We start from the raw sequence: 57,671 nt of genomic DNA, 5'->3' as shown, positions 1-57,671 counted from the left end.
GTACGCGCTGGCCAGGATCTTGCCGCTCTGGGCGTCTCTGGCCGTGAATCTCCTGGCCTGGCTGATCGCGGTGTCGGCGACCCTGTTCAGGACGCAGGCCCTGGCCGGGTTCCTGCCGAGTCCGGCCAGCGTGCGAGCCGCGCTGCTCGGCGTGCGCGACTCGGGGAAGGCACTGCTCACGACCATCCTGCCGGCCGAGGGGGACGGCAGGACGATCGTGCTGGCGCACTTCCTGGTCTGGGCGGCGGCGGTGGCCGGGACCGAACTGGCCCTGCGGACCAGGGCGGTGGTGCTCCCGGCGGCCCCGGCCGTACCGGTGCTGGCCGCCGCCGTCGTGCTGGGCGTGTCCGGTCCCGGCTCGCAGCTGCCGACACCGGCCGTCCTCGTCGGGCTGGCCCTGCTCCTGGCCCTGGTCCGGGCGGCCCGAGCGGCCAGGACGTTCGCGGCAGGCGTCCCGCTGCTGGCCGTCCTCGTGCTGATCGCCGTCGCGGCCGGACCGGTGCTGCCGTTCGCGAGCAAGCCGTACGACGTACGGCGGCTGGTGGCCCAGCCGCCCCCGCGCCCGCTCGCCGGCGTGAGCCCGCTCGACCAGGTGTCGGCCTGGCTCCAGAACCCCTACCGCCAGCTCTTCACCGTCAAATCCACGACCGAGGCGAACTGGCGGCTGGCCGTACTGGACCGTTTCGACGGCGTCGCGTGGACGTCCGGCGCCGGATACCTGCCGACGGGCGGCAGGGTCCCCGGCGACGACGTTGTGGGCGCCCACGACGTCGTCGAGCAGCAGTTCACGCTGCAGAAGCTGCCCGGGCCCTGGCTGCCCGCGGCGGACCGCCCGCAGCAGGTGACCTTCACCGGACCGGCGCCCGACTCCGCGGCCGGCCTGATGGCAGATCCGGCGACCGGGATGCTGGCGAGTGCCGCCGCCACCGCTCGCGAGGGCATCACGTACCGGGTGATCTCCGGCATCCGCCGCTACTCCGCCGCAGAACTGCGCGAGGCGGTCCCCGCCGCTGACCAGGCCGCCCTGGCACTGCCCAACGGCCCCGACGGCCGTACTCCCCCACAACGGGCCCGCCTCGCCACCATCGCCCGCAAGGCCACGGCCGGCGCCACCAGCCCCATGCAGCAGGCCGTACGGCTGGCCGCCTACCTGCGCAAACACGCCCAGTACGACGTCAACTCCCCACCGGGGCACAGCTATCGCAGCATCCAGTTCTTCCTCACCGAGGCGAAGAAGGGCACGACCGAGCAGTTCGCGGCGTCGTACGCGCTGCTCGCCCGCTCGCTCGGCCTGCCCAGCCGGGTGGTCGTCGGCTTCGGTCCGGGCAAGGCGGAGGGAGGCGGCGTACGGCAGGTGCTGGCGGGTGACGTACTCGCCTGGGCGGAGGTGGAGTTCAAGGGGATCGGCTGGGTGCCCTTCTACCCGACCCCGGCGCGCAGCCACGCGGGCCAGAGCGGCGACGTCGCCGAAGGCGTGTCCAAGCAGCGCCAGGAGGTCGAGCAGGAGATCAGCGGCGAACACGCCGACCCCGCCACCACGCCGTCGCCCCACCGACCCACACCACAGCCGTCACCCCGTCAGACCGGCCACGGAGCCGGGACGACCTGGCTGCCGGTCGCGGGCGCGGTGGCCGGGGGGCTGCTGGGCGGGTACCTGCTGGCGGTGACCGTACTGCCGCCCCTGCGCCGCCGACGCCGCCGGACGGGCGATCCGCGGGCGCGGGTGGCGGGCGCGTGGCGGCAGACGGTGGTACGACTGCGCGCCGCCGGGGTCCCGGCCTCGTCGCGCGTACTGACGGCTCGGGAGGTGGCCACGCTAGGAGTGACGGCTTTGGGCACCCACGCGTACGAGCCACTGACGGGGCTGGCAGACCTGGCGAACCTCACCCGATTCAGCGACGCCCCCGCGGACCAGGAAGCTGCGGACATGGCCTGGCGGCACTACGCGAACATCGACCTGCTGGTCAGACGGAAGATCGCGCTACCGCGCCGCCTCGCCCACCGCCTGGCACCCGGCTCGCTGCTCCACTGAGCGGGGTCAGCCAGATCAAGCGTCGCAAGAACGCACTTGAACGCAACGACGTATCTTCACCTGCACGATCATCGGTTCCTTTCATCCTCAGGCAGCCAGTGCGACGCGGTGGTTTTGAAGGCCGGCGACGGCCTTGCACAGGTGTCCGGCCTTGGAAGTCGTCTTCCGCTCAAGGGCCTCCGGGCGAGCGCCCTGGGGTGCATCCGTGCTTTTCGTGGTCAGTGACCGCGGTTTTGCGGGCTGGCCGGGACCGCGAGCAGGCCTCGCAGCCCCTCGGCGTAGCTGGCTGCATCGAGCTTGAGCAGCGCTCTTTGGACGATGAACCCGTGGATGGCGCCAAGCAGGACATTGGCCAGGTGCTCCGGTGCCACCGGGCCGGAGGTGAGGCCACGATGCCGGTGGGCTTCGACGAGCTGGACGAACCATTGCCTGACAGGCGCGATGGCCTCGGCGAAGAGCGAGGCCATCGCCGGATTTCGTAGGGCCTCGCTCCAGATCTGGATCGCGAGCCGTGGCGTGCCCTCGTGGTCGTCCAGCCGTTCGATCGCACGCAGGATCTCGGTGAGCGCCTCCAGCAACGGGGGCGGCTCGTCAAGGAGCGTTTTTTCGAACGCGGCGGTGACCTCAGCCAAGGTGGCCTCCACGATCGCGAGCACGATGGCGTCCTTGCCGGGGAAGTACCGATAGAGGTTGCCGGGTGACATCTGCGCTTCGCGCAAGATGTCCTGCATAGAGGTCGCGTGGAAGCCGTTGGCGAGGAAACAGCGGCGCGCGGCTGCCAGGACATGCTGACGGCGCGTGTCGGCGGCTGGACTGTGTGAGACGGGCACCCCCCGAGGATGGAATGAACGTTCATTCTTGTCAACCACGCCAGAGATGTGCTGAAGTGATGAGAACGAACGTTCCTTCGCAAGGATGGTCATGAACAATCCCCACCCCGTGGTCACCACCAAGCCGGGCGCTGTTCAGGGAAGCTGGGACGGGCGCGTCGCGTCCTTCCTCGGCGTGCCCTTCGCGGCCGCCCCCATCGGCGACCTTCGTTTCGCTGCTCCGCAGCCGCATGCCCGGTGGCAAGGCATCCGTCCGGCGACCGCCTTCGGCCCTGCCGCTCCGCAGCCACCCGCCAACCCCGCCAGACCCGCCGATGCGATGCAACTGCTCACCGGCTCGCCAACGCTGGCCCAGGCCGAGGACAACTGCCTCACCTTGAACATCTGGACCCCCGGCGTCACCGGCAAGCCCCGGGCCGTGCTGGTATGGATCCACGGCTCCGGCTGGCTCAGCGGCGCCAGCGCCTGGCCCGGCTACCACGGCCGCAACCTGGCCGCCGCCGAGGGCATCGTCGTCGTCACGCCGAACTACCGGCTCGGTCCGCTGGGCTTCCTGCGAGTCCCAGGCATCGCCGAAGGCAACATGGGGTTTCTGGATGCGATCTCGGCGCTGCGCTGGGTGCGGGAGAACATCGCCGACTTCGGCGGCGACCCCGACCGCGTCACCGTGGCCGGTCAGTCCGGAGGCGCGGTGACCGCCGTGGCGCTCCTGAGCTCCCCCTCAGCCACAGGCCTCTTCCATCGGGTCTTCGCCCAAAGCGGCCCCCTCGGCATCGCCATGCCATCCCCGCACGAAGCCGAACAGGTCGCGGAGGAATACCTGCGCCTCCTGGGCCTGAGCGTCACGACAGCCCATCGTTTGCGAGACCTTCCGGCCGAAGAGCTGATCATCGGTTACCAGCGACTCGTCGCCGACAGCGGCCGGCGACGCATCGGCGCCCCGGCCCCGCCGATGCATCCGATTGCCGGCGCCCCAGGGCTGCCCGGGCCTGTTCTGCCCGCCGTCGCCGCCGGCGTCGCTCCCGGCATCGACGTCCTGATCGGCGCCACCGCCGAGGAGATGAACCCGTTCCTGGCCATCGACCCCGCCTCCGCGGCCATTACCCGCGATGCCGTCCTGCAGCTTGTGGAACGCCTGGCGCCCGACGCGGCCCCACAGGTGGTCTACGACCACTACGCGGCCCGGCGGCCGGGCGCGTCCGCCTCTCAAGTCCTGGCCGACATCACCACCGATCGCCTGGTCAGGCTACCGGCGCTCCAGGTCGCCGAGGCGCGCGCTCGTCACGGTCATCCTGGCTTCGTCTACCAGGTGGACTGGAGATCGGCCCTCGGTGCCTGCCACACCGTGGACATCCCGCTGCTGTTTGACAATCTTCCAGCCTGGTCGGCCTCTCCCATGTTCCGCGATGTCGACTCCGCCGGCGTCGAACCGACCGGTCACGCCTTCCGGCGGGCCGTGGCAGCCTTTATCCGCACCGGAAATCCGAACGCCCCGGGCGTCCCGGCGTGGGAGGCATACACCGAGCTTCGCCGCTGCACCATGCGCTTCGACACGTTCGTCACCGCAGCGAACGACCCCGCCTACAGCGAACGCGGCCTCTTGCTTCCGCCTGCTCGACACTCGTCCGGTAGCAACGACAACTCATGAACACCTCGCACATGTCCCCTTCTCGTCACAGGCGGAGTCCTCGCCTCGCTGGAGTCGCGTGCGCAGGTTTCGCCGCTGTAGTCGCTGCGGCGAGCGGTGCGCTCAACTCGGCTGTGCTCAGATCGGCTGGGGTGCCTCTTTCAGCCCCGAAAAGACGGCGGCGATCAGACGCCGTCCTTGGGCCACACCGTCGTCGTTGTTCGCGACGCGCCACAGAAAGCTCATAAGCATGATGATGTCGGCGGGGTCGTGCCCGGGAGCGATGGTGCCCTCGGCCACGCAGGCCTCGACGAGCTTGGCCACCGCCGCGGTGGTCGGCGCCCACGAAGCGCTGATCACGTCCTGGGCCGCGGCGCTGTGCAACGCGTCACCGAGGCCGTGCTTGATGCGGATGTAGGCCGACAGAGTCTCGAACCACTCGACGAACGCGTCCTTCGCCGATGGATGGCGCGCCAGCGCCTCGTCGGCGGTGGTGGTCAGGCGTTCGATGTCGTGCTGGTAGGCCGCCAGGATCAGATCCTCCCGGGTGGGGAAGTGCCGGTAGAGCGTGCCGGCGCCGACGCCGGCACGCTTGGCGACCTCGCTCAGCGGCACGAGCGGGTTGTCCCCGAACAGTTCGTGGGCGGCCTCGATGATCGCCACACGGTTGCGCGCGGCGGCCTTGCGCTGCGTGCCGTAGGTGCTCGGCGTCTGTTCGGTCATCACCCTATGGTGCCTCCGATGGACTTGCGGACAATCCTCCGCTAGTTTGGGTGAGAACTTGCGGAGAATCGTCCGCAAGTTCAAATCCCACAGGAGACGCCCATGCGTTATGTGAAGCTCGGCACCACCGGCCTGGACGTTTCGCCCATCGCGATCGGTGCGATGACCTACGGCGAGCCCGACCGCGGCCACCCCGTCTGGTCCCTCGGCGAGGAGGATGCGCGCCCGCTGATCAAGCACGCTCTCGACGCGGGCATCAACTTCTTCGACACCGCCAACATGTACTCCAACGGGTCCAGCGAGGAGATCCTCGGCCGCGCACTGCGCGACTTCGCGAACCGCGACGATGTAGTGATCGCGACCAAACTGCGTCATCCCATGCGCCCCGGCCCGAACGGGAAGGGCCTGTCCCGCAAGGCGATCATGACCGAGGTCGACCACAGCCTGCGACGGTTGGGCACCGACTACATCGACCTTTACCAGGTGCACCGCAACGACCACGCGACGCCGCTGGAGGAGACCCTCGAAACGCTCAGCGATCTGGTCAAGGTCGGCAAGGTGCGCTACCTGGGCGCGTCGTCGATGTTCGCGTGGGAGTTCGCGAAGGCCCTGCACCTGCAGAAGCAGAACGGCTGGGCCCGGTTCGTGTCCATGCAGGATCACTACAACCTGCTCGCCCGCGAGGAGGAACGCGAAATGATCCCGCTGTGCCTGGACGAGGGCGTCGGCACCATCATCTGGAGCCCACTCGCGCGGGGCCGTCTGGCCCGTGGCTGGGATGAGGCGAACTCCACTGCCCGCTCCGAAACCGACGGTGCCTACGCCGACACGCTCTACTCGCCCGAGCAGGAAGCCTCGAACCACGCCATCATTGATGCGGTCGGCCAGGTCGCTGCCGCCCACCGCGTGAGCCGCGCGTCCATCGCCCTGGCCTGGCTGCATCGCCAGCCGGTCGTCACCGCTCCGCTGGTCGGCGCCGGGTCGATCAAGCAGATCGACGACGCGATCGCGTCGTTGGACGTCGAGCTCACCGATGAGGACGTACGCGCCCTCACCGCCCCCTACACACCGCGGTATGACTGGCAGGGCGTCTCGGACGAGGCGGCCATGGATGCGATCCGCGCTCGTGTCCCGGGAATGGCGCTGAGGTGAGGTTGATTGTTCGCTCCGGCGCGGCAGTCCGCCAGCTGGCGAACTGAGCAAGCGTCGCAAGAATGTCGCTGGTCGGTAGCCGTCCGGCTGAGGGAGACGGGCGCTGCGGGAATCGCATGACCTGTTGGGATCGTTGTGACCAGTGTGCTCGCTTGGCGACGGGCACCGTTCCCAGTGATCCTCTGTACGGCTGCCGTCGTCACCACCACGCGACGCCTTGCTACGATCCCTTGATCAACCGCTGTGCCTGGAGTGTGCATGACCGACCGTCTCACCACCGCGATGATCAGCCAGGCGGCCGAACGGTTGCGGCCGGTGGTACGTCGCACCGCGCTGGAGCCGAACCAGCGGCTGTCCGACCTGCTCGGCGGTCAGGTGCTGCTCAAGCGCGAGGACGCGCAGGTCTGTCGCTCGTACAAGGTGCGCGGCGCGTTCAACCTGATCGCCTCGCTCACGGACGAGGAGCGGCGGCGCGGTGTGGTCTGCGCGAGCGCGGGCAACCACGGGCAGGGGGTGGCGTTCGCCTGCGCGCGTCTCGGGATTGGGGGGCGTGTGTACGTACCGTCCACCACACCGCGGCAGAAGCGTGAGCGCATCGCGGCGCTCGGCGGCGACCGGGTGGAGGTCGTGGTCGGCGGCGGTACCTACGACGAGGCGAGCACCGCCGCGCACGCCGACAGCGAGCACACCGGTGCGATCTACGTACATCCGTTCGACGACGTCAGGACGATGGCCGGGCAGGGCACGGTCGGCCTGGAGATCCTGGCGCAGTCAGGGGAGGCGCCGCACACCGTGGTCGTCCCGGTCGGTGGAGGCGGTCTGATCAGCGGCATCGCCATCTGGCTGCGCGAGCACTCACCCCGCACCCGCATCGTCGGCGCCGAACCCGCCGGCGCGGCCAGCATGCGCGCCGCCCTCGACCACGGCGGGCCCCTCGCCCTGCCCGAGCTGGACACCTTTGTGGACGGCGCCGCCGTCGGAAGGGTGGGAGAGGCCACGTTCCCCCTGGTCAAGGACTTGGTGGATGAGGTGGTCGCGGTCGATGAGGGTGCGGTGTGCACCGAGATGCTGGATCTGTACCAGACCGATGGCATCATCGCCGAGCCCGCCGGAGCCCTCGCGGGAGCGGCCGCCCGTGAGCTGCTGCCGTACTCCTCCTCCGGAGGGCCGCTGGTGTGCGTGGTGTCGGGCGGCAACAACGACGTCAGCCGGTACGGCGAGGTGCTGGAGCGCTCTCTCGTCCACATCGGGCTGCGGCACTACTTCCTGGTGACCTTCCCGCAGCGCCCCGGCGCCCTGCGGCACTTCCTGGACGAGGTGCTGGGCGAGGGCGAGGACATCATCGCCTTCGAGTACGTCAAGAAGAACAACCGCGAAACCGGCCCGGCGCTCGTCGGCATCGAGCTCGAGCGGGCCAGTGATCTCGACAGTCTCCTGTTCCGCATGAAGGCCAGCCCACTCACGGTGGAGCGTGTCCCGCCTGGCTCGCCGCTGTTCACCTTTCTTCTCTGACCTCCCGCCACGGCGTGCTGGCGATCGAGCGGGGAGTAATCAGGACGAGGCCGACCGGCGGCGTTTTCGGCCTGCTCAACTGCGGTCGTTGAAAGAAATGCCGGCCGTGCTCGCCTCGTACACGCGGGCCGGGCCCCTCCCGAGGGCTGAGGCGGCTACCGCCGAAGTTGTAGGCGGACGCCCCGTCGTACGCCGCTGGTTGACGAAAAATCTCTACTTTTCGTCGTATTTAACGAGTTCAGGGCGGTTGGTAGCGTCAGGCGCGCAACGCGGAATGATCCCGAGCCCAGGAGGCCGGTGTGGTCATGCGATGGTTGACGGCGCTCGCTCTGATCTTCTCCGGAGTCCTCGTGGCGACGGGGGCGGCACCGGCCTCGGCCGAGTCGGCGCAGCCGGGGCCGGGCCAGTTCTACGGCGTGCGGGTGCGGGTGCTGAGCAACGTGTCGATCCCCGCCGGCGCCACCACGACGGTCAGCGTGGCGGGCGTCGGCGCGGTGCCCGCCAGCGGCGTCGCGAGCGTCGCGGTGAACTTCGCGGCCAAGGGCGCGAGCGCCGCCGGCGGCCTCGTCGTCTTCCTGTCGGACCTGGCCGCCGCGCCCGCGGTGACCGGCACCCGCTACCGGTCGGGCGTGTGGGACGACCAGCTCGTGACGGTCAAGCTCGGCGCGGACGGCGCGCTCAAGGTCAAGAACACCGGGACGGCCGCCGTCAACGTCTACGCCGACGTGCACGGGTACGTCACCGCCGTGGCCGCCGCGGCGCCCGGCGCGCGGTACGTACCGTTGAACACCGCGCGGATCATCGGCAACCAGAGCGTCGCCGCCAACTCGACCGCCACGTTCGCGGTGGCGGGGGTGGGCGGAGTGCCGGCGTCCGGGGTGGCGTACGTGGCGCTGACGTTCGCGGTGAAGAGCACCGGGTCGGGCAAGATGATCGCCTACCCGTCGGGCGGCACGCCACCCGCCGGGTCGAACATCGACTACCGGCCCTCCTACTTCCAGTCCAACCTGGTCATCGCCGCGCTCGGGACGGACGGCAAGATCGCCGTCAACAACAACGGGCCGGCCGCGCTGACGGTGTACGCCGACGTGGCGGGCTACTTCGCGACGCCCGCCGCCGCGGTCGCCGCCTCGGCCCTGGTGCCCGTCGCCCCGTCGCGGACTCTCGCCTCGGTGACAGTGGCGGCGGGCGCCTCGTACACGGTGGCACCGCTCGGCAAGGGCGGCGTGCCGCCCACTGGGGTGAGCGCAGTCGGGGTGAACATCACCGTCAAGGGCACCGTGAACGGCCTGCTGCGCGTGTACCCCGCGGGCCAGGCGAGCATCCCGGGCGGCGGTTCGATCGCGTACCAGCCGAACGACTTCTGGTCGAGCCTGGTGCCGGTCAAGGTGGGCACCGGCGGCACGTTCGTGATCCTCAACACCGGCACCGCGAGCGTCAGCGTGACCGTCGACACCTTCGACTACTACCGGTCGCCGTCCGCGCCGTCCGCGCCGTCCGGCGTGACCGCCTCGGCCACCGACGGCGGCGCCGACGTCGCGTGGCAGGCTCCGGCAGACGGCGGCGCGTCGATCTCCACGTACACGGTGACCGTCTCGCCCGGCGGCGCCCGCGTCACCTCCGCCACGACCTCCGCGCACGTGGGCGGGCTGACCAACGGCAGCGCGTACGTGTTCACCGTGACGGCTGCGAACGCGGCCGGCACCTCGCCCGCCTCCGCGCCCTCCGAGCCGGTCACCCCAGCCGCCCCCCGCGCACCCGGCACGCCGTTCATCACCGCCGTGACCATGCGTGACGCGGCGGCGAAAGTGGACTGGAGCCCGCCGGACACCGGCACGGCGGGCATCGTGAAGTACCTCGTCACCGCCTCGCCGGGCAACGTCGTCGTGGACGCCGCCGCCGAGGCGACCCAGGCGACGGTCGGCGGGCTGACGAACGGGACGGCCTACACGTTCGTGGTCACCGCGGTGAACGGCACGGGCAGCGGCCGGCCCTCGGCGCCCTCACAGCCCGTCACCCCCGCGCCCGCCACGACGCCGCTGCGGCCGCCCGTCCTCTCGGTGGTCCCGCTGGACCAGAAGGTCGAGCTCCAGTGGGTGGAGCCGCCCGACGGCGGCGCGGCGATCAGCGGGTACCACCTGACGGCCGAGCCCGGCGGGCTCACGCTGGACACACCTGCCGCGACCACGGTCGCCACGTTCGCGGGGCTGACGAACGGGACGGAGTACACGTTCACCGTCGCGGCCCGCAACGCCGCGGGCACGGGTGAGGCCGAGACCGCCGGCCCGGCCACCCCGGCGGCGCGGCGGGCTCCGATCGCACCCGTCGGGGTGACCGCCTCGACCACCGCCGACGGCTCGGTCAAGGTCACGTGGAACGCGCCCAGGGACACCGGAACCGCGCCCATCACCTCATACACGGTGACAGCGAGCCCCGGCGGCGCGACGGCCACGGTAACGACGACGAGCGCGGTCCTGTCCGGTCTCGACGTGGCGACGGCGTACACCTTCACCGTACGGGCCGCCAACCAGCACGGCGCCGGCCCCGAAAGCGCGGCCAGCCAAGCGGTCGTGCCGGAGGTGAGCGCCAAGGCCACCCCTGTCGTGCTGTCGGCCGCCTCGCTGGCCCGCCTGATCTCGGTCGGCACCGACGGCACGCTCGACTTCGACTCCCCGCCCGCGCAGGTGAGCGACCTGACCGCCGGCGCGTACGTCGTCGCCCCGGTCTCGGCGAACACGCCACGCGGCCTGTTCCGCAAGGTCACCGCCGTGACCACCCGCGGAGCCATGCTCAGCGTGATGACCGAGGAGGCCGCCATCCCCGACGTCGTGGGAGACGGCGACGTGGCCTTCGACACGGTGACGGACGCGTCCGCCGTCCAGTTCACGCCGCTCGCTCCAGGCGTACGGGTCGCGCGGCCCACCCAGGACGGCAAGCCGGTGGGCACGGCGGGCGGCCCCGGCAGCATCGGCCTGCGCGACGGCGCGCTCGTGGTGGAGGTCGCCACGAAGGCCGGCCCGGCCGGGCACGACGACGTCGGCAGGAAGCTGGAGATGTGGATGACGCTGGCCCCGCACGGCCACGGCAAGATCCACCTCAAGGGCGGGGCATTGGAGCTCGATCACTTCGGCGCCAGCGTCAACGTCGCGCTGAACACGGTCGGCAAGATCGGCGCGATGGCCGGGTGGCAGAAGAAGTGGCTGATCGGACGCATGCGCACGCCCTGCATCGACCTCCAGCTCGGCCCGCTGCCGGTGCTGATCTGCCCGGAGTTCGATGTCTACGTGCAGTTCGAGGTGGACGGCTCGCTCGGCATCGCCTTCCAGGCCGGTTACAGCCGGGAGGTCGGCGCCACGGTCACCCTCCAGGGCGGCGATCTCAGCATGGACAAGATCGACATTCCGGGGCGGCAGAACCACGCCGAGCTGATCGCGTACGGCGACGCGGGCGCAAAGATCAGCTTCCCGTTCGAGGAGGTCATGTACATCTACGGCGCCGCGGGTCCCGGCGCCAGCTTCGCCCCCTACGTCCAGGTCATCGCCGACACCACCCAGAACCCGTGGCTGGAGTTACGCGTCGGGCTGACGCTCGGCGGCTTCATGAAGACCAGGAGCCTGTTCGGCAAGGCCCTGTCGATCAGGAAGGACGACCTGGTCAACTGGTGGTACTCGGCCTGGCACTCGGGCCCGTTCACCGGCATCGAGATCGACCCTGCGCACGTCGAGGGCGGGCCAAACACCGCGTACGACTTCGATTTCAAGGTCACCGGCATTCCCGAGATCACCGCCGTCGAGTGGAGCGTCATCACCGGTCCTGGCACCATCGACCAGAACGGCACGTACACCTCTCCCTCGTACGGTCATGCCACGATCCAGGCGTACAGTCCCGCCAACGGCACCCGCCCGCCCCAGTACGCCGAGGCGGAGATCACCATTTGCGACTGCCTGCCAGGACCGCCGCAGAACGCGGTGGCCCGGCCCGGCCCGCTGCAGGCCACGGTCTCGTGGACGGCCCCCGCGCCCGTGCCGGGCTCCCCGCCCGTTGACGGCTACGCCGTCGTCACCGACCCGCCGAGCGGCACCCGCTACACCAAGGAAACGCAGGTGGTGGTGGACCAGCTCAAGCCTGGAGTCATGTACACCATCTGGGTCTACGCCCACAACTTCCGCGGATACGGCGAAGCCTCCCAGCCCACCGCGGTCATGCCCACCCGCGCGATGATCGGCTTCGGCGCGCCCGTCAACGTGGCCGTGGACGCCGACGGCAATCCCGACACCATGAACTTCGCCGGGAGCTGGGGTTCCAAGCTGTCGGCCGACGGCCGCTACGTGTTCTTCGCGGTACGCTCCGGCAGCAACCTCGCGCCGAACGAGGTGTACGAGCCCAACGGCAACGCCATCTACCTGGTACGCAAGGACCTCCAGACCGGCGAGATCATCCTCGTCTCGCGCGGCGGCGACGGCCGTACCCCCAGCTACATCCCCATCACCGTGCCGGGCACGGGCATGGCCACCAACCGAGACGGCTCGATCGTCGCCTACATCGGTGACAGGAACGCCCCCTTCACCTCTCCGGCGATCATCATCAGGAACCTCAGGACCGGGCAGGTCTGGGTGGAGGACCCGGGCGTGGCCTACGAGGACTTCGACACGATGTCGCTGCGCCTCAGCGAGGACGGCACGGTCATCGCCGTCCGCGTCGGCCTGACCACCGACGCTCCGCCGCCGCGTGAGGCCACCATCTACCGCGGCGTCGTCGGCCAGCCGCTGACCAGGGTGGACACGGTCTGCGTCGCGAAACCGGGCTGCCACACCAACAACTACTTCGGCATGACGCGGGACGGCGTCCTGGTCTGGTACGGAGTGAGCCTGACCGCCTTCGTCGGCACCCTTCAGGTCTACAACGCCAACAGCGGCACCACCGTGGACCTGCACCCCAACGCCACCGAGGACGACCACTTCCTGCAGGCGATGCTGTCCGGCGACGGCAGCACCATCGCCGCCTTCTACGCCTGGGGCACCGAGACCACCAGCGGCCAGGGACTGGTCATCAAGCCCGTCAACGCCGGCCGCATCGTGGCGGGCGACATCCTGATCTCCAGCAAGTCGAACGTCGATCCGCAGGCGATCAACAGGAACGGCCGCGTCGTCGTCTACACCGAGCACTACGACGTGGACGGCAGCAGCCGTACCCGGTACAAGATCTACGACCGGGGCGCGGGCGGGCCGACCGTCACGATCCCCGGCGTCAGCTCCTACCCGTACATCCGGCCGCAGCTCGACGACGACGGCGGCCTGCTGGTGTGGACCTCGGAGAGCCCGGACTACGACGGCGTGTACGCGTGGCGGTACTGACCAGTGCGCCAGTGTCGCCGCCTGCTCATTTTGCCCACCTCGCCGCGAGGAAGGACCACCTGATGCTCGTCCGCCGCGTTTCGACAGCCGCCCTCCTCACCCTTGTCGCATCCTTGATCACCCTGCTGCCGGCCTACGCCTGGACGCCTTCCGCCGAGTCCTCAGGCGTGCCCCTACCTGGGGGGATATATCCAGGTTCGTCCCGCTATGACGGCGCTGGTTACTACCAGTACGCGCCGTCCATCGTGCAGACCTCCGACGCCCAGAGGATCATCTATTACTGCGCCAACACGGTCGAGTACTCATCGAGCAGCGGCAACGCGCTCCAGGCCACTCACGATCACGTCCTGTTCAACGTCGGCACCCGGCAGCCGAACGGGTCGTACACGTGGGGTGCCACCCAGGTAGCGCTGCGGCCCCGCCTTCAACCGGCCGACCCGCACTACCAGCCTGCCACGCCGAGCTGGGCGGCGTACCACATCTGCGACCCGGACGTCGTCAAGGGCAGCTTCACCTACACGACGCCCCAGAGCGGCGAGAAGACCTACACGTGGGCGATGTTCTTCACCGCCGCCGACAATGACGACCATGGCGCGGACGGCCGGTTCAACGTGGTCGGCGTTGCCCTCGCCACCTCTCCGCTGGGGCCGTGGACCATCGTCGCCTCCCCGCTCATCGACATCACCGAACCCGACTACAACGCGGCCGGGTACGGTGTCGGCCAGCCGAGCGTGACCAGTGTCGATCAGCGGGGGAATCTCCTGCTGTTCTACAGCGGGCTGGACTGCGCCGCGCTGGACGTGCCGGAGCCGTCCTGCGACGGGACCGCCCGGGGCACCGCCGTACGCACACTCAACCTGGGCAACGCCAACGCGCCGGTACTCGGCACGAGGTCGTTCATCACCACGGCCGGTCTGACGCCGGAACCGTTCCTGCCCGGCTCCGGACGATTCCTGCACAACGCGTCCTGGGCCTACGACCCCGAGCGGGACTCGTTCGTCGTCTCCCGCGACACCGGGCAGCTCGACGGCAACGAAGTACAGGCGAACGTCGAAGTCGACCGAATCGCCGGATCGAGCGTCTGGACGGGCGGTGGCGCCTGGACGGTCGTCGGTCAGATCACCAGCGCCCAGACGGGCTACCGGTGGAACCACAATTCTGGCCTGGTGCGGGACGTTTATGGCGGTCTGGCCTATCAGCGCCCGCTGGACTACTCGGGGGTCGACGTGTACTTCGCCACCGAACCCGGACCGGCGAACACCGCGCCACCTTGGGACGGCTACTTCAAGTACCGCATGTACCACAGCGCCTCTCCGCTGTAATCGCGCTCAAGGCGCGCGCCCCGAGCCGCCGGAGGTCTCCTGGGCTGCCTGGTGGCGGCGTGACGGTGGCGGGGCGGCAGGTGGGCGCCGGCGGTGTCGTCGAGGTTCCAGGTGCCGGAAGGCTAGGATTCCGCGCATGCAGCGCCCTCTCGCCCACAAGTCGGCCGTCGGCCTGCTCGCCGTTCTCTGGCCCGGCCTCATCGGTGGCATCGTGCTCGTCTGGCGGAACGACGCCACCCCCTTCGAGATCTTCGTGGGAGTGTTCTGGAGCGCGGTCTGGTATTTCTGGCTTGCCCGGATCTGGCTGGGCGGCCCGATGGCGATCGGGCTGATGCGCAAGGCGCTCTTCGCGATCTGCCCGATCATGATCGCCGCCGCCGTGGCCGTCGGGATCGCCGACGGCGAGGTGTACCCGTCGCAGCTGGTCGGGCTCGCGGCCGCATTGTGCGGGATCGCCAGCGGGGTGCTGCTCAGCCGCGGGGACGTCAAGAAGTGGAGCCTATCCACGGTCGCGGTGCGGACGGTCCGCCAGCCGCCTGACGGAATCGCCTTCGACCTGCGTTCCGCCGCGCTTCGCCGAAGCAGGGGTATGTTCGGCTGCCTGATGATGGTCGTCACCGTGCTCATGCTGCTCGTGGTCGGCGTCATCGGCGCGACGCTGCCCGAGGGCCGGGGGACGAATGCCCCGGACTACATCGCCTTCATGGTCGGCGTGGTGCTGGTGGTGATCATCGGCATAGCCGGATATATCCGGCTAAACATCCAGGCTAGGGCTATGGGCGTGCTGACCATCACCGAGCGGCACATCAACGAGCATCCCTGGCCAAGGCTCCGCTCGGTCGCCCTGTCGTACAAGGGCGAAGCGGCGGTCGTGGGCGGAATCACCAGATACCCGTCGGCGCGGCTCGACCTGTCCTTCTACGACCAGTCGGACGAGCACCACCTCAGGCTGCCTGACGCCGCCGCCTTGCACCGCTCGATCGCGGAGGCGCTTTCGACGCACAGCCCCGAGGGCGTCTTCGCCGGCTGGGTCCCGCGAACCGACGCGACACATCCGGTCCGGTGAGTGCCTGATCTCCGCGCAGGCTAATCCAGGCGGGACTCGGCAGGCCAATGCCCTTCAGGTAGCGATCTCGCTGGAAGCGGGGCTGAGTTCCCTGCGCCGAAAACTGGAAGCGATGCTCGGAATGGAGGTGGACGTGTCGATTATCCGCATAGGCGGCTCGTTCGACAACCCGCCGTTCGTCAAAATCCCATGATGCCGGAAGAGAATAATTATCGCTACTGCAAGGTCTTCACAACAGCGCCCGAGGTGGCGGTGAAGGCATTGCTGGTCGAGCTGCTCGGCAGTGAATTCGACCGTCACACCATGGACTTGACGAGCTTCGTAGTTGAGGTTCGCAGGAATCCAGACGCATATATCCACACAGTACCCGGGGACGAGTTTCTCGGCTGGCCAATCCTGGTCGAGCTGGAAGAAGGCGAAGATGCCGAGTCCGCCATGGTTGAGGTTGCGGCCGGCGCATGGATAGCGCTGCGAACGTGTGGGAACGATGGGGTCATGGAGTTGTACACCGCCGTGCCGTCGGCCGAGTGGCGGGACACCAAGGCGACGCTGCACCGGTTCTGCCAGGTAGTGGGCAAGATCCGGCTCGCCTCGGCGGCCCGGCGCAACCACTGGTGGAACGCGCCGTTCCACGTCACCGGGCGAGGGATCACCACTCGTCCGATGGGACAGGCCGACGGTAACCCGATCTTCACGATCGACTTCGACTTCGTCGGCCACCAGCTGCTCCTCAGCACGGTGGACGGCCGGGAGGTGTCGTTCTCGCTCCCCGGCCAGTCGGTGTCGTCCTTCTACCACCAAACCATGCGGGCACTGACGGCCCTGGACGTGCGAGTGGACATACCCCTACCACGGCCGTTCGACCTGCCCGACTCCGACCGGCCGTTCGCCGACGACACCGAGCACGCGCACTACGATCCGGCCGAGGTCACCCGCTACTGGCAGGTCCTCAGCCAGGTGAACCTCCTGCTGGAGGAGTTCGCCGCGGGCTACTCCGGCAAGATCAGCCCGGTGCACCACTTCTGGCACACCTTCGACATCGCCTGCACCCGCTTCTCCGACCGCGTGATCGACCAGCCGCCCGGAGCCGACCCGGTGACGCGGGAAGCGTACTCGCGGGAGGTGATCAGCTCCGGCTTCTGGTTCGGTGACGACGCCTTCCCGGACCCGGCCTTCTACTCCTACACCGCTCCCGAGCCCAAAGGCCTGGACAACGAGCCCTTGGAGCCCGCGGCAGCGCGGTGGATCGAGCAGCGAGGCGGCCATCTGGCCGTGCTGCGCCACGCCGACGCCCTGGCCGAGGCCGATCCGCGCGCCGCCGTCCTCGCCTTCTACGGCAGCGCTTACCAGGCGGGAGCCCGGCGCGCCGGTTGGGACATCGCCCAGCTCGCCTGCCCCGGCGGGGTCACCGATCCGGTGCTGAGCGCTGGAACGTGACCGCGCACTGTATTTCGATCCCGTACGGCGCCAGCTGAAGCTCACTACTATCCGGCCATGATCTTCGACCTTTCGATACTCCTGAGAATCGGCGTGGCCATGGCCATTCCCGCGGTGTTCGCCTGCGCATCTGTGACGATCGCGGCGCAGTCCGCCCCACGGAATCGCCACGTACGCGTACGCCGCCGCTATGTGGTCGGGGGATTGTTCCTGTCGTTCGTCGGCGTCTGGATGATGGCATTCGGCGCGTGGTCGGCGCGTGCGGACACGCGCTACGGCGGCGCCGTCTTGATCGGGCTCAGTCTGCTGACCCTCATAGGCGGAGGTCTGCTCCTCTTAGGTTTCGGCCCGCTAGCCTCGTGGCTGCTGGAAATCCTCGGTCGGTACACGAAACGGCTGCCGCTGCTCGTTCGCCTGGCGGCCCGCGACCTGGCCGGTCGTCGCCCGACTACGGCTCCCGCGATCACGGTGACGATGATGGCGACCAGCTTCGGCATCGCGCTCACGATCGTCGCGGTCGGCATGACGGCGCAGGACAGGGCCGCCTACTCCCCCAGCGCCCGGCCCGGCACCCTCCTGGTGCGGCTCTTCTCGGCGGAGCAGGCCGGTCCCGTACGTACGGCGATCCAGCGGGAGTTACCCGGAGTTCCCATCGCCCAGAGCGAGAGTCCGCGTGAATACCGACACTTCGCGGCGAATGCCGAGAACGTCGACCTGCCGGAAGAGTCCGTCTACCCGAACGGAGTCATCGGCGACGAGGCACTGCTGCGGTATCTCACGGGCGACCAGTCGACGCCGTACGACGAGGGCAAGGCCGTGGTGGTCACGACCGCCGACGTGAAGGTCGACTCGGTCGAGATCGACTACAACGTGACCGGGAGCGACGGCCCGCCGACGAGCAAGACCACTCCGGCGACCGTCGCCAGAACCCTCGACCCTCACATGGAGACGATCTTCGTCCCGGCGAAGGTCGTCCGGGACCTCGGCTATCAGCTGAAGCCGGACGAGCTGATCGTCGATCCCTCCCTCCATCGCATCTCGGCGGGCGAACAGGCGCGGCTCGACAGCCGGCTGGGCGACATCGCGGAAACCTATGTCGAGCGGGGATTCCAGGCTTCGACCACCTGGCTGGTCGTCGCCGCGGCGACGCTCCTCATCGCCCTCTGCGGTGCTTGGGCCGCCGGGGACGGTAAGGACACGAGTTCACGAGCGGGTCGGGTGCTGAGGCGGACCGGTGACGGATCGGCCGCGACTTTCCGGTGGTTCGCCGCTTCCCGTGCGGGGCTGAGCACGCTGTGCGGAACGGTGTTGGGCGCGGTCGCCGGGTGCCCCATCGGGATGTTGCTGCTATGGCCTTTCACCGCGTCGGGCTCATGGGATGATCCGGTACGGGTGCCCTTCGAAACTCCGTGGCCGGCGATCGCGGCCGTGGTCGTCGGGCTGCCCGTCATCGCCGCCGCCCTCGGCGGACTCCTCGCACGTGAGCGAGCCGGCGGCGAGCCGACCGCTGCTCTGTGATCAGCGACTTTCAGGTGGGTGGGGTGGCCAGTGGGAGGACGATGGGCGGCTGGACCTGCTCGTCCCGGCCGCCTGGGTCGGTTTCCACCGCGCCTCGGATGCACAGGGACGGTGACCACGCGACGGACGACGGCTGGCCGAGTCTGACCACCGTGCCGACCTTGAAGCAGTAGCCCGTGGCCGCGTCCAGGCCGCCGACCGTGTACGTGATGCTGCCGCTGCCCATCGACAGCACGCGGTCACCGGGAGACTGCTGGAGCACCATGGGGAAGTCGCTCTTGCGCTGCTGCTTCCAGGACAGCGTCACGGTCGTGCCGTTGTCGGTCACCAGTCTCAGGTCCTTGGGCCGCTGTGCGCTCATCGCCGCCGCGTCCAGGGTCTTGGCGGGACGGGCGATGGACGGCCCGGTAGAAGGCTCGGTAGAGGGCAGGGCACTGGGTGGTGGGGTCCGGGCGGCCGAGTCGGGTGGCTTGGCGGTCGTCGTGGGGTCGGTGCCTCCGGTCCCGGGGTCGGTGCCTCTGGTCGTGGCGGACTGGGGCTCCAGGGTGATCCGCGGTGGGGTCGACGGGCGGCCGTTCATGGCGGCGGCGACGCTGGCCGCGCCGATCAGCACGGCCAGGCCGGAGGTGCCGGCGATGAACAGGGGGACTTTCTTGCTCCTGCGCCTCGGCTCCGCCTGGGCCTGTGGCTGCGCCGTACCCGGCTGGTGGGAGGACGGGTAGAGCGGCCGGGGCGGTCGGGGAAGTGACGCCGAGCGGTCGGGGTCGACGGTCCAGACGAGAGCACGCGGCACCGACGTCTCACCGGCCACCGCTGGCGCTGGTTGCACTGGTGGCACCGACAGTAACGGCGAGCCGAGTGGCAAGTCGCCCGGCCCGGTCTGCGATGGTCCCGGCACGGGCGCAGGTCCGACAGAAGCGGGTGGCAAGCCGGGCCCGGTCTGCGAAGGCTCCGGCGCGGGTCCGACGGGGGTGGGCGGCAAGCCGGGGCCGGTCTGCGAGGGCCTCGGCGCGGGCGCGGGCCCGGTCTGCGATGGCGTCAGGCGGGAGCTCGGAGCGACCAGTTTGTACGTGGATGGGGCCGCTTGGTGGGCGGTGGGTGGAACCGACTGGTCCAGGGCGGCGTGGGCGAAGCGGGTGGCGAGGTCGGCGGCCGTAGGGCGGGACTCGGGGGACTTGGCCATCGCCTGATTGACGGCGGACACGAGGTCGGGCGGCAAGCCGGGAGACGCCAGGGGCGGCGGCTCCTCGCTCAGCACGCCGAAGACGAACCGGGCCGAGGTGTCCGGCCCGTCCAGGGCGAACGCGGGCCGCCCGGCAAGCAGCTCGTACAGCATCGACCCGAGCGAGTACACGTCCGACGCCGGACTGGCCGAGCGGCCCTCAAGCAGCTCGGGCGGGCTGTGGACGGACACGGACGTCCCGTCGGGCAGTTCGGCCAGTGACATCAGCCCGCTCATGCCGAACCCGGTCAATCTGGGCTCGCCGTGCTCGGGCAGGACCACGTTCTCCGGCCGTACGTCGCCGTGCACCCCGCCCGCCCCGTGAGTGGCCGCGAGCGCGGCGGCCACCGCGCGCGCGACGCGCAGCGCCTCGCCCGGCGGCGCGGGCAGGGTCCGGCCGGGCCGTTCGGCCAGCGTGCAGCCTCCGTGCAGCTCGGTCACCAGGTACGGGCGGCCGTCGGCGGTGGTGCCGATGTCGAGTACCGGGATCACGTTCGGATGGGCAGCGAGTGCGTCCGGGAAGCGGAAGCCGCGCAGCAGCGGCTTGAGCCGGCGCTTGTCCACCCGGCGGCAGGCCAGCGACCGCAGCAGCACCGAGGCGCCGTCGCGGTCGGCCGTCGCGAGGTACGCGCTCCACGGCCCGTCCTGCCCGGCCCGCTCCTGGAGCCGGTAACCACGGACCTTCTCCGTCACCGTCACGCGTTCACTTCCCGGACCCGACAGCCACCGGTCCTCTTCCTCGCCGTCACGCGTTCACTTCCCGGACCCGACTGCCACCGGCCCTCTTCCTCGCCGTCACGCGTTCACTTCCCCGATCCGGCGTCACCGCTTCCCGGAGGCAGCAGCCACCGGCCCTATCCGTCGCCGTCATGCGATCACTGCGGGACCGCCCAGGTCGTCGGTCTCGAACGCCTCGTCCTCGATCATCGGGAACCGGGTCCGCTCGCGGTCCTGCTCCTGGCCTTGGCCGCCACCTCCCATGCCCGGCGGGTACATGCCCATCGGCATACCGCCGGTCCCGCCCCGCGCGGCCCCGCCGGCCGTCAGGCCACCCGCGCCCTGCGCGGCCGTCGTGGCGGTGCCGGTCCCCGAGGGGGTGAGCGGGCCGGTGGAGGGTACGCCCGTGTTCACCCGGTGGGCCAGGTCGGGCGACATGGTGTCCGGGAAGCCGGCCAGGTTCGCCTTGGTGTCGGGCAGGCCGGGGGTCTTGAGGTCGCCGGGATTCTTCAGGTCCGGGGTCTGGGGACTCTGCAGGTCGGGGGTCTTCACTCCAGCCTGGTCGAGGCCGGGGAGGTTCGGGTTCTGGGCGCCGTTGGGGTCCGGCAGGTTCGTGCCGGGATCGGTCGGGCGCTGGTTCGGGTCGGTCAGGCCGGACGGGTCCCCGACACCGGACGACGTGGGGTCGGGCAGGCCGGACAGGCTGGAGTACGGGCTGCCGAGGCCCGTGTACGGATCGGAGACGCCGCCACCACCGAGTCGGCCGTTGCCGCCCAGGCCGTCCATCTTCGGCAGTTCCACGGGAGTGACACCCGCGCCGGGGGGCGGAGCCGCGCGCTGCTCCAGTTCGGGGGCGATCCGGTCGTAGACCACTCCCATGAACCTGTTGAGTTGTCGCAGGTGGTGCCGGGCCAGGGCGTGAGCGTTGCCGTCGGTGCCGAACACGCTGTCACGCAGATCGTCGTCCCAGCCCGCGCTGCCGACCTGGGGGACGTTGTCCCGGAAGAAGGGCAGCACATCACGGCCGTACCAGATGAGCGGGTTGGCGACCGTCTGAGCGCTGTAGTTCACCGCGGCGAGATCCTTCTGGAGCTCGCCGATCTTCTTGAAGACGCCCTCCAGTGGCTCCCCGCCGAGGGAGGCGGCGATGCGCTGCGTCTCCGTCTGCAGGTTCCGCATCGACTCCTCGCAGCTCGCGGCCAGGGTCGCGTAGTTGTGGCCGGCGTCCTCGATCTTCCGCGGGTCGGTGTGGTTGCGGATGAGGTCGACGATGCCCTGGCTGTTCTCGCTGTCGCCCTTGCTCGTGGCGATGTCATCGGGCAGCGGACGGGTGCCGTCCTTGAGCTGGTACAGGGTGTAAGCGGTCATGTCGCCGTCCCGCGCAGGCCTTGGGCCACGGCCTGGTCGGCGTCCATGGCCGCCTTCACGGTCTGGTCGAGCGTCTCCAGGATGGCCTCGTAGACCGAGCAGAGCTGGGTGACGGCGCTCTTCAGACTGGTCTGCGCCTTGTCGGTGGTGAGTCTCAGGTCGGTGGCCGCCTGCCAGGTGCCCAGGTCGCGCTCGGTCAGCGTGGAGCGGCTGACGAGAACCTCCAGGCTCGGCGTGCCGCCCAGCCCCCTGAGCCGGTCGAGGTCGGCGCGGAGCTTCTCGACGGGCGAGTCGGGACGCGGCTTGCCGGTCTCCGGGTCCACGAAGTCGGCGATCTTGATGAACATCTCCTTCTTCGCCCCGCCCGGATCGACGTGGTATTTGGTCACCAACTCATCGCGCGTCGCCTCGGAGACCCGTGGCCGGGCGGTCGGCGGGTACCCTCCGTGCCCGTAAGTCTGCAGGTAGTCGGTGTACTCTTCCTCGGTGTTGCGCGGGTCCAGCTGTACCTCGTAGACGCGCCCGTCCTCGCCCGACTCGACGCCGTTGCGCTGGTCTCTCGGGAGGCCGAGGCCGTCCCTGGTGTCGTCCCGCTCGCCGCCGTCGTCAGGTGTCGGCATGAATCTCTCCCGGATATCGGTCTGCGCCCCTCCCCTCTGTATCCCGTACCGGGCGCGCCGGCGTTTCACTTCAAAGAATTTGGAACGGAATCCGGCTTGCCGCTCAAGACCGGCAAAATCCCCTTACATGGCCATTTCCTGGGCCGGCACCACCGCCCTCGCCCTGCTGCTCGCCATCACGCCCATTACCTCCGCGCAGGCGGACGGGATGGCTCCCTCCTGCAACCCCGAGGCCGGGGTCCAGGACGTCAGTGGCAAGCCCTGGCCGCAGGAGCGGCTGCGCTTCCAGCGGGTGTGGCGGCTGACCCGGGGCGAGGGCGTCACCGTCGCGGTCGTCGACAGCGGCGTGGACGCGCGGCACCCGCAGCTCGCCGGGGCGGTCACGACCTCCGAGGACCTGACGGGTACGGACCAGCGCGACTGCGTGGGCCACGGTACGGCCGTGGCGGGCATCATCGCCGGCCGCGACCTCACCTCGCGCGGCGTACCGTTCCTCGGGGTCGCGCCGGGCGCGCGGATCCTGTCGATCAAGCAGACCGAGACGCCGGACGGTGAGGTGTCACTGCTGGCCCGGGGCATCAGGCGGGCCGCCGAGCTCGGCGCGAAGGTCATCAACGTGTCCGTGGAGGCGCACGACCAGCCGGAGCTCAAGTCGGCCGTCGCGTACGCGCAGAGCAGGGACGTGGTGATCGTCGCGGCGGCCGGCAACGTGAAGCGTGAGGACGGCGAGGTGACGCCGTCCTACCCGGCCGACTACCCCGGCGTGATCGCAGTGGGCGCGGCCTCCCCCGACGGCACGAAGTCGGCGTTCTCCAACGGCACCACCAGGGTCTCCGTCACCGCCCCCGGCTCCGGGATCACCAGTACGTGGACGGGCGGCGGCTACCGTACGGACCTCGACGGCACCAGCTTCGCCGCGCCGTACGTGTCGGGGGTCGTGGCGCTGGTCAGGGCCCGGCATCCGGAGCTCGACCTGTGGCAGGTCAAGCGCCGGGTGGAGCTGACGGCCGAGGGCGGCGGCGCCACCGGGACCGGCGCGGGCCTGGTCAACCCGCTGCTCGCCGTCACCGCCGTACTGCCCGACTCGGTGGAGAAGGCGGGCGGCGGGGTGCCGGTCGTCGTGGCCAAGGCCGCCGCCCCCGACCCGCGTACGCGCGGGCTGGCCGTGGGCATCGCGGGAGGCACGGTCGCGGTGACGGGGCTGGTGATCTTCGTGGCGATCATGCTTCCCAAGGCCAGGCGGCGGGGCTGGCGCGCCGGGTGATCCAACATTTCCAGGAATGTTGAAGTCAGATCGGCCCTCCCGCGCACCGGCTTATGGTGCTCGCGTTGTCCCATGTTCGATACCGGGAGGTGAACCGTGGCGCAGCCGACCACTTATCAGCAGGGCAGTCAGCACGACGCGGCCGCTCGCGCGCTGACCGCGCACGAGCACATCACGCAGATCCACAACAGACTGCTCCAAATCCCCGAGCAGCTCGGCGGCTCGTGGAAGGGCGAGTCGGCGACCGTCTACACGCAGGTTCTCAACGAGTGGAACCCGCAGTTCAAGAAGGTCATCGACGCCCTCCACCAGATCGCCGAGAACCTCAAGGGCTCGGGGATCGAGTACGAGGAGGCCAGCACCTCCACCCAGGCCGTCACGAAGAACCTCATGGCCGCGCTCAACGGCGGTGCCGTCCGATGAGCGGGATCGACGTCAGGGAAGGATCTCAATGACCGGTGGCGGAGACATCATCCTCGCCAATTTCGACGAGATGGAAGAGATCGCGGCCGAGCTCGGCCGGGCGTACGCCAATCTCGTCGGCGAGCTGACCGACCTCGAGAACGACCTGAAGATCCTGGAGACCTGGGACGGCTCCGCGAAGGGCGTCTACCTGGAGGCCAAGCGCGAGTGGAACGAGGCCGTGGTGACGATGGGTGACACCATGCAGCGCTTCGGCCCGGCCCTGCACGACGCGACCGAGATCATGCGCGACGCCGAGCAGGCCAACGTCCGACGCTGGGGCACCTGAGCCGAACGATGGCTGAAGGCGACAACGGGATACCCGCCGAGCTGGTCATCGACCCGGCGGCGGCCGGTGACCAGGCGATGTGCCGGCCGGACGCGCTGCTGGACGTCGCCGGGGCGATGTCGAGGGATCTGCTGCCCCGGCTCGAGTCGGCCGGGCACCGGGTGCCCGACCTGTCGTTCACGGCCGTCGGCGACTGGGATGTGGCACGAGGGTACGCCGAGACCATGCAACGGGCGCGCATGGCCACGGTGGACACGATGGGGTTCGTGACCGAGCTGGTCAGCAGGGTCGTCGAGGATCTGGTCGCCACCGCGAACACCGTCAGGGACGCCGACCAACGGGCCGGCGACACCGCTCGCCGTACCGGATCTGCCGGATCTGCCGGATAGAGGGCCGCGTGGGAGAACCGAAGCCGATCAAGGAGGGCGCGCTGCCGGCCGGCGCGCCCGAGAGCTACGGCGGGCGCGACTCGATCCGGCGGTTGATCATGAACACCCGGCCGGAGGAGTTCGGCGGTGTCGCGGACGCCTACCAATCGGCCGGCACGCTCCTTGACCAGACGATCAAGGAGTTGTCCCAATACGCCTCACGTCTCGTCGCCGATGGAAACTGGGGCGGCGAGTCGGCGCGGGCCATGCTCGGGCGGATGGCGCGGGTGCAGTCGTATCTCGGCACGCTGCGGAGCCAGATCGGCGACATCCCGTCATCCGTCCAGCAGGCCAGCCGTGAGCTGGCCACGGCGAAGGAGCAGTTCGAGCCGGCCACCCGGGAGCAGTACGCCACGGTGGACACCGGGTCGTACATCTCCCGGGAATTGAGCAACGACCCCGACGCCGACGCCCGGCGCTTCCTCGCGGATCTGAACGGCCGCTTGAGGGACGCGCACGGGATCCTGCCCGAGCGGCTACCGTGGGACGCCGACCTGGCCTCCAGCGCGCCGTACCTGCCTCCAGTTGTGCGCGACAGCACTCCGACCGGTGGCGGGATCGACTTGGAGTCCACGCGCCCGGTCGCCCGGCTGGCCAGTGTGGATCCGACGGCGTCACCTATCTCGGCGGCGCCGCAGACCGCGCCGCTCGCTGCGGCGGTCCCTGGAACCGCCACTCCCCCGACCCTCGGGACCACGCCGGACCAGGTCCCCGGGCTGATCACGTCAACGAGCGGAACGCCCTCCGTGGCCCAGCTCACCAGGTACCCGCCGACGACCGGCCCCGCGCCGATCGGGACCAACCCGACCACGTCCGAGCCGACACGCTCCTTGACCGGCGCCCGGCCCGACACCGCGCGGACCGACACCGCGCGGACCGACCCCACGCGGACCGACCCGACGCGGACCGGTGACCCGCGAACCGACAACCTGCGGACCTACTCCGAGCGGACCGACGGCGCGCGGACCGGTGACCCGTACCGGTCCGGCCCCATGCGCTCCGTCCTTGACCAGAGCAGCCCCATCGCCGACCAGGCCCGCAGCCCACTCGGCGGCCTCCCGCGCGAGACCGGCCCGTCCGTACGCCCCGGCGTCGTGCCGGTCGTGGACGGGACGTGGCCCGCCACGAACCCCACATCGTCCGGCGGCCCCACAGGGGCGGCCGCCGGTACCGGTGGCATGCCGTTCATGCCGATGGGCGGCGGCCCGGCCGGGTACGAGGGTGCGCCGGTCGCGCACCGGACGGCCCCGCCGCCCCCTGATGAGCCGGGCCTGTTCCGTCCCGCGTACGATCCCGGCCAACCGGTGGTGGACTGACCCATGACATCCGACAGCGACCTCAAGCGCATGGAGATGAACGCCGACTCCGTCCGTGAGGTCGGCCGCAACATCGCCGGCAAGCCCATGCAGCGCCTCAACGACATGACCCGCGTCGTGGCGGGGCTCAACGTGCACTCCGGCGCTTTCGGCCTGTTCGGCTTCTTCGGCTCGTCGCTGGCGGACGCGCTCGACCAGGTCAAGCTGGCTGCCCACCAGTACGTGTCGGCGACCAGGCATGAGCTGGCCGAGATGGAGTCGAAGGCGTTCGACACGGCCAACGCCGCCGTCCAGGGCGACGGCGCGGCCACCCGCGTCACGGCCGTCTGAGAGCCACCGTCCGAGAGCTACTGTCCGAGAGCTACTGTCCGAGAGCCACCGTCTGAGAGCAAGTCTGAGAACGAGGACACATGCCGACACAACCGCAGTCCGTCATCGCCGGCGCGGGCATGGCCCAGCTGGGCTCGGCGCTGCTGGGCGGCGGCCGCGCGAAGTACGCCGGACTGATCATCGCCCTCACCGCCGCCGACACCCCCGAGCTGCGGCGGGCCGCGCAACAGTGGGAGGAGCTGTCGGCGGGGCTACGCGAGCACCCCCAGCTGATCCAGGAGTCCGTCAAGGACGTGCACTGGATGGCGACGAGCGCCGAGCTGTTCCAGCAGACGGTCGACACGCACAGCGACGAGGTCGCCGACAAGGCCGACCTGCCGCAGGCCACGGCGGACTCCATGCGCACCTCGGCCGACGCGCTCGACTTCGCCGGGAACCTGATGTTCGACGTGGGCGCCGCCATCCTCCTGGCGGGGACGATCTACCAGCTCGGGCGGATCAACCCTTATGTACGGCCCGCCGCGGAGGTGGCGGCGACGATGTTCGGCCGCCGGGCCGACCAGCAGGCCGGTCAGGGCGTCTTGAAGCTGCAGACGTTCCTCAGGGGATCGGAGGGACTGGCCGGGAAGATCGCCGGCCGGTTCACCAAGGTGTCGCCCGTCAAGAAGCTGCTCTTCGGCGGCGCGACTGCGATAAGCGGCGGGATGCTCGCCAATTCGGCCGTGGCCGACGACCTCAGCGAAACGGCCCTCCCGCGGGGCAACCAGCCGCATCCGACCCAGCGCGACCAGCCGAATCCAATGCAAGGCAACCAGCCGAACCCGACGAAGGAAGTGTGATGCCGGCTTTCGACGAAGCGGCCATCGACCGCATGATCGCCGACACCCAGCGCCCCCTGGACGGGTTCGCGGAGCTGTACGAGCAGGTCCTGGCCGTGCAGGGGGTCGCCCAGGACGCGGAGAAGCTGGTGACCGTGGAGTGCTCCACCCAGGGCGTCACCGCGCTGGACATCAACCCGCGCGCGCTCCGCTGGGGCTCGGACAGGCTCGCCACCACGATCCTGGAGCTGATCGGCGCATCGCTGGCCGACCTGCAGGAGAAGTCGAACGCGCTCATGGCCGAACGGTGGGGCGCGGCCCCGCCGGACCTCACCGAGGAGGGCAACCCGGCCGAGCTGCGCCTGCAGAACGCGCAGGACTCGTACGACAGGGTCATGGAGAACGCGATGGCCGAGCTGGCCCGCATCCACCGACGCGTGGACGGTTCCTAGAAGATCACTAAAGACCGTGGCCCGTGAGGTGGTGGAGCGGCTGGCTGCACAGCGAATGAGACCATTTTCATGGGGATTGTTGAACGATGCTACAATCCCCTTACATCTTGCCATGCGCCCGGTCGACGGAAGGACGCCCTTGACCAGCAACGAGCACCGTCAGATCCGCTCTGTCGAAGATGAGGTGCGTGCCTGCGCGATCCGGGCCGAGCAGAGCTGCGCGTCCCTCCACAAGGCGACGGATGCGGCCATCGACACCGCGCTGCGTGCCATGGCGGAACGGTTGCGGGCGGCGCGGGACATCCTCACGACCGCCAACGAAGAAGACCTCGCGGCAGCCGTCTCCGCTGGGATGTCGCCGGCCCTGCAGGACCGGCTGCGGTTGACCGGCCCACGGTTGGAGAGCATGGCCGCCGAACTGCGCACGCTGGCGGATGTGGCGCACGAGCCTCGCGACCAGGTCCTCGAAGAGCGCGCGGATGGCCTTACCCTGCTGGAACGTCGCCGGCCGGTCGGCGTCATCGGCGCGAACTTCGAGGCACGTCCGAACGTCACCCTCGACATCGCCTCCCAGTTCCTCAAGTCACGCAACGCGGGCGTGTTGCGCACTGGTTCGGCCGCGCTGCGCTCGTCCCGGGCCCTCGTGGACCAGGTGATCGCACCGGCCCTCGGCGAGGCCGGCCTCGATCCGGACGCCATCCAGCTGATACCCAGCGAAGACCACTCGGCGGCGTACGCGCTAGTGTCCCTGCCCCAGCTCATCCCACTGGTCATCCTGCGCGGCAGCGGCGACAGCACCCGCGACCTCGGCCGCCACGCGGCCCGCCACGGCGTCCGTACCCTCGCCCACGCCGACGGCGGCGGGGTCCTGTACGTGCATCCGGCCGCCGACGACAAGGTCGTGCACCAGCTGATCACCGACAGCCTGGACCGGCTGGGCGTGTGCAACCGGCTCAATCTGCTGCTCATCGACCAGTGCGTGTACGACGAGCGGCTACCCGGCATTCTTGAGGTCCTGGACCGCCTGGGCGTGACCGCCTCGCTGCCTCCGCACACCCACCCGCGTGGGTATGAGTGGTCTCTCGACTCCAACCGTGCGGCCACCGTGACCGTCGACGCCGTCGACGGCCCACTGCACGCGGCTCGAATCGCCAACGAAGAGACATCCGGACTGGCCGCCGCCATCGCGACCGAGGACCCGGCCGCCGCCGCGCAGTTCATCGACGCCTACACCGGCTCCGGCGTCTTCTGGAACTCCACCACGCGGCTCCTCGACGGCTTCAAACTGCTGCGGCTGCCAGAGACCGGAATCAACATCGACCGGGTACCCGGCCCACGCGGCCCGGTGAGCTTCCGCGACCTGTACCTACGGCAGTACATGATCGTGCCGAGCGGCCGGCTCACGTCCTGACCGGACCGTCCGTCCCTGCCGATCTTCTCCGGGGCGCTCAGCGGCTCAGGCAGTCGCCATTTCCCGGATGCGCGGATGGATCTCCAACGCCCACCGCACAGTCTTCGGCGGGCGCCCGAGCAGGGTCTCCAGCTGGTCGGTGACGCCGCGGTACCCCCCACCGCCGATCAGCCGGGTCAGGGTCTTCATGTGCTCCGCGGTGTGCGGATACTCGGCCAGGGCGGTGTCCACGTAGGTCTCGTTCCAGGTTTCGACATCTTCGGGAATGTAGGTGACCGGGCGTCCCAGCACGGCCGCGAAGTCCTCCGCGAACCCATGCATGTCCTTCCGTTCCGGACCGTTGAGCTCGTAGGACTTGGAGATGTGCGGTGCCGGGTCGGCCAGGATCTTCGCGCATACCTCCGCCACGTCGTAACCCGCGACGGGCGCGAGCCGGTGGTGGCCGAAGGGCAGGCGCAGTTCGCCCTTGCTCAGCGGCTCCAGCGCCAGCCAGGTCATCAGGGGGTTCTCGACGAACATGGCCCCCCGGATGTTGACAGTCGGCAGGCCGGACCACTGCAGCACCCGCTCGGCGATCCAGTGGGCCCGTTGCTGCGGCGACCAGTCCGCGACGAGTCCGCCGAGCCAGGCCAGCCGCTCTTCCTCCGGTGCGGTCATTTTGTCGAACGTCATGAACGACTGCTCGAACTCGGAAATGTTGACGAAGGCCTCGATGTCGCCCTGGGCCCGCGCCGCCGCGGCCATCAAGGTGACGGCGTCGGTGTAGTACGGCGACAGGCTCATGCTGAAGTAGATGCGTCGGCAGCCTTTCAGCGCGGCGGTCACGTCGGCGATGTTGAGCAGGTCTCCGACGAAGATCTCGGCCCCGGCCTGGCGCAGCGCGTGCGCGCGTTCGTCGTCCTGTCGCACGAACGCGCGCACCGGGTGCCCTTGGTCAAGCAGCATCTCGACCATCGTTCGGCTCACACCACCGATATGACCGGCGGCACCGGTGATCAGGATGGGATTGCGTTCTGGCATCGGTGTGTCCTTTGTTGGGTTGGGTCAGCAGTTCAGCGGTGTCATCGGGGCGGCGAGCCGTCGATGCGGGCGAGGAAGTCAAGGAGTGCGGCGTTGACCTCCGCGGGACGCTCCTGCTGCGTCCAGTGGCCACATCCCGGCAGCACCACCGGGCCGTGCAGTTGGGGCGCGAGGGCGCTGAGCGGGTTGCCCGGCCCGCCCTGGCCACGCAGAAGATCGCTCAGCGAGCTGCTCCCGTCCGGGCCGCGCAGTGAGGTGACCATGTCGCGGTCTCCCACCACGTACAGCGCGGGGACGTCGATCCCACGCCCGTGGAAAGGCGCGAGCAGTTCGTTGTTACGTTCGATGTTCCGGTACCAGTTGAAGGCTCCGGTGAAGGCCTGCTCGCCGTGCAGGGCGAAGTCCTCGGCGTACGCCTGGATGTCCTCTTCCGTCAGCCAGGCCGGCAGAGTGGGCGACTCCGGCATGGTGTCCAGCAGGCCCAGCCCCTCGGGTACGACCAGCGGGCGGGGCTCCCTGCCGAGCGGGTTGTCGCCTGAGGCGCCGACCAGGAGGCGGCGGAAAGAGTCCGGGATGTCCTTGGCGAACTCCGCATCGGCGACTCCCGGCTGCTGGAAGTAGACCTGGTAGAAGCCCTCGCCGTACTGGGTGCGGGTGATCGAGGGCGGGACCATCCCGCCGGGCAGAATCGGCGGAATACTGAGCCCGGCCACCGCGCGGACCTTGTCGGGGCGCAGCATCGCGGTGGTCCAGGCGACGGGTGCGCCCCAGTCGTGACCCACGACGACCGCCTGCTCCTCGCCGAGTTCCTCGATCAGGGCGATCACGTCGCCGACGAGGTGGAGCAGGGTGTAGGAGGAGACGTCCGGCGGCTGCTCACTGCGGGCATAGCCGCGCTGGTCGGGGGCGACGACCCGGTATCCGGCCGCTGCCAGCGCCCCGAACTGGTGACGCCAGGAGTACCAGCTCTCCGGCCAGCCGTGCAGCAGCAGGACCAGCGGCCCCTGCCCCTGCTCGGCGACGTGCAGCCTGACACCGTTCACGTCGACGAAGCGGTGGGTGAGCGAACTTTCCACAAGGACCTCCTTGAAATCGGTGAGCGCGTGCTACTTCTTCAGCTGCGCGTACAGGGCTGCCAAGTCAGCCGACAGCTGCGACTTGACCCAGCGGGTGATGTCGTCGGCCAGCACCTCATGCGCTCCCGCCTCGATGCCGTCGAGCGCGGCCACAGGGACGTCGCGAGGGTCGGCCTTGGGCGCGTCGACGGGGGTGGGTCACCGTGCGCGGGTCACGTGCCGTGGCGTAGACCTTTCTGGCACCGCGCGCGTAGAGCTCCTCGACCAGCGCCTTGCCGATACCGCGGCCGCCTCCGGTGGCGAGGACGTTGGTGCCCTTGAGTGCTGTCACGACTGCCTCCACGCGAGAAACCGATCGGTTTCCTCCACCGTAAACCGATCGGTTTCTCCATGGCAAACCGGCTGCGCCAAACCATCACCACGCGCGTTTCCAAACTGAACCAAGGAGGTCAGCCGAGCAAGGAGGCGCTCACCGAGTGCATGAGCGAGGACGCGCACCGCGGCAACCGATCATTCATAATTCCGGCGGACCCGGTGGGACTCCATTCGGGTGAAGTCGAGGGCGTCGCAGCTACCACAGCACGCGCGAGCAACAGCTCTGGCAACGAGGCCAGCTGCGCGCGAGGTTCGTGCCGGCGCTGCATGTGGGCCGGCCGGAGGCGGTCAGAGCCGTGGCCAACTCGGTGCCGGATGCACGATGAGTCGTGGTCTACCTGTGGTGTCCTCGCGATATCACGGCCGCGCTCATCCACATCCGCGCCGACCTGGCGGCCGGGGCGACTGAGCGGGCGCGGCGTCGTGGCGCTCGTCCAGTGGGTTAACGCATTTGCCCGACGAGGCGTCGTGCAGGTGCAACCGCAGGCTCAGGACATGGAGCAGGTACCGGTCCCGCAAGGCGGCGGGTCGCAGGGGGTGGCGAAGGCCGAGCCGAACGCGTTGGCTGCTCGCATCGCGGAAGCCGAAGGCGGCCCGTGCGACGAGTTCGGGCGAGATCGGGTTCGTATTGCCGCTTACCGTTTACAACTTGCCCGTCCTCAAATCCGCACTGCTCTTAAGGACAGGAGAGTCGCTGCGCCAGTTCTCCGGTTGGACCCTCTCCCAGAGACTTCCCTTGCCGAGGTCTTGTCCCACCTGGTCTTCTCGCCTGAACCACTCCTCAGCACTTCGGATCCTGTTGGGATGAATTTCGTCGAGCAGCGCATAATCCCTGGTGACGATTCCGTGCTTCCATACATTCCAGAAGCCCGTGAAATTGTCCCTGAAGCTCATGGTGGCCTTGTCGTTGGGATCGGCGTTGTATCCGGCAGGGAGATCGGCAACCGCCTTCAACGGTCCGCTCCAATATGTGTCCAGATCAGTGTCGATGTACTGTGCTGGATGCCCGGTGACCTTCTCGAATGCCGCCGCCATATCGGCATAGGTCATATGTTCGACGGCGACTTCGAGGTCCATGCCATTCGCCCGCTCTGGATGGTCGAAGAGCCAGCGAACGTAGAATCCGCAATCTTCGAGATCCACGTGGGGAACGGCTCCCTTGCCGAGAGGGACTCGCCATGTGACGACACCGTTCTCGACGGAGGGTGTCATGGGCGTGAGCGGTGAGATCACCATGTCCATGTAGGGACCTGACGTGAAGACCGCCGCTCCCATCCTGTCCCTGTTCTTTTCGTTTTGAAACAGCACCCATTCAGCCATGCGGCCTTTGCCATCATAGTGGCCGGTGCGGAACCTGGAGTCGTAGCCGGACTTCTTAAGGACGTAGTCGAGGTTTCCGTAGACGAAGAACTTGATTCCTTCTTCAATCGCTATCTCGTAACTGCGGATGGCCCAGTAGGTCTCGGTTTTCTCACCGGTGTTGAACCCGTCGATGTTGATGAATGCCCCGTCACAGCCGCGAAATCCTTCTCGCAGCACGTCTTCGTCGGCGAATGACCCTTCGAGGAAGGAGACGTTGCCGAGCGCGAGGAGGGCCTGGGCTCGGGGGGAGGTGGAATCGCGGGTGAGGACTCGAACGGAGTACTTCTTGTCGGCGACAAGAGCGCGGACGATGGGCATCCCTTGAGCCCCTGTGCCGCCGATGATGAAGATGGTAGAGGTGGTGTGAGAAGACATGGCTTTTGACTCCAGAGGTTAAGTACGCACACGATCAGTACGCGATGAGCGCGGCGTGTTCGAGACGGATCTCTGCATCAGCTTGGCGATCAACGGCACCGGCGACGCTGCGCCGATGACCCGTGGGTCGCGGGCGGTCGCCCAGACCTTGGCGACTCCACCCTCGCAGGGGCCTCCACCAGCGCCTTCCCAGCGCTGCTCTGGCCGATAGCTCAAGCCACCGAGGCCAGCAGGTCGGCTACGACCTCCGGCTTCTCGAGTGCGATGAAGTGGCTGGCTCCCGGCACCTGCGTGAAATCGGCCGCATGCAGCAGTTCCTTGTTGGCTTCCCGGTCCGACCGCCGGGACCAGTCCTTGTCCCCGTAGAGGAGGTGAATGGGGGCCTTAACCTCGGGGTAGCGCGCGGGCCGCGATGAGGCTGGGCAGGTTCTGGTGCACGGCCCAGGCAACGCTCGGCTAGCCGGGCCGACTGCCTGCCTGCCTGCCTGCCTGCCTGCCTGCCTGCCTGCCTGCAGGAGCTTATGGCGGGCAGGCGTCAGCCGGCCAGCTGGTTGAGCTTGCGGATCTGCTTGTCGAAGACTCGGGCAGGAGCGATGCGGCGCAGTGTGCTGGCGCGTCCTGCCAGGGAGCCGGCGGTGTAGCGCAGCTTCGGCTTCGGGTCGGTCGCTGCCTCGACGATCACCTTGGCGACGATGGCGGGGTCGTCGCCGTCCTTGATCGCCGTCTCCATCATGCGGTCGAAGGCGTGCCGCTGGTCCGCGTAGACCTGCAGGGGCGTGTCGGGCCGCGGGCTGTTGGCCTCGAATCCGGTGCTGGTGTAGGCGGGTTCGACCAGAAGCGCCCGGACGCCGTACTCGCGGACCTCGTGGTCCAGGGACTCGGAGTAGCCCTCGATCGCGTGCTTGGAGGCGGCGTAGGCGGCCATGTAAGGCGAGGGGAGGAAGCCGACCACGGAGGAGAGGTTGATGATGCGCCCGCGTCCTTGAGCGCGCATATGGGGCAGGACAGCCTTGGTCAGGCGCATCACACCGAAGACGTTGACGTTGAACAGGTCCTGGACCTGCGCGACGGAGCTTTCCTCAACGGCACCGATGGCGCCCATGCCAGCGTTGTTGACCAGCACGTCAATCCGCCCGAACCGCTCGATCACCTGCTGGACCGCGACGGTGGCCGATGTGTCACTGGCCACGTCGAGGTCGAGGAAGGTCACACCGTCGAGCGAGGCGACGCGTGAGGTGTCGCGGCTTGTGCCGACCACGCGGAAACCCGCTTCGACCAGCGCGCGGGCAGCCGCTTTTCCGATGCCGGATGACGCACCCGTCACGAGTGCGACCGGCTGATTTGTCGCCATTCTGGACTCCCTAGCTCAGCAAGAAAACCGATCGGTTTCCCTCACTGTAAACCGATCGGTTTCCGCGCGCAAGCTCAGGTAGGAAACAGGCGACGTGTCAGCGCACGCCTGCCGCATCGAGCAGGGTGACCACGGTGGGCGCGATGAGCCCCGTCAGGTTGTCGGCGCCGATCCCCGCACGAGCACTGGCGCCGTCGAAGACCACACTGAGCTGCCGGGCCAGCAGATCCGGATCGCGCGCCCCACCCTGCTCGGCCTCGGCACGGAAAAAGGCCATCAGGTTCCCCTTGACCCGGTGCGCCACCCGGCTCGCCGGGTGGCTCTGATCCTTGAGCTCAATCTGCACCGCCAGGTACTGACACCCCCGGAACTCGGGCGCACCCGCCTGCAACTCCACCTGCTCGAAGACGTGCAGGATCCGCTCACGGGGCGAACGGCCATCACCCGCCGCGGGCAGCAGCGTCGCCACGAAGGCAGATGAGCGCTCCTCCAGGCTCGCTGCCAGCAGTTCGTCCTTACTCTCGAACAACTGGTACATGGAGCGCTTCGACACCCCCGCCGCCTTGCACAGCGCCTCGATGCCGATGCCGACACCGTTTCGGTAGGTGAGCGTGGCCGCCGCCTCCAGCAGCCGCTCTCGGGGACTTAGCCTCACTTCGGTGGTCATACTGCGAGGTTAACTCGATTCCGACGAAATGAAAACCGATCGGTTTCCAGCGTGTTCCATGAGGCGACACACCGGGACCACTCCGCACCGTGGCCCCCGATCCTGGGTGAGTCGCGCTCCGCCATACCGGGACGGCGCTCTCCTCAGGCTTCGTCTCGGCGCCGGCATGCCGGGTGCGCCGCCCCAATTTGACCGGATGCCGCCTGCAGCGCAGCGTCACTTTCTGGACTATGGGGTCGGCACCTCTTTGGAGGCGGTGGCCAAGGAGGCCGGCGTCGGGCCCGGCACGCTGTACCGGCACTTCCCCACCCGGGAGGCGCTGCTGGCGGCCGTGCTGCAGACGCGCTCGGAGGAACTGGTGGCCCGCCAGGCGGACATCGCGCAACTCGGCGATGCCTCCGAGGCGTTGCGGCAGTGGCTGCGGGCTATGGAGGACTACTTCAGCGCCTTCAGCGGGCTGCCGGAGCCACTCATGGCCGCGGCGAGGGCACAGGAGCGGGGGCTGGTCCCGGGGACACGGTGCTCATCCAGGGATCGGGCGGTGTCTCGCTGTTCGCCCTGCAGCTGGCCCGCGCCGCGGGAGCCCGCGTGATCGCCACGACCTCCAGCGAGAAGAAGGCCGTGCGACTGCTCGAACTCGGCGCGAGCGACGTGATCAACTACGTCTCCACGCCGGACTGGGGCCGGCAGGTGCGCGAGCTCACCGACGACCGGGGCGCCGATGTGGTCGTGGAGGTCGGTGGCGCCGGGACGATCGCGCAGTCGATCGCGGCCGTTGCCTACCGCGGCGTCATCTCGCTGGTCGGCCACGTCGCGTACGACACGACGGGCATGAACCTCCTGGACTTCACCTACAGCGGCGCGACGCTGCGCGCGATCGGCGGCGGCAGCAGGAGCGACCTGGAGGACATGAACAGGGTCATCACGGCGCACAAGCTGCGGCCGGTGATCGACCGCGTCTTCCCCTTCGAAGAGGCGCTCGACGCCGCGTCCTACCTGGCGAGCGGTGCCCACTTCGGCAAGGTCGTCATCAGCCACTGAGCAGCCACGATCTTCTAGCCCGCTTCCGGGGGCGTCAGATACGCCGTCTGGATGAGCCGCGCCCCCGAGCGCCGGTCCACATAGAACCCCCGCCCCGGCGGAAGCTGCTGTGGCCGCACGTTACCGAACAGCGCCCCCTCGTCCCGAGGCCCCGACAGCAGCACGGCCGGGGTGTTCATCTCCTTCAACCGCCGCACGACCGGGTCGAGCAGGCTGCGCCCCGCACCTCCTATGGCCCGCCCCAGGATCAGGTGCAGCCCGATGTCCCGGGCCTGTGGCAGCAGGTCCCCGAGTACGGCCAGCGGATTGGCGGACGTGGCCACCAGGTCGTAGTCGTCCACGATCACGTACAGGTCCTGGCCGGTCCACCAGCTCCTGGTCCGCAGTTGCTCGGAGGTGAGGTCGGGCGGCGGCAGCCGGGTCTGCATGACCTCGTGGATGCCCTTGAGCACGGTGGCCGCGGCGGTGCTGGAGGCGGCGTACCCGATCCGGTGCTCGTTGTCGGCCGTGTCGAGCAGTGAGCGGCGGTAGTCGATGATGACGATCCGCGCCTCCAGCGGCGTGAACCTGTCGACGATGCCCTCGGCGACGACGCGCAGCAGGTTGGTCTTGCCGCTCTCGGTGTCGCCGAAGACGACGAAGTGCGCGTCGGCGTCGAAGTCAAGCGAGACGGGCGCCAGGGCGGCCTCGTCGATGCCGATCGGGATGCGCGGGCCGCTCTCGTCCGGTCCGGGCAGCGTGTGCACGGGGAACAGGTCGGGCAGCAGCCGTACGGGCGGCGCCGGTGGCTCGTGCCAGGCGTTCGCCGCGTCCGCCACCAGCGCGGCGACCCCTTCGGCCAGGTCGTCCACGGTGGCCTTGCCGTCCGCGCGGGGCAGCGCGGCGAGGAAGTGCAGCGCCTCGCGGGTCAGGCCGCGGCCCGGCGCCCCCTCGGGTACGTTGGCGGCGGCCTTCCGGTCGATCTCCGACTCGAAGGAGTCGCCCAGCCTGAGCTCCAGCCTGGTGGAGAACATGTCGCGTACGTTGGACCGGAACTCCGACCACTTGTTGGCCGTGCCGACGACGTGGATGCCGAAGCCGAGCCCCCGGGAGACCAGCTCGCTCAGCGGCGCCTCCAGCGACTCGAACTCCTGACGCATCGTGGCCCAGCCGTCCACCACGAGGAAGACGTCGCCCCAGCCGTCGCCCTCGTACTCCCCTGCGGCCACGAGCCGGCGGTAGGTGGCGATCGAGTCGATGCCCCGTTCCACGAACAGCCGCTCCCTGCGTGCCAGCAGGGCCGTCATCTCCGCCACCGTCCGCCGGACCCGGTTGGTGTCCAGTCTGGTCGCCACGCCGCCGACGTGCGGCAGCCCGGCCAGCGCCGACAGCGTGCCGCCGCCGAAGTCGAGGCAGTAGAACTGCACCTCCTTGGGCGTGTGGGTGACCGCGAGCGCGGCGATCAGCGTACGCAGCAGGGTGCTCTTGCCCGTCTGCGGCGACCCGATGATCGCGGCGTTGCCCGCCGCGCCCGACAGGTCCAGCCAGTACGGGTCGCGCCGCTGGTCGAACGGGCTGTCCACGATGCCCACCACGGCGTGCAGCCGGCCGGGGCGGTTCTGGCCGGTGCCGGCGGCGGTGAGTCCGTGCGTCGCGGTCGCCTGGAGCGGCGGCAGCAGCCGGTCGAGCGGGGCCGGTTCCTTAAGTGGGGGCAGCCAGATCCGGTGGGCGGCAGGTCCCTGCCCGGTCAGTCGGTCGACCACGATATTGAGGAGGCTGTCCTGCTGCTCCCGGTCCTCGGCGACGGGCTCGGGCTCGACCGCGGGCGGCGGCGGCAGCGGCACCCGCTCGGTGCCGTACCAGACGATCTTGCCCTGGTGGCCGGGACGGGCGGCGACCGCGCGGTTCTCCCGCTGCGCCACCTGGTAGGGGCCGGACACGTAGGCGGCCTTGAACCTGGTCATCCCGGTCGTCTCGAACATCAGGTACGCGTTGCCCGGCTCGGGCGGCAGCGAGTACGCGTCCGCGACGCCCAGCACCGCCCGGCTCTCGGCCGCCGAGAACGTCCGCAGCCCGATCCGGTACGACAGGTGCGTGTCCAGCCCGCGCAGCCGCCCCGACTCCAGCCGCTGGGACGCGAGCAGCAGGTGCACGCCGAGCGAGCGGCCGAGCCGCCCGATCATCACGAACAGCTCGATGAACTCCGGCTTGGCCGACAGCAGTTCGCTGAACTCGTCCAGCACGATGAACAGCGTCGGCAGCGGGCTCAGCCGGACGCCCTGCTCGCGGGCCTGCTCGTAGTCGCGTACGGAGGCGTAGTTGCCGGCCGAGCGCAGCAGTTCCTGGCGGCGTACCAGCTCGCCGTGCAGCGCGTCGTGCATGCGGTCGACCAGCGGGAGCTCGTCCTCCAGGTTGGTGATGACGGCCGAGACGTGCGGCAGCGTGTCCAGGCCCAGGAACGTCGCGCCGCCCTTGAAGTCGACCAGGACGAAGTTCAGCACCTCGGAGGAGTGGGTGATCGCCAGCGCGAGCACCAGCGTACGCAGCAGCTCGCTCTTGCCGGAGCCGGTCGCGCCGACCACGAGCCCGTGCGGACCCATGCCGCCCTGCGCGGCCTCCTTGATGTCCAGCTCGACGGGCCGGCCGTCGGCACCCAGGCCGAGCGGCACCCGCAGCCGGTTCCTGACCGGCCGGGCCTGCCAGGTCACGGCGGCCGAGATCCGGCGGGCGTCGCCGATGCGGAGCAGGTCGGTGAGCGTGGTGTTGGTGGCGAACGCGTCGCCCTCCTCCTCGGCCCCGCCGGCCGCGCCGGCCCGCATAGGCGCGAGCTGCCTGGCCAGCGCGGCGAACGCGGGCAGACCCAGCACGTCGGGCCGGCCGAGCGCGGTCCTGACCTGCTTGCCCATGTCGTCCTCGACGACCCGGACCACCTCGTCGGCCGTGACGTCCAGGTTCAGCGACAGCTGCGCGGGCGCCTGTCCCGCCGACCCGCTGAGGTCGATCACGGTCACGCCCTCGATGGCGTCGGTGCCGAGCTGGCTGCCAGCGGGCACCCGGCCGCCGTCCAGGATCACCACGTGGTACGGCAGTACGTCCTGCGACAGGCCCCTGCTGAACCTCGGCCGATCCTTCAGCTCGAACCCGAGCAGGTCGTCGAGCTCCCCGAGGTCCCTGGTGACCAGCCTGACCGGGCCCGCCCCGTCCTCCTCCTCGGGGTGGAAGGCGTGCGGCAGCCACTTGACCCACTCCCACTCGGCCGCGTGCTCGGGCCCGGTGCACACCGAGACCCGCAGGTCCTCGGGCGAGTGCAGGGCCACCGCCTGGGCCAGCGCGGCGCGGACCAGGCCGCGGACGGCCTCGGGCTCGCCCGCGAGCGTGATGCGGGCGAAGGAGTGCAGCGCCAGCGCGACCGGCAGGCCGGGGACCGTGGCGTGGGTACGGACGAAGCGGCGCAGCGCCCCAGCGGACATCGGGTCGAGGTCCTCGATCGGCCGGCTCTCGGGCGGGATGAGCGGCAGCGCGAGACGCTGCGCGGAGGTGGCGATCCGCAGCTGGCCGAAGTCGTCGTCGCGGGGGCGCCGCTCCCACAGCCGCGAGGTCATGACCAGCGACCACAGCGTGACGGGGTCGGGATGGTTCCAGGTCATGGCCTTGCGCTGCTGCTCGGCGGCCTTGCGTACGCGCTTGCGCACCTGCTCCAGGTAGCGGTAGTAGTCGCGGCGCTGGCCGTTGATGCGGTTCTTGCGCTCGCCGGTGTTCCTGAGCATCTGGCCCATCGTCATGCCCACCATCGAGACGGCGAACAGGCCGCTGGAAACCATCATGATCGGGTTTCCCGTGCCGCCGCCGGTGAACATGAGCGCCATCGCGCCCGCCCCGGCGATCATCGGCAGGTACGTCAGTATCTGGGTCAGGCCACCGCCCGTGACCGTCTCGGGGATCTCGGGTGGCGGCTCCAGCAGCACCTCACCGCTCGGTTGCTCCGGCGGCCTGCGCCGGTCGGGCCGACGCACCACCCATGTGTTGCCGCTCACCGCACCTCACCGAACCGGCCACCAAACAACCCTCATAAAAGCCCGTCAGACCACGTATTAAGCGACATTTCAAATTTTCTCGACATATTTACGGCGGCGCGGCGGGGAGCCAGTCCATACACTCCTCCAAGTGAGCGCCACCGGAACCGACCTGTGCCGGGTCACGATCGTCACCCCTCGGGGGTCCCTCGATCTCGGCCTGCCCTCGGACATGCCGCTGGCGAGCATGCTGCCGACGCTGCTGCGCATCGCGGGCGAAGGGCTGGCGGAGGCCGGGCTCGCCCATGGCGGCTGGGTGCTCCAGCGCGTGGGCGGGCAGCCGTTCGACGTGAACGTGACGCTGTCGGACCTGGCCGTGCACGACGGGGAACTGCTGCACCTGCGGCCCCGGGGGCACGAACTGCCCGAGACCGTCTTCGACGACGTGGCCGACGCCGTCGCGACCGGTGTACTCGAACGCACCAGCCGGTGGCAGCCCGCCGTCACCAGGTCGTACGGGCTGCGGACCGCCGCGGTGGCGCTGGGCGCGGGCGCCGCCGCCCTGCTGCTGACCGGCCCGCCGTGGACGCCCGCCGCCATGGTCGCGGCGGGGATCGCGCTGGTGCTGCTGCTGGCCGCGGCGGCGCTGTCGCGGGCCCTGGGTGACGCGGGCGCGGGAGCGGCGATCGGGTACGCGGCCCTGCCGTACGGGTTCGTCGCCGGGCTGTTCGGACCCGATTCCCCGACCGGCCTGACCGGGCTGGGCGCGCCGCACCTGCTGGCGGCGTTCGGGGTCACGTTGATGCTGGCCACGGCCATCGGGTTCGCCGTGGCCCAGGGGCTGCCGACGTTCCTCGGGGTGGCCTTCGCCGCGTTCTGCGGCCTGCTCGGCGCGCTGGCGGTCATGGTCCTCGCCGTACCGGCGGCCGGGGTGGCCGCGCTGCTGGCCACCCTGGCCGTGGGCATGACGACGGTGGTGCCGTCGGTGTCGTTCCGGCTGGCCGGGCTGCCGCTGCCCGCCCTGCCGACGACCGCCGACGAACTGCGCCGCGAGGGCGGCGACCTGGACGGCCGGATGGTGATCGACCGGACGGTCGTCGCGGACGCCTTCTGCACGGGCCTGCTCGGCGGGGTGTCGCTCCTCACGCTCGGCGCCCAGATCCTCCTGGCGGTGGCGGGCACCTGGCCGGCGGTCGCGATGAGCCTGTCACTCTCGGCCGCCCTGCTGCTACGCGCCCGCGTCTTCGAAGGCCGGGCCCAGCGGCTGTGGCTGCTGACCTCGGCCCTGCTCGGCTCCGGCCTGCCGATCCTGGCCGTGGCGGTGGGGTCGGCTCGCGAGGTGGTGCTGTTCGGGGTGGTGCCCGGGCTGGTTTTGCTGGCGCTGCTGGTGGCCGGGGTGGCGCTCTGGCTTTCGGCCTCGCGGCCCACTCCGTTCTGGGGGCGGCTGGCCGACATCCTCGACATCGTGCTGATGATCGCCCTGCTGCCGCTGGCGCTGGCCGTACTGGATGTGTACGAGACGATCCGCGGGCTGGTCAGCTGAGGCCCAGGGCCTAACGGCCGGAAAATCAGTCGCCTCCGCGTACGCCCTGCGGCAGCATGGTCACGGCCGGTTGTCGGGGTTCGGGAGGGGCGGATGGCTGTGCTCGGATCGCTTCAGGGCTCCGAAGGCGTTTCATCCGTACGAAAGTCGGCGGTCCTGCTCGCGCTGCGTCACTACTCCGGTGAGCTGGTGCGCCAGTGGCGCGTCGCGGTGCCCGCGCTGATGACGCCCGCCCTCGGGAACATCTGCCTGTTCTACCTGGCGCCGCTGGCGGTGGCCGGCATTGTGGGGCGACTGTCCGCGGGCGGCGACGGCTCCGTCGGCGCGCTCCTGCCGTACGTGCTCGGCTTCGCCGGGTTGCTGCTGGCCGGTGAGGTGCTGTGGCGGATCGGGCTGCATTTCCTGAACCGTACGGACGCCCGCGGCATCGAGCGCCTCGGCGTGATGGGCATGGACGAGTTGCTGACCAAGGACACCGCGTTCTTCCACAACAACTTCGCCGGGTCGCTGACCAAACGGGTGCTGGGGTTCTCCTCCCGGTTCGAGGACTTCGTCGACACGCTGACCTTCTCCATCATGGCCAAGGTGGTGCCGATCGCCTTCGCCTCGGTGGTGCTGTGGACGTATCACCCGCTGCTGGTCTTCGTTCTGGTGGGCCTCATCATCGTCACGGGCTGCCTCGTCGCGCCGCTCATCCGCCGCCGCCAGGCGCTGGTCGACCAGCGTGAGGCCGCCAAGGTGCGGGTCTCCGGCCACGTCGCCGACGTCCTGTCGAACATGGACACCGTACGCGCGTTCGCCGCCGAGGACCGCGAGGCCACCGAGCATCGCGTCAGGGTCGCCGAGCTGCGGAAACTGTCGCTGCGCTCCTGGGACTACGGCAACCTGCGCGTGGACACCGTGGTCGCCCCCATCTCGATCCTCACCAGCGCCCTCGGCCTGCTGCTCGCCGTCGCGCTCCGGGGCGGTCTGGGCGTGGAGGCCGTCGTGGTGACGTTCACCTATTACTCCAACACGATCAGCGTCATGTTCGAGTTCAACCAGGTATACCGGCGCATCGAGAGCGTGCTCACCGAAGCCGCCCAGTTCACCGAGCTACTGCTCGTACCGCCGAGTGTGGTCGATCCGGCCGACCCGCAGCCGCTGCGCCGGGCGGACGCGAGCATCCGCTTCGACCGGGTGACGTTCGCGCACGCCGGCGGCTCGTCCCTGTTCGAGCGTCTGGACCTGGACATCCCCAGTGGCACCAAGATCGGACTGGTCGGCCAGTCCGGCGGCGGCAAGACCACGCTCACCCGGCTGTTGCTGCGCCTCATGGACGTCGACGGTGGCCGGATCCTGATCGGGGGCCAGGACATCGCCCGCCTGCGGCAGGCCGATCTGCGCAGCCTCATCGCGTACGTACCCCAGGAGCCGGCCATGTTCCACCGGTCGGTGCGCGACAACATCGCCTTCGCCCGGCCGGGCGCCACCGACGCGGAGATCATGCGGGCGGCGCGGGCGGCGCACGTCACGGAGTTCGTCGAGTCGCTGCCGAAGGGATTCGACACCCTGGTCGGCGAGCGTGGCGTCAAGCTGTCCGGCGGCCAGCGGCAACGGGTCGCCCTCGCCCGAGCCATTCTGCGCGACGCCCCGATCCTGCTGTTGGACGAGGCGACCAGCGCCCTCGACTCCGAAAGCGAGATCCTCGTCCAGGAAGCGCTGTGGGAACTGATGCAGGAGCGCACCGCGCTCGTGGTCGCGCACCGCCTGAGCACCGTCGTCCGCATGGACCGGCTCGTCGTGCTGAACCAGGGCGAGATCGTGGAGCAGGGCACCCACGGCGAGCTGCTTGAGTCCGACGGCCCCTACGCCCGGCTCTGGCGTCACCAGTCCGGCGGCTTCCTAGTGGAGGACGACACTCCGGACGCGCTCCACCGATGAAGGGGCGTCCGCATCGTCGTCTCGCACCTGGGCGGCGGTGATGGCCACGGTGGTGACGATGTCGGCGACGGTGGCACCGCGAGACAGGTCGTTGACGGGCTTGCGCAGTCCTTGCAGCACCGGTCCCACCGCGACGGCGCCGGCGCTGCGCTGGACGGCCTTGTAAAGGTTGTTGCCGGTGTTGAGGTCGGGCACCACGAAGACGGTGGCGTGGCCGGCCACCTGGCTGTCGGGCATCTTGGTCCGCGCCACCGAGGGGTCGACCGCGGCGTCGTACTGGATCGGCCCCTCCACCATCACGTCGGGACGGCGCTCGCGGACCAGCTCGGTGGCGGTGCGGACCTTGTCGACATCGGCGCCGGCACCCGAGGCACCCGTCGAGTACGAAAGCATGGCGATCTTGGGGTCGACGCCGAACAGGGCGGCGGTGCGAGCCGAGGAGATCGCGATGTCGGCAAGCTGCTCGGCACTCGGATCGGGGTTGACCGCGCAGTCGCCGTAGACCAGCACCCGATCGGCCAGGCACATGAAGAACACGCTGGAGACCAGCCCCAGGCGCAGGATCTCGAACGCCGGCCTGATGGTGTGCGCGGTAGTGTGCGCCGCGCCCGAGACCATGCCGTCGGCCATGCCGGTGTGAACCATCAGCGTGCCGAAGTAGGACACATCGGTGACCGTGTCGCGGGCCAGCTCGGTGGTCATCCCCCGATGCGCCCGGACTCTCGCGTACTCGCGGGCGAACCGCTCGCGCAGCTGCGCGTCGAACGGGCTGAGCACCCTGGCCTCGTCCAGATCCAGGCCGAGCTGGGCGGCCTGTACCCTGATCCGCTCCTCGTCGCCGAGCAGAGTGAGCTCGGCCACGCCACGGCGCAGCAGGACGTCGGCCGCGCGCAGGATGCGCGGCTCCTCGCCCTCTGGCAGCACGATGTGCCGACGCCGGGTACGTGCCCGATCCAGCAGCTCGTACTCGAACATCAGCGGCGTGACGACGTCGGTCTTGGCGATGGCCAGCCGATCGAGCAGCAGTTGGCCGTCGACGTGTTCGGCGAACAGGCGCAGCGCTGTGTCGATCTTCCCGCCGGCTTCTGGTGTGAACTGGCCCTCCACGGCCGACAGGCGGGTCGCGGTGTCGAAGGTGTCATGGTCGGTGGCGATGACCGGCAGGGGAATGGTCATGCTCCGTAGCAGCCGGTCCACCGGGGCGGGCAGGTCCGTGCCACCCGTCATGATCACCGCCGACAGGGCGGGGAAGCCCGGCGCCGCGTGCGCCGCGATCAGCCCTGGGAGTAGCGCGGCGGCCCGATCGGACGGGATGATCACCGCGGCGCCCTCGGTGTAGCGGTCCAGGATGCCGGGCAGTGACATCGCGCCCACCATCAGCGCGCTCGTCTCCCGGCCCAGCCCGTCGCGCTCGCCGAGGAAAAACCTGCCGTCGCAGGCATCCAGCAGGTCGGCGACCGTGGGCGCGCGCAGGGAGGGGGTCTCGGGCAGTACGAACACCGGCGTAGGGTGATCGATCGCGATGCGCTCGGCAGCCGCCCGGGTGACCACGACCGCCAGTTCCTGGGCGTGGTGCTGCGCCAGTTGCCGGGACGACAGCTCGATCGCGGCACTGATCTCCGAGACCGTCCTGGCTCTCCCGCTCACCACGTTCAGCACGGGCGTTCCCAGGTCTGCGGCGAGCCTGGCGTTGAACTCGAACTCGGTCGGCGCGCCCACATCGGTGTAATCGGTCCCGACCACGACCACCGCGTCGCATCGCCCCGCGAGCGCACGGTAACGAGCCACGATGTCACCGGCCGCACGCTCGGCGTCGGCGTGCACCTCGTCGTAGGTGACGCCGGCGTACGTCTCGTAGGGCAGGCTGAGCTGGAACCTGCTCCGGATGGTGTTGATCAGGTTGTCCTCACGGCCTGCCCGCACCACCGGACGGAACACGCCCACGGTCCCCACCTGCCGGGACAGCAGCGCCACCATGCCCAGGGCGACCACGCCCTTGTTGCTTTCCGCCTCGCCCGCCGCGACGTACACCGCACGTGTCATGTGCACCATTGTCTGTTGGCTTCTTCTCGACCTCGGCAGCGGGCTGTCGGCAACGGCCGCATGCTTTCCGGCACCGCCGCGATGGCCGGAGCCAGCGGGTCAACGACCTGGAAGAGCAGGAACCGGCCATGCGTAGCAGGGAGCCTGACCAAAGGCCAGACCCCCTCCACCGGTGTCTAGAAGTCGAATACTCCCTCTTTCACCCCACCGGCGAACGCCTTCCACTCCGGATCGGTGAACACCAGAGCAGGCCCATCGGGGTCCTTGCTGTCTCTCACCGCGACGCGTCCGGCCGACAGGGGAGCCACCTGTACGCAGTTCCCCTGAGCGTCCGAGAGGGGGCTCTTTCGCCACGCCGCGTTCCTGAGTTCTTCGCTCAGTGCCAGATCCATTCTTGTGTCAGCCTCTCTTCGATCAGCGCCATCGAGTCTGCCCGGGACAGCGCATCCGCCCTGATCGTCTGAAACCAAGCCTTCAGCATCTCCACAGACTCGAGCCGGTCCACCATGCGGCCCCCGTCAGGGGTGTCGATGAAGACGGCTTCGTCGCCATCTCCAGCGGTCCGAGCGATCACGAACCCTGCCACCAGGCCACGCGTAGACATAGCGCGTAGGGGGACGATCTGAATCACTATGTTCGGACTTCTACCCATCATGAGGAGATGTTGAAGCTGATCCCGGGTGATTTCCTCGCTTCCTACGGGGCGTAGCAGTGCGCACTGGTCGAGAACGGCATATAGGAACGGAGGGTTCTCCCGGCGCAAAATGGCTTGTCGCTGCATCCGCGCCTCCACGGCTTCTTTCACCTGCTCAGGGGTTGTACCGGGTCTGCCTTGACAGACAGCTTCCGCGTACTCCCGAGTTTGGAGCAGTCCCGGAATGATCAACCCTTCATAGGCGCACAGCTCCGTGGCCCGCTTCTCCCTGTCCAGCCACGGCAGGAAGTTGCGAAAGGTCACGTTGCTGCGAGACCTACGGGGAAGGTGCTGCACGAGATCACCTGGCGGGAGTCCCATGGCCTCCTCGCACCGGCGCGCCCTGTTCTCATCCATCCGGCGGTCGGCCCGCTCGATGTTGCCGATCTGCTGACCCGTGAGGGCGACCCGGGCCCCCAGCTGAGCCAACGTCAATCCCGCCTCTTTACGCCGTTTACGCAATTCATAACCATATCGCGCGTCTGGGCTTGTTTCGGGGTCTAGTTTTACCTCGATTCCCACGCCACACCCCTCCTTACGTGCCACTGCGGCGAAACTCCGCAGCCTGGAAACTGTGTCGCTACAGACTTCGCCGACCACTGAGAAAAATATCGCCCCAATGCCATTCTGGCTAGCGGTTCACCACACCCTCCACCCGTGGTGACACAGCCTGAATAAATCCAGAGGCGAGCACGACACGGACAAAGTCGGTGAATAATCATGAATGCGGCGCTCCACTCCCCCGCCCAATGCCACACCTTCGAGATGAAGGATCTGGATCCCCGCGTGATCCCCGCCAGAGCGCGCGACACCATCGCGTCGTGGGTGGGAGCGGACCACCCCCGGGCCTATGACCTTCAGACGCTCGCCACGGAGTTGGTCACCAACGCCATCAGGTACGGCCTCGGGACCATGCCGGCGGCGCGGTGGGTGCGCATGAGGCTAGAGGCGGAGAAAGGCTTCATCCGGCTGGTCGTGGTTGATCCTGGACACGCCAGTACCTTCCCTCAGCTTCGACAGCCCGTGAACGACCCCGGCCCCGACGATGAGGACACGGCGATCGAGTCCGGCCGTGGGCTGCACGTAGTGCACGAGATCACCGACGGCTCGTGGGGTCATTACTACAACACCCGCAACGAGCGGGTCGTTTGGGCTCTGGTGTCCCGCCACTAGACATCCCCACGGTCGGCAGGTCGGTGCCTCTGCCTGCCGTGGGGAGCACGCCTCCCCAGGCACCCCGGTCCAGCACCGCCCGGCCGCGACTGAGTGCGGCGGTACTAGTGGCCCGTCCCGGAACGTTGACCCGGTAATTGACGGGTGCGTGGGCACATCTGCCTGATCGCCCGGACGGTTCCCGCCGAGTGGGATATAACCGGTCATTCCACCTGGAGCCTGCGCACCCTGGCCGAACACCTCATCTCCCCGGGGTGTGGTGGCGGCGATCAGTCGAGAGGGCCTGCGAAGCATCCTGCACGCGAGCGTAGTGAGCTGACAGCCCACCACGATCTGGAAGGCGTCCAACGACCCGCACTTCATCGCCAAGAACCAGCGGGTGGCCAGCCCGACGGGTGATGCTCAAGGCAGCGTCAGGCTGTCCGGCGCTTGACCTCAATTGTGGTTGAGGTCCCAGAATCGCTGATGCGGGCGGCGCGGCCGGATGGGCCGGTCAAAACGCGCCCGCATGTCCTGGATCGAATCCAGCCCAACCATGGAGATGTTTCATGACCAAAGTCGTCGTTACCGGCGCCACCGGCAAGCAGGGCGGCGCAGTCGCCGACCTGCTCTTGGAGCGCGGCCACGAGGTGGTGGCGTACGTGCGCTCGCCCGAGTCGCCGGCCGCCAAGACGCTGTTAACCCAGGGAGCACGGCTTGCCACCGGCGACCTCGCCGATCCCGACGCGCTCCAGCGGGCCTGCACAGGCGCCGACGCGGTTTTTGGCCTGTCGGTGCCGTTCGGGGAGGGTGGCAAGGACGAGGAGGTCGCGCAGGGACGCCAGCTCGTCGACACCGCCGCTCGCCTCGACATCCACCTGGTGTACTCCTCTGTGCGGGGCGGCGACCGGCTGGTGGCCACCAACGTCGACCACGCCGACAGCAAGCAGCTCATCGAGGCGTATTTGCGCGAGCGGCCGGTGCGCGCGACGGTGCTCGGCCCGGTGTATTTCATGGAGAACGTGCTCAACCTCGGCTTCAGTCAGCTCGGGGACGGCTTGCTCGCCAACCCGCTGACTCCGGGCAAGCCGCTCGACCAGGTGAGCGTCCTGGACATCGCCGGCATGGCCGTACATGCCGTCGAGAACCCCGACGAGCTCATCGGCCAGCGGATCGACATCGCCTCCGATCGCGTCACCGGGCAGGAGGCGGCCCGGATTCTGAGCGAGGTGCTCGGCCGGGAGATCCCCTACCAGCAGATGCCGCTGGACATGGTGCGGCAGTGGGCCGGCGAGGAGGTGGCCACGATGTTCGAGAACTTCGAGAACAACACCGATTTCCTTGACATCGAGACCCTGCATGCCAGGTACCCCGCCGTGCGCTGGCACAGCTACGCCGAGTGGGCCAAGACGGTGGACTGGGACAGAATCCTCGCGGGCTAGCGGCCCGTCACGCAGCCTTGGCCGGGTAACTGGTCCAGCTTCGGATGGGTGAGCTGGCGGCGAAGCTGGTCTTGGGTTGGGCGCGGGTGTTGCGCCAGTGGACGTAGGCGCCGATTGCGGCGTTCTGCTCGTCGTGGGTGCGGTGGTCGGTGCCGTTGAGGGCGTAGTAGCGCAGTGCGGCGAACTCGGACTCGATCCAGTTCAACCACGAGCCATAGGTGGGCAGGAACACCAGCTCGACGTTGTTGTCGGCGGCCCAGGAGCGGACCTCGGAATGTTTGTGCGGCGAGTAGTTGTCCATGATCACGTACAGCTTTTCGCCAGGCCAGCGAGCGCGAAGAGTCTTCAGGAAGGACAAGAACTCCCGCCACCGCTTGCGCCTGCAGATGCGGTAGTACAGCTTGCCGGTGGCCAGGTCGAGTGCGGAGATCATGTGCATGACGCCGAAGCAGCGGTTGTAGGTGGCGCGCAGTCGGGCCGGGCTGTCGGCCGGTCGCCAACGTTTGCTGCCCAACCACCTGGGTAATTCAGTGAGCCGATTACCCTTCAGGTTGAGCTTGGTAAGACCAGTGAGGTCGCCCAGCGCCTCAGGAAGAGTATCAAGACCGAAGTCAGCAAGGTCCAATTCAGTAGCGCCGCTATCCAGCGCTGCGGCGATCCGCTCCTCAGCCTCTGAAGACACTCCAACCCGCCTCATTTCGATGTCTTGCCATCAAATACCATGCGTCCGATAAAGCGGCCATTGGCCGACGATCGACAGACAATACCGCGTGATCGTCCATCGATCGCGTAAGAACCGCCTCCGCCGTCGATCTTCGGTTTGGTATCGGGCGGGTGGCGCTCCGACAATCATGTCGGAGGTGCCGATTCCACTGGCCGGTGCGGGTGCTGCTGTCAGGGGTGCTCGCCAGTGCGGGTGCTGCTGTCAGGGGTGCCCGCCGGTGCGGATGCTCGGCCAGGGGCGCACGACCATACGCAGCCCAGGCGCGCGCCGACACACGACGTCCCCGGCTCAAGACCGGCAGGATTGGCGCCGAGCCGGAGTCGCGGGTGCAAACGCCTGGTGGCGGACGCCGGCAGCCGAGGGTGCGCGGCGAGTGTGTCCATTACAGAACTGTTGAAGTGTCACGCCTTTGCCGTTCTTATCTGGATAAATTAGGCCGGGCGAATTCCGGGGAGGTGGGCGTGCACAGCCAGCGCGACCTCTACCAGGCGTACCGGCTCACGGTCCAGCGCATCGGCCTGGCTCTGATGCGAGCCCAGCCGAACCAGCCCGAGTGGCCGCTGCGCCGCCAGAACATCGGCTTCCTGGCCGGCGCCATGGTCGCCGTGCTGCTGGGTGTCGGGTTCGCGGTCGTCGGCCTGCTCCGGCCCAGCGGTACGAAGGCGCTGCGGGACCCGGGGACGCTGATCATCGAGCGCGAGACCGGGGCCCGCTACGTCTACAGCCAGCCCCAGCGCAGGCTGATCCCGGTCGCCAACTACGCCTCAGCCCGGCTCGTGCTCGACTCGCCGCAGATCACCGAGCGGGTGGTCGCCAGGGACGCGCTGAGCTCGTACGAGCGCGGTACGCCGGTCGGCATCCCGGGGGCGCCCGACTCGCTGCCGGCCGCCGATCGGCTCGCGAGTGGTCCCTGGTCGGTCTGCGTTCAGGAGCGCGAGAGCGACACGGGGCGCAAGCCGTACGTGACGTTGATCGCCGGGCGGCAGGCGGGCGATCGGCCGCTCGCCGAGGACAGCGCGATGCTCGTGGACGTCGGCGGGCAGACCTGGGCGATCTGGCGCGGCGCGCGGATGCGCGTGCCCGCCGGGATCGCGCGCGGCCTCAGCGGCACCGACCCGGCGGCCGTGCCCGTGGCCTGGCTGAACGCGCTTCCGGAAGGGCCCGACCTGGCCGCGCCCGCGATCGAGGGGCGGGGGCGGCCGGTGACCGGGCCCGGTGGTGAGAAGGCCGCCGTGGGGCAGGTCTTCCGGGCCACGGCCGTCGCCGGGGGCGAGCCGCACTGGTACGTGCAGCTGGCCGACGGCTTGGCGCCCGTCACGCGTACGCAGGCGACGCTCCTGCTGAGCGACCCGGCGGCGTACAGCGGCGGCACCACCGCCGAGATCAAGATCGACGCGGCGACGGCCAACGCCGCCCCGCGCTCCCGCACCAAGCTCCCCGCCGACGGCCTGCCCGCGTCGATGCCGAAGATGACGGCCTACGACCCGGCGAGCCCGCTCTGCGCGGTCTACGCCGACGCCGACAAGGGCTCGGCCCGCGCCCGGCTCATGTCGGGCGGCACGCTACCCGCGCCACGCGGCGACGCCACGGATCTGGTACGTCTGCCGCCCGGCCGGGCGATCGTCGCCGGGGTCCTGCCCGGTGACGGCCAGCTCGACGCGGTGCAGTCGTACTACCTGGTGACGGACGAGGGGCGGCGCTACGCCGTGCCGAACGCGGATGTGCTGGGCAAGCTGGGGTACGACGCCAAGCGCGCCACCCCGGTGCCCGCCAACGTGCTGCAGCTCATCCCCGAAGGGCCGGTGCTGGATCCCGCACGCGCCGCCAAGCCGGTGGCCACCGCCTCGCCGGCTCAGTGACCACGAATCGGCTCAGTGACAACGAGTCAGTAACCCCGGTAGCCGCCGCCGGTCTTCGTGCCGACGACGCCGGGCACGTTGGAGACCGAGCCGTAGCGTTCGATGGCGTAGCGGACTCCGGCGATGATGTTGTCGACCGGGTTGTAGATGTTCTCGTGCCCCGGCAGCTTCCACCGGTTGAACGTGGGGTCGATCGTCTGCATGAGCCCCTTGGACGGCGTGCCCTTGGCGGCGTTTGAGTCCCAGTTGTTGATCGCGTTGGGGTTGCCGCCCGACTCGTGCCGGATGATGGTCCAGATGTCGTTGGCGTTCATCTTCTCGACCGGGTAGCCCTGCGCCTTGAGGACGTTGACGGCCTGTGTGATCCAGTCGGCCACCTGTCCCTGCGGGGCTGGTCCGCCGCCCGCCGGGGGCGGACCGCTCGGCCCGTATCCCCCGAAACCGGGCAGGCTGCCTCCCTTTCCACTGGCCTGGGCGAGGGAAGTGCCGCTCCCGGTTTGCTGTCGCGACGGGGTCCAGTCCAAGGGCTTCCCCGCACCTGGGGCGAAGGGCTCTGTGTCCGGCTCCGGCCAGTTCTCGGTGGATTTGCCCAGCCCGCCCAGCAGGCCCCGGATACCGGCCGCGGCCGTGCCCAGCGCGTTGTTCGCGGCCGTCCGCTGCTCCTCCAGCTGCTTGCGGGCGTCCCCGACCAACCCCTGCACGCCTTCCAGGATCTGTTCCTGCGTGGCCTGCGGGTTCCTGGCCTGGAAGTCGCGTACGGCGGCGGCGTAGTTCTGGCAGATCCCGTTCGCCTGGGACTCGGCCGTCCGCAGGGCCTCGGCGGCCGTGGCCAGGTGCGTGGCGCATTGCGACAGCACGCTGTGCAGCGTGTCGCCGATCTTTCCGGCCCGGTCCATGTACGTGACGAACGCGTCGGCGCTCGCCCCCTGCCAGGCGGCGTCCAGATCGCCGACGGCCGACCTGACCGCGGCGGTCTGGCCCCGGCCGGTGTCGGCCGTCGCCTGCCACACACCGACGACGCGGCCCACAGCGCCGGGGTCGCCCACCAACGTCGAGGCCAGCGTGGCCAGTTCGGCGCCGCCGGGGACGCCCCGTACGTCGTCGATGCCGCTCACCGGCGCACCGCGGCCCCGTCGGCGTCCGTGAACGTCCGCTCCACGGCGTCCAGCGCCTGTTCCACCGCCTGGAGATGCCCGCCGAGCGTCCGCGCGGTGGTCCCGGCGGCCGCGTTCAGTTCGCTCACCGCCGCGGCCAGCGCCCCGGAGTTGTCGAGCCGGCCGAAGGCGGCCTGGTCGATCGCCGCGCCGGACACGGACGCGGCGACCTCGGCGTAGGCACCGGAAGCGTTCTTCGCCGCCGTTCCGCACCCGTCGAGCGCTTCACGGTGATATTTCAGGACCACAGTAGATCTCCTCGGTCAGCACTCAGCGGCGGAAGAGCGACAGCAGTTCCTCCGCCCGGTCGGTGCGGGCGATCCAGACCTCGCGTCCCCGCCGCTCCCTGCTGATCAGCCGCGCGGCGTGCAGCCGGTCGCAGTGATAGGTGATCCCGCTGGGCGCGATCTTGACGTTGGCGGCCAGCATGCTCATCGTCATGGGCTGGTCCAGCTGGCAGAGCAGTTCGGCGCGTACCGGGCCGACCAGGGCGGACAGCTCGTCCACGGCGGGCGCGACGGGCCGGCGCCACAGCGACTCGGCACCGGGGACGGGGTAGGCGATCCACACCGCGTCGGGATGGTCCAGGCTGACGATCACGGCGTCCTTGCCCGCCAGCATCGGCACCAGGATGATCCGCCGGTTGCCCAGCTCGTACGTGCTGGCCTCGATGTCGGCGATCAGCAGGCCGCGCTCGCCGTATCGGATGCGGTCGTTCAGTGAGCCCAGCAGCAGCTCGGGGCCGCCGCGGACGGAGGTGATGCCGACGCGCTCGATCTCCCGGTCGAGCAGGGGCCGCGCCCGCTGCCAGAGCGGCTCGGTGGTGTGCCAGACGTCGTTGAGCGCGGTGGCGTACCCGCGCAGCCAGCGGCCGGGCCGCTCGGCGGCGGCCCTCCAGTGCGTCGGCAGCGATCCGTCGCCGAACGCCTGCTCCAGGTCCTTGATCAGGGATTCGGGCGGTATGTCGCTCAGCGCGCTCACCTGGGCCGACACGGACATGTCGTCCATGGGGGTGATCGGCGCGACGCTGTCGGGCACGACGGAGTAGCCGGGAGCGGCGAGCGGAAGGACCGCCTCGCGTCCCAGCGGGCTCACCCTCGACTGGACCGCGCGCCGCCACAGCTCGGGCAGGCCACGCCGGCGGCCGGCCAGCGCGTCGGCGATCATGGCGAGAGCGGTCAGGTTCGGAGAGATCGACACGGACAGCTGAGGAGCGGAGGTCACTCGCAGCTCGCTCCACACGTTCGTTCTGATTACCGGAGCCCCCACGGGTCGTACTGTAGGCAAAGCTGACATCTCTGGATGGATGCTTCAAATAAGCTGGAAAGATCCGTTGGCACAGGTCGCATGAGGTGGGGGCCGGACCTGCACCTTCCGGCCCCCACCGGCTATGTGGTCACCCTCATGCTCAGGTGATGCGGACGCTCTTGGCCCTCAGTCGCATTGGATGCGCTCCGTTCAGGATGTTCCGCCTGTGCTTGGTGCATAAGGAACGTAAGCCTCAACGCTCACATCTGACTTACAAGTCACTTACAGCCCCACGATCGGTGCGAAGGAGAGCGTCTACCTGCGGCAGGAAATCGTGTTGAACGGCGATGTTCCTTCACCGTTGAACCCGCCGTCAGGCTGCCGTTTCCGGACACGCTGCCGGCGGCCCAGGTCCCAACACCCGTAAACGCCACGGCGGCGTGGGTTCGGTGGCTTTCACCACCGAGCCCACGCCGCCGGTTCGTCGTGCCGATCTAGCTCGCCAGCGCTAGTTTGACGGTCAGGGCGCCGGTCTTATCGGCCTTGGGGTCGAAGAGGATGGTGTAGGTGCCCGTGGCGGGCAGAGTCGTCGCGGAGATGGTGCAGTTGCGGCCGCAATAGGTGGTGGAGCCCAATGCGGTGCCGTCGGGCTTCTTCACCGATACCTGGGCGTCGATGGAGCTGCCGAAACTGGAGTTGGTGAAGGTGAAGGTCACCTTCTGGTTGGTGGTGCCGTTGAAGGTCCAGGTTCCGTTCTGGCCCGGGGTCATGGTGGTCAGGGTCGAGGTGGCACCACCGATGGTGATCCTCACCGGAGAGAGGTCGGCGACCGAGTAGGTCCTCAGCGTCAGCTTGCCGACCTGTTCCTCTCGCGGGTTGTATTCGACGGTGTAGGTGCCTGTGGCTGGCAGGGCCACTGGGTCGAGGAAACAGTTGCGGCCGCAGTAGGTGGCCGCCACCAGCACGGAGCCGTCAGGCTTCTTCACCGTCACCTGGGCGCCGGTGCTGTTGGCGAAGTCGGCATCGGTGAAGTTGAACGAGACGAGCTGGCCCGAGGTGCCGGAGAGGGACCAGGTTCCGTTCTGGCCCGGCGTCGTCGTCGTGAGACTGGACGCGGCGCCTCCGACCGTGACGCTGCCGGTCAGGTGAGTCACCGTGTAGAGCTGAGCGGTCAGCTTTCCGACATTCCCATCCTGCGGGTCGAATTCCACCGTGTAGGTACCCGCCACCGGAAGAGCAACCGGTTCCAGGAAGCAGTTACGACCGCAGTAAGTGGCCGCCACCAGCACGGAGCCGTCAGGCTTCTTCACCGACACCCGAGCACCGGTCGCACTGGCGAAACTCGCTTCGGTGAAGTTGAACGAGACGAGCTGGCCCGAGGTGCCGGAGAAGGACCAGGTTCCGTTCTGGCCCGGCGTCGTCGTCGTGAGACTGGACGCGGCGCCTCCGACGATGACGCTGCCGGTCAGGTGAGTCACCGTGTAGAGCTGCAGGGTCAGCGAACCCGTCTTGGCGTTCTGCGGGTTGAGCTCGACCGTGTAGGTGCCGGTCACCGGCAGCACGGTCGGCTCGAGCAGGCAGTTGACGCCGCAGCGGGTGTCGGCGACCAGGTCGGTTCCATCCGGCTTCTTGACCTTGACCTTGATGTCCGAGCTGGAGGTGAACGTCGAACCGGTGAAGTTGAACGACACCTGCTGGCCCTCGGTCCCGGCGAACGTCCACACACCGTGCTGTCCGGCGATCGTGGTCGTCAGCGTGGACGCCGGCCCGCCGACGGTGACCTGCGCCGCCACGTCCTGCGCCACGAGGTTCACCTGGGCGGAGGCCGAGCCGGTGTAGATACCGGCCGGGTCGACCACCACCTGGTAGGTGCCGTCCGCCGGCAGTACGGTCGCATCGAAGAAACAGGAGGTGGAGCAGGACTTCTTCGGCAGGAAGACCGAGCCGTCCGGTCCGAGCACCAACGCCTGCGCGCTGGTGAACGTTCCGCCCGAGATCGCGATCGAGATCCGCTGCCCGGACTTTCCTGCCAACGACCAGGTCGGGTTCTGCCCCGGCTCGGTGGTGGTCAGCTTGACCGCGGCGCCGCCCGGCGTGAGCGTCCCAGTGACGTCGCCCGCGACGACCTGCGCGGAGATCGAGCCCACGGCCGTTCCATACGGGTCGGCGACCACTGTGTACGTTCCGGTCTCCGGCAGCGTGGAGGTGTCGAACGCGCACGACGGCTGGCAGTAGACCGGCTTGAACAGGTCCGATCCGTCGGGATTGCGCACCGACGCGCGTGCGTACCCGTTGTTGTCGAACGTCCCGCCCGTCAGAACGAACGCGATGCGCTGACCGGCCGTCCCGGCGAACGACCAGGTGGCTTTCTGCCCCGGCCCGGTGGTGGTCAGCTTGACCGGTGCCCCGCCGGCGGTCAGGGAGCCGGTGACGTCGCCCGCGACGACCTGCGCGGAGATCGAGCCCACGGCCGCCCCGTACGGGTCGGCGACCACCGTGTAGGTCCCGGTCACTGGCAGCGTGACCGTGTCGAACGTGCACGACGACTTGCAGTAGGTCGGCTTGAACAGGTCCGTTCCATCCGGGTTACGCACCGAGGCGCGCGCGTACCCGTTGTTGTCCCACGTCCCGCCCGTAAAGGCGAACGCGATACGCTGACCGGCCGTCCCGGCGAACGACCAGATGGCGTTCTGCCCCGGCCCGGTGGTGGTCAGCTTGACCGGTGCCCCGCCGACGGTCAGGGAGCCGGTGACATCGCCCGCGATCACCCCTGCCGTCATCGGCCCCGGCCGCGCGACGGTCGGATCGACGATGATCGTGTAGGTGCCGTCCGCGGGAAGCGTGATGGTGTTGAAGGCGCAGGCCGTCGAGCAGTAGGTGGAGCCGTACAGCGGGGTTCCGTCCGGTTTGCGGACCGAGGCGTAGGCGGAGCTGGTCAGCCCGCTGACCCCGAACGCGATCTGCTGCCCGGCCTTACCGGCGAACGACCAGTACGCGTCCTGTCCGGGAACCGTGCTCGTCAGTGTGGAGGGCGCTCCGAGCGCGACCGTCCCGGTGAGGTCGGTCACCTCGAACAGTTGCAGCGCGAGCGAGCCGGTCTTGGCGTCCTTCGGATCCCACACCACCGAGTAGGTGCCGGTGGCAGGCAGGGTCTCGGTGTCGATGAAGCAGGTCTTGCCGCAGCTCTGCGACGCCAGGACGGCCCCGTCGGGTCGCTTCACCCGCAGGGTGGCGTCACTGCTCGAACTCAGGGTGCCGTCGGTGAACTCGAAGGAGACCTTCTGGCCGGCTGTTCCGGCGAACGTCCAGGTGCCGTACTGGCCCGGCTGGGTGGTCGCCAGCGACACCTTCGGCCCGCCG

The 57,671-nt window shown here is 69.2% G+C and carries 45 protein-coding genes (2 of these 45 cut by a window edge); 25 read left to right on the top strand and 20 right to left on the bottom strand.

What is annotated here, in order from left to right; all coding sequences use genetic code 11:
• A protein-coding gene (locus AB0B64_RS14475) for a transglutaminaseTgpA domain-containing protein (RefSeq protein WP_358177487.1) crosses the window boundary here: on the top strand, positions 1 to 2,032 show its 3' portion. The gene continues 308 nt to the left of window position 1, outside the view; 2,032 of the gene's 2,340 nt are visible here — the last part of the coding sequence; its start codon lies beyond the left edge, outside the window; it ends in the stop codon at positions 2,030 to 2,032.
• 218 nt (positions 2,033 to 2,250) lie between these two features.
• Here AB0B64_RS14475 and AB0B64_RS14470 read toward each other — a convergent pair whose 3' ends face one another.
• Positions 2,251 to 2,955 (bottom strand): TetR/AcrR family transcriptional regulator, encoded by a 705-nt coding sequence (locus AB0B64_RS14470; RefSeq protein WP_357942207.1) that lies wholly within the window; start codon positions 2,953 to 2,955, stop codon positions 2,251 to 2,253.
• 16 nt (positions 2,956 to 2,971) lie between these two features.
• Between AB0B64_RS14470 and AB0B64_RS14465 the strand changes: the two genes are divergently transcribed.
• Positions 2,972 to 4,510 (top strand): carboxylesterase family protein, encoded by a 1,539-nt coding sequence (locus AB0B64_RS14465; RefSeq protein ID WP_358177485.1) that lies wholly within the window; start codon positions 2,972 to 2,974, stop codon positions 4,508 to 4,510.
• A 117-nt stretch (positions 4,511 to 4,627) separates the two neighbouring features.
• On the opposite strand, the gene AB0B64_RS14460 is transcribed toward AB0B64_RS14465, so the two are convergent.
• Positions 4,628 to 5,212, bottom strand: a complete 585-nt coding sequence (locus AB0B64_RS14460; RefSeq protein WP_358177482.1) for a TetR/AcrR family transcriptional regulator — start codon at positions 5,210 to 5,212, stop codon at positions 4,628 to 4,630.
• Positions 5,213 to 5,314: 102 nt separating this feature from the next.
• On the opposite strand from AB0B64_RS14460, the gene AB0B64_RS14455 reads away from it, so the two are divergent.
• The 7 genes from AB0B64_RS14455 to AB0B64_RS14425 all read left to right on the top strand — a co-directional run bounded on the left by AB0B64_RS14455 (position 5,315) and on the right by AB0B64_RS14425 (position 18,573).
• Positions 5,315 to 6,364: an aldo/keto reductase gene (locus tag AB0B64_RS14455; RefSeq protein ID WP_357942202.1), complete on the top strand. Its 1,050-nt coding sequence runs from the start codon at positions 5,315 to 5,317 to the stop codon at positions 6,362 to 6,364.
• 258 nt (positions 6,365 to 6,622) lie between these two features.
• Entirely contained in the window at positions 6,623 to 7,876 is a 1,254-nt protein-coding gene (gene ilvA / locus AB0B64_RS14450) for a threonine ammonia-lyase IlvA (RefSeq protein ID WP_358177479.1), read from the top strand.
• A gap of 305 nt (positions 7,877 to 8,181) precedes the next feature.
• The gene (locus tag AB0B64_RS14445) at positions 8,182 to 13,230 is read left to right on the top strand and encodes a fibronectin type III domain-containing protein (protein ID WP_358177476.1); all 5,049 of its coding nucleotides are present in this window, start codon (positions 8,182 to 8,184) and stop codon (positions 13,228 to 13,230) included.
• Between the two features lie 62 nt (positions 13,231 to 13,292).
• A complete protein-coding gene (locus tag AB0B64_RS14440; protein ID WP_358177473.1) occupies positions 13,293 to 14,552 on the top strand; it encodes a hypothetical protein in 1,260 nt (419 codons plus the stop codon).
• Between the two features lie 136 nt (positions 14,553 to 14,688).
• A complete protein-coding gene (locus tag AB0B64_RS14435; protein WP_358177471.1) occupies positions 14,689 to 15,618 on the top strand; it encodes a hypothetical protein in 930 nt (309 codons plus the stop codon).
• Between the two features lie 495 nt (positions 15,619 to 16,113).
• On the top strand, positions 16,114 to 17,055 hold the full coding sequence (locus AB0B64_RS14430; protein WP_358177468.1) for a DUF5996 family protein: 942 nt from the start codon (positions 16,114 to 16,116) through the stop codon (positions 17,053 to 17,055).
• Positions 17,056 to 17,112: 57 nt separating this feature from the next.
• The gene (locus AB0B64_RS14425) at positions 17,113 to 18,573 is read left to right on the top strand and encodes a hypothetical protein (protein WP_358177465.1); all 1,461 of its coding nucleotides are present in this window, start codon (positions 17,113 to 17,115) and stop codon (positions 18,571 to 18,573) included.
• A gap of 10 nt (positions 18,574 to 18,583) precedes the next feature.
• On the opposite strand, the gene AB0B64_RS14420 is transcribed toward AB0B64_RS14425, so the two are convergent.
• The 3 genes from AB0B64_RS14420 to AB0B64_RS14410 all read right to left on the bottom strand — a co-directional run bounded on the left by AB0B64_RS14420 (position 18,584) and on the right by AB0B64_RS14410 (position 22,500).
• Positions 18,584 to 20,494 carry a protein kinase gene (locus tag AB0B64_RS14420; protein WP_358177462.1) on the bottom strand — a complete coding sequence of 637 codons (1,911 nt, stop codon included), beginning with the start codon at positions 20,492 to 20,494 and terminating at the stop codon, positions 18,584 to 18,586.
• Between the two features lie 168 nt (positions 20,495 to 20,662).
• Complete coding sequence (locus AB0B64_RS14415; protein WP_358177459.1) at positions 20,663 to 21,880, bottom strand: hypothetical protein; 1,218 nt, start codon at positions 21,878 to 21,880, stop codon at positions 20,663 to 20,665.
• Complete coding sequence (locus AB0B64_RS14410) at positions 21,877 to 22,500, bottom strand: hypothetical protein (RefSeq protein ID WP_357942182.1); 624 nt, start codon at positions 22,498 to 22,500, stop codon at positions 21,877 to 21,879. The genes AB0B64_RS14415 and AB0B64_RS14410 overlap by 4 nt, the downstream gene beginning before the upstream one ends.
• A 127-nt stretch (positions 22,501 to 22,627) precedes the next feature.
• On the opposite strand from AB0B64_RS14410, the gene mycP reads away from it, so the two are divergent.
• The 9 genes from mycP to AB0B64_RS14365 all read left to right on the top strand — a co-directional run bounded on the left by mycP (position 22,628) and on the right by AB0B64_RS14365 (position 29,270).
• On the top strand, positions 22,628 to 23,764 hold the full coding sequence (gene mycP / locus AB0B64_RS14405) for a type VII secretion-associated serine protease mycosin (RefSeq protein ID WP_357942180.1): 1,137 nt from the start codon (positions 22,628 to 22,630) through the stop codon (positions 23,762 to 23,764).
• Positions 23,765 to 23,860: 96 nt separating this feature from the next.
• A complete protein-coding gene (locus AB0B64_RS14400; RefSeq protein ID WP_357942178.1) occupies positions 23,861 to 24,187 on the top strand; it encodes a WXG100 family type VII secretion target in 327 nt (108 codons plus the stop codon).
• A 28-nt stretch (positions 24,188 to 24,215) separates the two neighbouring features.
• Positions 24,216 to 24,515: a WXG100 family type VII secretion target gene (locus AB0B64_RS14395; protein WP_357942176.1), complete on the top strand. Its 300-nt coding sequence runs from the start codon at positions 24,216 to 24,218 to the stop codon at positions 24,513 to 24,515.
• An 8-nt stretch (positions 24,516 to 24,523) separates the two neighbouring features.
• Positions 24,524 to 24,904 (top strand): hypothetical protein, encoded by a 381-nt coding sequence (locus tag AB0B64_RS14390; protein WP_358177457.1) that lies wholly within the window; start codon positions 24,524 to 24,526, stop codon positions 24,902 to 24,904.
• Between the two features lie 8 nt (positions 24,905 to 24,912).
• Complete coding sequence (locus tag AB0B64_RS14385) at positions 24,913 to 26,259, top strand: hypothetical protein (protein ID WP_358177454.1); 1,347 nt, start codon at positions 24,913 to 24,915, stop codon at positions 26,257 to 26,259.
• 3 nt (positions 26,260 to 26,262) lie between these two features.
• Positions 26,263 to 26,589 (top strand): hypothetical protein, encoded by a 327-nt coding sequence (locus tag AB0B64_RS14380; RefSeq protein ID WP_358177451.1) that lies wholly within the window; start codon positions 26,263 to 26,265, stop codon positions 26,587 to 26,589.
• 80 nt (positions 26,590 to 26,669) lie between these two features.
• Positions 26,670 to 27,428 carry a hypothetical protein gene (locus tag AB0B64_RS14375; protein ID WP_358177448.1) on the top strand — a complete coding sequence of 253 codons (759 nt, stop codon included), beginning with the start codon at positions 26,670 to 26,672 and terminating at the stop codon, positions 27,426 to 27,428.
• Entirely contained in the window at positions 27,428 to 27,859 is a 432-nt protein-coding gene (locus AB0B64_RS14370; protein ID WP_358177445.1) for a hypothetical protein, read from the top strand. Before AB0B64_RS14375 ends, AB0B64_RS14370 begins: the two co-directional genes overlap by 1 nt.
• A 139-nt stretch (positions 27,860 to 27,998) precedes the next feature.
• The gene (locus tag AB0B64_RS14365) at positions 27,999 to 29,270 is read left to right on the top strand and encodes an aldehyde dehydrogenase family protein (RefSeq protein WP_358177442.1); all 1,272 of its coding nucleotides are present in this window, start codon (positions 27,999 to 28,001) and stop codon (positions 29,268 to 29,270) included.
• 45 nt (positions 29,271 to 29,315) lie between these two features.
• Here the strand turns inward: AB0B64_RS14365 and AB0B64_RS14360 are convergent, their stop codons facing one another.
• The 6 genes from AB0B64_RS14360 to AB0B64_RS14335 all read right to left on the bottom strand — a co-directional run bounded on the left by AB0B64_RS14360 (position 29,316) and on the right by AB0B64_RS14335 (position 35,496).
• On the bottom strand, positions 29,316 to 30,290 hold the full coding sequence (locus AB0B64_RS14360; RefSeq protein WP_357942162.1) for an NmrA family NAD(P)-binding protein: 975 nt from the start codon (positions 30,288 to 30,290) through the stop codon (positions 29,316 to 29,318).
• 41 nt (positions 30,291 to 30,331) lie between these two features.
• Complete coding sequence (locus tag AB0B64_RS14355; protein WP_358177439.1) at positions 30,332 to 31,366, bottom strand: alpha/beta hydrolase; 1,035 nt, start codon at positions 31,364 to 31,366, stop codon at positions 30,332 to 30,334.
• Between the two features lie 30 nt (positions 31,367 to 31,396).
• A complete protein-coding gene (locus AB0B64_RS14350) occupies positions 31,397 to 31,519 on the bottom strand; it encodes a hypothetical protein (protein ID WP_358177437.1) in 123 nt (40 codons plus the stop codon).
• A gap of 864 nt (positions 31,520 to 32,383) precedes the next feature.
• On the bottom strand, positions 32,384 to 33,478 hold the full coding sequence (locus AB0B64_RS14345) for an NmrA family NAD(P)-binding protein (RefSeq protein WP_358177434.1): 1,095 nt from the start codon (positions 33,476 to 33,478) through the stop codon (positions 32,384 to 32,386).
• Between the two features lie 535 nt (positions 33,479 to 34,013).
• Positions 34,014 to 34,829: an oxidoreductase gene (locus AB0B64_RS14340; RefSeq protein ID WP_358177431.1), complete on the bottom strand. Its 816-nt coding sequence runs from the start codon at positions 34,827 to 34,829 to the stop codon at positions 34,014 to 34,016.
• Between the two features lie 97 nt (positions 34,830 to 34,926).
• Entirely contained in the window at positions 34,927 to 35,496 is a 570-nt protein-coding gene (locus tag AB0B64_RS14335) for a TetR/AcrR family transcriptional regulator (protein ID WP_357942152.1), read from the bottom strand.
• A gap of 196 nt (positions 35,497 to 35,692) precedes the next feature.
• Between AB0B64_RS14335 and AB0B64_RS14330 the strand changes: the two genes are divergently transcribed.
• Positions 35,693 to 36,088, top strand: a complete 396-nt coding sequence (locus AB0B64_RS14330) for a TetR/AcrR family transcriptional regulator (RefSeq protein ID WP_358177429.1) — start codon at positions 35,693 to 35,695, stop codon at positions 36,086 to 36,088.
• Entirely contained in the window at positions 36,085 to 36,537 is a 453-nt protein-coding gene (locus AB0B64_RS14325) for a zinc-binding dehydrogenase (RefSeq protein ID WP_358177426.1), read from the top strand. The genes AB0B64_RS14330 and AB0B64_RS14325 overlap by 4 nt, the downstream gene beginning before the upstream one ends.
• Before the next feature lie 14 nt (positions 36,538 to 36,551).
• Here the strand turns inward: AB0B64_RS14325 and eccCa are convergent, their stop codons facing one another.
• Positions 36,552 to 40,550, bottom strand: coding sequence for a type VII secretion protein EccCa (eccCa, locus tag AB0B64_RS14320; protein ID WP_358177423.1), 3,999 nt, complete (start codon positions 40,548 to 40,550; stop codon positions 36,552 to 36,554).
• 130 nt (positions 40,551 to 40,680) lie between these two features.
• Here eccCa and eccD point away from each other — a divergent pair, with 130 nt between their 5' ends.
• Both eccD and AB0B64_RS14310 read left to right on the top strand, forming a co-directional pair.
• The gene (gene eccD, locus AB0B64_RS14315) at positions 40,681 to 42,072 is read left to right on the top strand and encodes a type VII secretion integral membrane protein EccD (RefSeq protein WP_358177420.1); all 1,392 of its coding nucleotides are present in this window, start codon (positions 40,681 to 40,683) and stop codon (positions 42,070 to 42,072) included.
• Positions 42,073 to 42,165: 93 nt separating this feature from the next.
• A complete protein-coding gene (locus AB0B64_RS14310) occupies positions 42,166 to 43,995 on the top strand; it encodes an ABC transporter ATP-binding protein (protein WP_358177417.1) in 1,830 nt (609 codons plus the stop codon).
• Here AB0B64_RS14310 and pta read toward each other — a convergent pair.
• The 3 genes from pta to AB0B64_RS14295 all read right to left on the bottom strand — a co-directional run bounded on the left by pta (position 43,957) and on the right by AB0B64_RS14295 (position 47,254).
• Positions 43,957 to 46,038: a phosphate acetyltransferase gene (gene pta, locus AB0B64_RS14305; RefSeq protein WP_358177415.1), complete on the bottom strand. Its 2,082-nt coding sequence runs from the start codon at positions 46,036 to 46,038 to the stop codon at positions 43,957 to 43,959. The two genes, AB0B64_RS14310 and pta, sit on opposite strands and share 39 nt — an antisense overlap.
• A gap of 176 nt (positions 46,039 to 46,214) precedes the next feature.
• Positions 46,215 to 46,430: a DUF397 domain-containing protein gene (locus AB0B64_RS14300; protein WP_357942140.1), complete on the bottom strand. Its 216-nt coding sequence runs from the start codon at positions 46,428 to 46,430 to the stop codon at positions 46,215 to 46,217.
• On the bottom strand, positions 46,415 to 47,254 hold the full coding sequence (locus AB0B64_RS14295) for a helix-turn-helix transcriptional regulator (RefSeq protein ID WP_357942138.1): 840 nt from the start codon (positions 47,252 to 47,254) through the stop codon (positions 46,415 to 46,417). The genes AB0B64_RS14300 and AB0B64_RS14295 overlap by 16 nt, the downstream gene beginning before the upstream one ends.
• A gap of 198 nt (positions 47,255 to 47,452) precedes the next feature.
• Between AB0B64_RS14295 and AB0B64_RS14290 the strand changes: the two genes are divergently transcribed.
• On the top strand, positions 47,453 to 47,905 hold the full coding sequence (locus AB0B64_RS14290; protein ID WP_357942136.1) for an ATP-binding protein: 453 nt from the start codon (positions 47,453 to 47,455) through the stop codon (positions 47,903 to 47,905).
• 548 nt (positions 47,906 to 48,453) lie between these two features.
• Positions 48,454 to 49,326, top strand: a complete 873-nt coding sequence (locus AB0B64_RS14285) for an NmrA/HSCARG family protein (protein WP_357942134.1) — start codon at positions 48,454 to 48,456, stop codon at positions 49,324 to 49,326.
• 7 nt (positions 49,327 to 49,333) lie between these two features.
• On the opposite strand, the gene AB0B64_RS14280 is transcribed toward AB0B64_RS14285, so the two are convergent.
• Positions 49,334 to 50,008, bottom strand: a complete 675-nt coding sequence (locus tag AB0B64_RS14280) for a transposase (RefSeq protein WP_358177412.1) — start codon at positions 50,006 to 50,008, stop codon at positions 49,334 to 49,336.
• 503 nt (positions 50,009 to 50,511) lie between these two features.
• On the opposite strand from AB0B64_RS14280, the gene eccB reads away from it, so the two are divergent.
• Positions 50,512 to 51,909, top strand: a complete 1,398-nt coding sequence (gene eccB / locus AB0B64_RS14275) for a type VII secretion protein EccB (RefSeq protein ID WP_358177409.1) — start codon at positions 50,512 to 50,514, stop codon at positions 51,907 to 51,909.
• Between the two features lie 26 nt (positions 51,910 to 51,935).
• Here eccB and AB0B64_RS14270 read toward each other — a convergent pair whose 3' ends face one another.
• The 4 genes from AB0B64_RS14270 to AB0B64_RS14255 form a co-directional block, all read right to left on the bottom strand.
• A complete protein-coding gene (locus AB0B64_RS14270; RefSeq protein WP_358177406.1) occupies positions 51,936 to 53,024 on the bottom strand; it encodes a transglycosylase SLT domain-containing protein in 1,089 nt (362 codons plus the stop codon).
• Entirely contained in the window at positions 53,021 to 53,311 is a 291-nt protein-coding gene (locus AB0B64_RS14265; RefSeq protein ID WP_357942126.1) for a hypothetical protein, read from the bottom strand. Before AB0B64_RS14265 ends, AB0B64_RS14270 begins: the two co-directional genes overlap by 4 nt.
• A gap of 22 nt (positions 53,312 to 53,333) precedes the next feature.
• Complete coding sequence (locus AB0B64_RS14260) at positions 53,334 to 54,332, bottom strand: winged helix-turn-helix domain-containing protein (RefSeq protein ID WP_357942124.1); 999 nt, start codon at positions 54,330 to 54,332, stop codon at positions 53,334 to 53,336.
• Positions 54,333 to 54,805: 473 nt separating this feature from the next.
• Positions 54,806 to 57,671, bottom strand: partial view of a VWD domain-containing protein gene (locus AB0B64_RS14255; RefSeq protein WP_357942122.1) — the 3' portion only. Its footprint extends 2,528 nt past the window's final position; 2,866 of the gene's 5,394 nt are visible here — the last part of the coding sequence; its start codon lies off the right edge, out of view — the gene reads right to left on this strand; the stop codon is at positions 54,806 to 54,808.

It is taken from the genome of Nonomuraea sp. NPDC049129 (assembly GCF_040648495.1).
In the GTDB taxonomy this organism is placed as follows: domain Bacteria; phylum Actinomycetota; class Actinomycetes; order Streptosporangiales; family Streptosporangiaceae; genus Nonomuraea.
The sequence above is the reverse complement of the archived record's forward strand: the minus strand, read 5'-3'. Positions and strand labels throughout refer to the sequence as shown.

Excerpts from the sequence above, each read along its gene's own strand:
- AB0B64_RS14470 (WP_357942207.1), bottom strand. The coding sequence starts at position 2,955 with ATGACCATCCTTGCGAAGGAACGTTCGTTCTCATCACTTCAGCACATC.
- AB0B64_RS14460 (WP_358177482.1), bottom strand. The coding sequence starts at position 5,212 with ATGACCGAACAGACGCCGAGCACCTACGGCACGCAGCGCAAGGCCGCC.
- AB0B64_RS14455 (WP_357942202.1), top strand. The coding sequence starts at position 5,315 with ATGCGTTATGTGAAGCTCGGCACCACCGGCCTGGACGTTTCGCCCATC.
- ilvA (WP_358177479.1), top strand. The coding sequence starts at position 6,623 with ATGACCGACCGTCTCACCACCGCGATGATCAGCCAGGCGGCCGAACGG.
- AB0B64_RS14445 (WP_358177476.1), top strand. The coding sequence starts at position 8,182 with ATGCGATGGTTGACGGCGCTCGCTCTGATCTTCTCCGGAGTCCTCGTG.
- AB0B64_RS14440 (WP_358177473.1), top strand. The coding sequence starts at position 13,293 with ATGCTCGTCCGCCGCGTTTCGACAGCCGCCCTCCTCACCCTTGTCGCA.
- AB0B64_RS14435 (WP_358177471.1), top strand. The coding sequence starts at position 14,689 with ATGCAGCGCCCTCTCGCCCACAAGTCGGCCGTCGGCCTGCTCGCCGTT.
- AB0B64_RS14430 (WP_358177468.1), top strand. The coding sequence starts at position 16,114 with ATGGAGTTGTACACCGCCGTGCCGTCGGCCGAGTGGCGGGACACCAAG.
- AB0B64_RS14425 (WP_358177465.1), top strand. The coding sequence starts at position 17,113 with ATGATCTTCGACCTTTCGATACTCCTGAGAATCGGCGTGGCCATGGCC.
- AB0B64_RS14415 (WP_358177459.1), bottom strand. The coding sequence starts at position 21,880 with ATGACCGCTTACACCCTGTACCAGCTCAAGGACGGCACCCGTCCGCTG.
- AB0B64_RS14410 (WP_357942182.1), bottom strand. The coding sequence starts at position 22,500 with ATGCCGACACCTGACGACGGCGGCGAGCGGGACGACACCAGGGACGGC.
- mycP (WP_357942180.1), top strand. The coding sequence starts at position 22,628 with ATGGCCATTTCCTGGGCCGGCACCACCGCCCTCGCCCTGCTGCTCGCC.
- AB0B64_RS14395 (WP_357942176.1), top strand. The coding sequence starts at position 24,216 with ATGACCGGTGGCGGAGACATCATCCTCGCCAATTTCGACGAGATGGAA.
- AB0B64_RS14390 (WP_358177457.1), top strand. The coding sequence starts at position 24,524 with ATGGCTGAAGGCGACAACGGGATACCCGCCGAGCTGGTCATCGACCCG.
- AB0B64_RS14380 (WP_358177451.1), top strand. The coding sequence starts at position 26,263 with ATGACATCCGACAGCGACCTCAAGCGCATGGAGATGAACGCCGACTCC.
- AB0B64_RS14375 (WP_358177448.1), top strand. The coding sequence starts at position 26,670 with ATGCCGACACAACCGCAGTCCGTCATCGCCGGCGCGGGCATGGCCCAG.
- AB0B64_RS14370 (WP_358177445.1), top strand. The coding sequence starts at position 27,428 with ATGCCGGCTTTCGACGAAGCGGCCATCGACCGCATGATCGCCGACACC.
- AB0B64_RS14360 (WP_357942162.1), bottom strand. The coding sequence starts at position 30,290 with ATGCCAGAACGCAATCCCATCCTGATCACCGGTGCCGCCGGTCATATC.
- AB0B64_RS14345 (WP_358177434.1), bottom strand. The coding sequence starts at position 33,478 with ATGTCTTCTCACACCACCTCTACCATCTTCATCATCGGCGGCACAGGG.
- AB0B64_RS14340 (WP_358177431.1), bottom strand. The coding sequence starts at position 34,829 with ATGGCGACAAATCAGCCGGTCGCACTCGTGACGGGTGCGTCATCCGGC.
- AB0B64_RS14335 (WP_357942152.1), bottom strand. The coding sequence starts at position 35,496 with ATGACCACCGAAGTGAGGCTAAGTCCCCGAGAGCGGCTGCTGGAGGCG.
- AB0B64_RS14330 (WP_358177429.1), top strand. The coding sequence starts at position 35,693 with ATGCCGCCTGCAGCGCAGCGTCACTTTCTGGACTATGGGGTCGGCACC.
- AB0B64_RS14310 (WP_358177417.1), top strand. The coding sequence starts at position 42,166 with ATGGCTGTGCTCGGATCGCTTCAGGGCTCCGAAGGCGTTTCATCCGTA.
- pta (WP_358177415.1), bottom strand. The coding sequence starts at position 46,038 with ATGACACGTGCGGTGTACGTCGCGGCGGGCGAGGCGGAAAGCAACAAG.
- AB0B64_RS14300 (WP_357942140.1), bottom strand. The coding sequence starts at position 46,430 with ATGGATCTGGCACTGAGCGAAGAACTCAGGAACGCGGCGTGGCGAAAG.
- AB0B64_RS14290 (WP_357942136.1), top strand. The coding sequence starts at position 47,453 with ATGAATGCGGCGCTCCACTCCCCCGCCCAATGCCACACCTTCGAGATG.
- AB0B64_RS14285 (WP_357942134.1), top strand. The coding sequence starts at position 48,454 with ATGACCAAAGTCGTCGTTACCGGCGCCACCGGCAAGCAGGGCGGCGCA.